The 57,671-nt window shown below is 47.3% G+C and carries 50 protein-coding genes, 1 other RNA gene and 2 pseudogenes (1 of these 53 running past the window's edge); 25 read left to right on the forward strand and 28 right to left on the reverse strand.

Annotation, left to right across the window (positions count from 1 at the left end):
• A partial coding sequence (locus tag BUB86_RS17295) for a transposase (protein WP_139261642.1) occupies positions 1–304 on the reverse strand: 304 nt, incomplete at its 3' end.
• 30 nt (positions 305–334) lie between these two features.
• On the opposite strand from BUB86_RS17295, the gene BUB86_RS14065 reads away from it, so the two are divergent.
• The 6 genes from BUB86_RS14065 (at position 335) to cbiB (ending at position 5,532) form a co-directional block, all read left to right on the forward strand.
• On the forward strand, positions 335–1,831 hold the full coding sequence (locus tag BUB86_RS14065; protein ID WP_175549512.1) for a hypothetical protein: 1,497 nt from the start codon (positions 335–337) through the stop codon (positions 1,829–1,831).
• A 3-nt stretch (positions 1,832–1,834) separates the two neighbouring features.
• On the forward strand, positions 1,835–2,260 hold the full coding sequence (locus BUB86_RS14070) for a hypothetical protein (RefSeq protein WP_073210635.1): 426 nt from the start codon (positions 1,835–1,837) through the stop codon (positions 2,258–2,260).
• 227 nt (positions 2,261–2,487) lie between these two features.
• Entirely contained in the window at positions 2,488–2,694 is a 207-nt protein-coding gene (locus tag BUB86_RS18055) for a hypothetical protein (RefSeq protein ID WP_073210637.1), read from the forward strand.
• Positions 2,695–2,713: 19 nt separating this feature from the next.
• The gene (locus BUB86_RS14080; protein ID WP_073210639.1) at positions 2,714–3,745 is read left to right on the forward strand and encodes a Fic family protein; all 1,032 of its coding nucleotides are present in this window, start codon (positions 2,714–2,716) and stop codon (positions 3,743–3,745) included.
• 83 nt (positions 3,746–3,828) lie between these two features.
• Positions 3,829–4,554 (forward strand): acid phosphatase, encoded by a 726-nt coding sequence (locus BUB86_RS14085; RefSeq protein WP_073210640.1) that lies wholly within the window; start codon positions 3,829–3,831, stop codon positions 4,552–4,554.
• 3 nt (positions 4,555–4,557) lie between these two features.
• A complete protein-coding gene (cbiB, locus tag BUB86_RS14090) occupies positions 4,558–5,532 on the forward strand; it encodes an adenosylcobinamide-phosphate synthase CbiB (protein WP_073210642.1) in 975 nt (324 codons plus the stop codon).
• On the opposite strand, the gene BUB86_RS14095 is transcribed toward cbiB, so the two are convergent.
• The 16 genes and pseudogenes from BUB86_RS14095 to fldA form a co-directional block, all read right to left on the reverse strand.
• Positions 5,513–5,818 (reverse strand): DUF2149 domain-containing protein, encoded by a 306-nt coding sequence (locus tag BUB86_RS14095; protein ID WP_139261648.1) that lies wholly within the window; start codon positions 5,816–5,818, stop codon positions 5,513–5,515. The two genes, cbiB and BUB86_RS14095, sit on opposite strands and share 20 nt — an antisense overlap.
• 41 nt (positions 5,819–5,859) lie before the next feature.
• A complete protein-coding gene (locus tag BUB86_RS14100) occupies positions 5,860–6,450 on the reverse strand; it encodes a MotA/TolQ/ExbB proton channel family protein (RefSeq protein ID WP_073210646.1) in 591 nt (196 codons plus the stop codon).
• A gap of 11 nt (positions 6,451–6,461) precedes the next feature.
• Positions 6,462–7,142 carry a hypothetical protein gene (locus BUB86_RS14105; RefSeq protein WP_073210648.1) on the reverse strand — a complete coding sequence of 227 codons (681 nt, stop codon included), beginning with the start codon at positions 7,140–7,142 and terminating at the stop codon, positions 6,462–6,464.
• Complete coding sequence (locus BUB86_RS14110; RefSeq protein WP_073210651.1) at positions 7,142–11,533, reverse strand: cobaltochelatase subunit CobN; 4,392 nt, start codon at positions 11,531–11,533, stop codon at positions 7,142–7,144. The genes BUB86_RS14105 and BUB86_RS14110 overlap by 1 nt, the downstream gene beginning before the upstream one ends.
• A 9-nt stretch (positions 11,534–11,542) precedes the next feature.
• Positions 11,543–13,489 carry a TonB-dependent receptor plug domain-containing protein gene (locus BUB86_RS14115; RefSeq protein ID WP_139261644.1) on the reverse strand — a complete coding sequence of 649 codons (1,947 nt, stop codon included), beginning with the start codon at positions 13,487–13,489 and terminating at the stop codon, positions 11,543–11,545.
• Between the two features lie 13 nt (positions 13,490–13,502).
• Positions 13,503–14,153 carry an HmuY family protein gene (locus tag BUB86_RS14120; protein ID WP_073210730.1) on the reverse strand — a complete coding sequence of 217 codons (651 nt, stop codon included), beginning with the start codon at positions 14,151–14,153 and terminating at the stop codon, positions 13,503–13,505.
• Positions 14,140–14,979 (reverse strand): calycin-like domain-containing protein, encoded by an 840-nt coding sequence (locus BUB86_RS14125; protein ID WP_073210653.1) that lies wholly within the window; start codon positions 14,977–14,979, stop codon positions 14,140–14,142. The genes BUB86_RS14120 and BUB86_RS14125 overlap by 14 nt, the downstream gene beginning before the upstream one ends.
• A gap of 174 nt (positions 14,980–15,153) precedes the next feature.
• Complete coding sequence (locus BUB86_RS14130) at positions 15,154–16,302, reverse strand: DUF1302 family protein (RefSeq protein ID WP_073210655.1); 1,149 nt, start codon at positions 16,300–16,302, stop codon at positions 15,154–15,156.
• Positions 16,299–17,075: an outer membrane lipoprotein-sorting protein gene (locus BUB86_RS14135; RefSeq protein ID WP_073210733.1), complete on the reverse strand. Its 777-nt coding sequence runs from the start codon at positions 17,073–17,075 to the stop codon at positions 16,299–16,301. Before BUB86_RS14135 ends, BUB86_RS14130 begins: the two co-directional genes overlap by 4 nt.
• A 29-nt stretch (positions 17,076–17,104) precedes the next feature.
• Positions 17,105–19,456 (reverse strand): efflux RND transporter permease subunit, encoded by a 2,352-nt coding sequence (locus tag BUB86_RS14140; protein WP_073210657.1) that lies wholly within the window; start codon positions 19,454–19,456, stop codon positions 17,105–17,107.
• A 20-nt stretch (positions 19,457–19,476) separates the two neighbouring features.
• The gene (locus BUB86_RS14145; protein ID WP_217653244.1) at positions 19,477–20,106 is read right to left on the reverse strand and encodes a TetR/AcrR family transcriptional regulator; all 630 of its coding nucleotides are present in this window, start codon (positions 20,104–20,106) and stop codon (positions 19,477–19,479) included.
• Positions 20,107–20,319: 213 nt separating this feature from the next.
• Positions 20,320–20,853: an MptD family putative ECF transporter S component gene (locus BUB86_RS14150; protein ID WP_073210661.1), complete on the reverse strand. Its 534-nt coding sequence runs from the start codon at positions 20,851–20,853 to the stop codon at positions 20,320–20,322.
• 3 nt (positions 20,854–20,856) lie between these two features.
• The gene (locus tag BUB86_RS14155; RefSeq protein WP_073210663.1) at positions 20,857–22,086 is read right to left on the reverse strand and encodes a hypothetical protein; all 1,230 of its coding nucleotides are present in this window, start codon (positions 22,084–22,086) and stop codon (positions 20,857–20,859) included.
• A 25-nt stretch (positions 22,087–22,111) separates the two neighbouring features.
• Positions 22,112–24,246, reverse strand: a pseudogene (locus tag BUB86_RS14160) (TonB-dependent receptor).
• Positions 24,247–24,261: 15 nt separating this feature from the next.
• On the reverse strand, positions 24,262–24,633 hold the full coding sequence (locus tag BUB86_RS14165; RefSeq protein WP_073210666.1) for a DUF2023 family protein: 372 nt from the start codon (positions 24,631–24,633) through the stop codon (positions 24,262–24,264).
• 22 nt (positions 24,634–24,655) lie between these two features.
• Positions 24,656–25,150 (reverse strand): flavodoxin FldA, encoded by a 495-nt coding sequence (fldA, locus tag BUB86_RS14170; protein ID WP_073210668.1) that lies wholly within the window; start codon positions 25,148–25,150, stop codon positions 24,656–24,658.
• A gap of 277 nt (positions 25,151–25,427) precedes the next feature.
• On the opposite strand from fldA, the pseudogene xpt reads away from it, so the two are divergent.
• From xpt to BUB86_RS18060, 3 genes and pseudogenes are all read left to right on the forward strand, one after another.
• Positions 25,428–25,994 (forward strand): annotated as a pseudogene (gene xpt / locus BUB86_RS17735) (xanthine phosphoribosyltransferase); the annotation flags it as partial.
• Positions 25,995–26,012: 18 nt separating this feature from the next.
• On the forward strand, positions 26,013–27,455 hold the full coding sequence (gene preA / locus BUB86_RS14175; protein WP_410543948.1) for an NAD-dependent dihydropyrimidine dehydrogenase subunit PreA: 1,443 nt from the start codon (positions 26,013–26,015) through the stop codon (positions 27,453–27,455).
• Entirely contained in the window at positions 27,452–27,580 is a 129-nt protein-coding gene (locus BUB86_RS18060) for a hypothetical protein (protein ID WP_254795181.1), read from the forward strand. Before preA ends, BUB86_RS18060 begins: the two co-directional genes overlap by 4 nt.
• On the opposite strand, the gene BUB86_RS14180 is transcribed toward BUB86_RS18060, so the two are convergent.
• Positions 27,581–30,028 carry a DUF4982 domain-containing protein gene (locus BUB86_RS14180; RefSeq protein WP_073210672.1) on the reverse strand — a complete coding sequence of 816 codons (2,448 nt, stop codon included), beginning with the start codon at positions 30,026–30,028 and terminating at the stop codon, positions 27,581–27,583.
• Between the two features lie 126 nt (positions 30,029–30,154).
• On the opposite strand from BUB86_RS14180, the gene ilvD reads away from it, so the two are divergent.
• Genes ilvD through BUB86_RS14210 form a run of 6 tightly spaced genes read left to right on the forward strand, consistent with a single transcriptional unit; the run spans position 30,155 to position 36,941 of the window.
• Complete coding sequence (gene ilvD / locus BUB86_RS14185) at positions 30,155–31,957, forward strand: dihydroxy-acid dehydratase (RefSeq protein ID WP_073210675.1); 1,803 nt, start codon at positions 30,155–30,157, stop codon at positions 31,955–31,957.
• Positions 31,958–31,995: 38 nt separating this feature from the next.
• Positions 31,996–33,705: a biosynthetic-type acetolactate synthase large subunit gene (gene ilvB, locus BUB86_RS14190; protein ID WP_073210676.1), complete on the forward strand. Its 1,710-nt coding sequence runs from the start codon at positions 31,996–31,998 to the stop codon at positions 33,703–33,705.
• 31 nt (positions 33,706–33,736) lie between these two features.
• On the forward strand, positions 33,737–34,276 hold the full coding sequence (ilvN, locus tag BUB86_RS14195; protein WP_073210678.1) for an acetolactate synthase small subunit: 540 nt from the start codon (positions 33,737–33,739) through the stop codon (positions 34,274–34,276).
• On the forward strand, positions 34,269–35,012 hold the full coding sequence (locus BUB86_RS14200) for an acyl-[acyl-carrier-protein] thioesterase (protein WP_073210680.1): 744 nt from the start codon (positions 34,269–34,271) through the stop codon (positions 35,010–35,012). Before ilvN ends, BUB86_RS14200 begins: the two co-directional genes overlap by 8 nt.
• 14 nt (positions 35,013–35,026) lie before the next feature.
• Positions 35,027–36,013 carry a TlpA disulfide reductase family protein gene (locus BUB86_RS14205; protein ID WP_073210682.1) on the forward strand — a complete coding sequence of 329 codons (987 nt, stop codon included), beginning with the start codon at positions 35,027–35,029 and terminating at the stop codon, positions 36,011–36,013.
• Positions 36,014–36,035: 22 nt separating this feature from the next.
• A complete protein-coding gene (locus tag BUB86_RS14210) occupies positions 36,036–36,941 on the forward strand; it encodes a DMT family transporter (protein WP_073210685.1) in 906 nt (301 codons plus the stop codon).
• A 184-nt stretch (positions 36,942–37,125) separates the two neighbouring features.
• Here BUB86_RS14210 and prmA read toward each other — a convergent pair whose 3' ends face one another.
• The gene (prmA, locus tag BUB86_RS14215) at positions 37,126–37,974 is read right to left on the reverse strand and encodes a 50S ribosomal protein L11 methyltransferase (RefSeq protein WP_073210687.1); all 849 of its coding nucleotides are present in this window, start codon (positions 37,972–37,974) and stop codon (positions 37,126–37,128) included.
• A 130-nt stretch (positions 37,975–38,104) separates the two neighbouring features.
• Here prmA and BUB86_RS14220 point away from each other — a divergent pair, with 130 nt between their 5' ends.
• From BUB86_RS14220 to BUB86_RS14240, 5 genes are all read left to right on the forward strand, one after another.
• Entirely contained in the window at positions 38,105–39,106 is a 1,002-nt protein-coding gene (locus BUB86_RS14220; RefSeq protein WP_073210689.1) for a hypothetical protein, read from the forward strand.
• A 38-nt stretch (positions 39,107–39,144) separates the two neighbouring features.
• A complete protein-coding gene (locus BUB86_RS14225; RefSeq protein WP_073210691.1) occupies positions 39,145–40,791 on the forward strand; it encodes an OmpP1/FadL family transporter in 1,647 nt (548 codons plus the stop codon).
• A gap of 158 nt (positions 40,792–40,949) precedes the next feature.
• Positions 40,950–42,554 (forward strand): thiamine pyrophosphate-dependent enzyme, encoded by a 1,605-nt coding sequence (locus BUB86_RS14230; protein ID WP_073210693.1) that lies wholly within the window; start codon positions 40,950–40,952, stop codon positions 42,552–42,554.
• Positions 42,555–42,590: 36 nt separating this feature from the next.
• Complete coding sequence (locus BUB86_RS14235; protein ID WP_073210695.1) at positions 42,591–43,163, forward strand: indolepyruvate oxidoreductase subunit beta; 573 nt, start codon at positions 42,591–42,593, stop codon at positions 43,161–43,163.
• Between the two features lie 24 nt (positions 43,164–43,187).
• Positions 43,188–44,501, forward strand: a complete 1,314-nt coding sequence (locus tag BUB86_RS14240) for a pyridoxal phosphate-dependent aminotransferase (protein WP_073210697.1) — start codon at positions 43,188–43,190, stop codon at positions 44,499–44,501.
• A gap of 40 nt (positions 44,502–44,541) precedes the next feature.
• Here BUB86_RS14240 and BUB86_RS14245 read toward each other — a convergent pair whose 3' ends face one another.
• The 3 genes from BUB86_RS14245 to BUB86_RS14255 all read right to left on the reverse strand — a co-directional run bounded on the left by BUB86_RS14245 (position 44,542) and on the right by BUB86_RS14255 (position 47,431).
• Positions 44,542–44,964 (reverse strand): hypothetical protein, encoded by a 423-nt coding sequence (locus BUB86_RS14245; protein ID WP_073210699.1) that lies wholly within the window; start codon positions 44,962–44,964, stop codon positions 44,542–44,544.
• Positions 44,965–45,825, reverse strand: coding sequence for an RNA polymerase sigma factor RpoD/SigA (locus tag BUB86_RS14250; RefSeq protein ID WP_073210701.1), 861 nt, complete (start codon positions 45,823–45,825; stop codon positions 44,965–44,967).
• A gap of 106 nt (positions 45,826–45,931) precedes the next feature.
• A complete protein-coding gene (locus tag BUB86_RS14255) occupies positions 45,932–47,431 on the reverse strand; it encodes a Do family serine endopeptidase (protein ID WP_073210735.1) in 1,500 nt (499 codons plus the stop codon).
• A 298-nt stretch (positions 47,432–47,729) separates the two neighbouring features.
• Between BUB86_RS14255 and rnpB the strand changes: the two genes are divergently transcribed.
• Positions 47,730–48,111: RNase P RNA component class A (rnpB, locus tag BUB86_RS14260), an RNA gene on the forward strand.
• An 11-nt stretch (positions 48,112–48,122) separates the two neighbouring features.
• Positions 48,123–49,046: a YihY/virulence factor BrkB family protein gene (locus BUB86_RS14265; protein WP_073210703.1), complete on the forward strand. Its 924-nt coding sequence runs from the start codon at positions 48,123–48,125 to the stop codon at positions 49,044–49,046.
• Positions 49,047–49,132: 86 nt separating this feature from the next.
• Here BUB86_RS14265 and thrC read toward each other — a convergent pair whose 3' ends face one another.
• The 4 genes from thrC to pgeF all read right to left on the reverse strand — a co-directional run bounded on the left by thrC (position 49,133) and on the right by pgeF (position 55,092).
• Positions 49,133–50,437: a threonine synthase gene (gene thrC, locus BUB86_RS14270; RefSeq protein WP_073210705.1), complete on the reverse strand. Its 1,305-nt coding sequence runs from the start codon at positions 50,435–50,437 to the stop codon at positions 49,133–49,135.
• Between the two features lie 70 nt (positions 50,438–50,507).
• Entirely contained in the window at positions 50,508–51,746 is a 1,239-nt protein-coding gene (locus BUB86_RS14275; RefSeq protein ID WP_073210707.1) for a cofactor-independent phosphoglycerate mutase, read from the reverse strand.
• 34 nt (positions 51,747–51,780) lie between these two features.
• On the reverse strand, positions 51,781–54,213 hold the full coding sequence (gene thrA / locus BUB86_RS14280) for a bifunctional aspartate kinase/homoserine dehydrogenase I (RefSeq protein WP_073210708.1): 2,433 nt from the start codon (positions 54,211–54,213) through the stop codon (positions 51,781–51,783).
• Between the two features lie 129 nt (positions 54,214–54,342).
• Positions 54,343–55,092 carry a peptidoglycan editing factor PgeF gene (gene pgeF, locus BUB86_RS14285; protein ID WP_073210710.1) on the reverse strand — a complete coding sequence of 250 codons (750 nt, stop codon included), beginning with the start codon at positions 55,090–55,092 and terminating at the stop codon, positions 54,343–54,345.
• 274 nt (positions 55,093–55,366) lie between these two features.
• Here pgeF and BUB86_RS14290 point away from each other — a divergent pair, with 274 nt between their 5' ends.
• The 3 genes from BUB86_RS14290 (at position 55,367) to BUB86_RS14295 (ending at position 57,152) form a co-directional block, all read left to right on the forward strand.
• Positions 55,367–55,729, forward strand: coding sequence for a hypothetical protein (locus tag BUB86_RS14290; RefSeq protein ID WP_073210711.1), 363 nt, complete (start codon positions 55,367–55,369; stop codon positions 55,727–55,729).
• 189 nt (positions 55,730–55,918) lie between these two features.
• Entirely contained in the window at positions 55,919–56,056 is a 138-nt protein-coding gene (locus tag BUB86_RS17740; protein ID WP_175549513.1) for a hypothetical protein, read from the forward strand.
• A 181-nt stretch (positions 56,057–56,237) separates the two neighbouring features.
• Positions 56,238–57,152 carry a leucine-rich repeat domain-containing protein gene (locus tag BUB86_RS14295; protein WP_073210713.1) on the forward strand — a complete coding sequence of 305 codons (915 nt, stop codon included), beginning with the start codon at positions 56,238–56,240 and terminating at the stop codon, positions 57,150–57,152.
• Between the two features lie 235 nt (positions 57,153–57,387).
• On the opposite strand, the gene BUB86_RS14300 is transcribed toward BUB86_RS14295, so the two are convergent.
• Complete coding sequence (locus BUB86_RS14300) at positions 57,388–57,624, reverse strand: hypothetical protein (RefSeq protein ID WP_073210715.1); 237 nt, start codon at positions 57,622–57,624, stop codon at positions 57,388–57,390.
• 29 nt (positions 57,625–57,653) lie between these two features.
• Positions 57,654–57,671, reverse strand: the end of a protein-coding gene (locus BUB86_RS14305) for a hypothetical protein (RefSeq protein WP_073210717.1). It continues 420 nt past the right edge of the window; only the last 18 of its 438 coding nucleotides appear in the window; its start codon lies off the right edge, out of view; its stop codon occupies positions 57,654–57,656.

Below are 57,671 nucleotides of genomic sequence, written 5' to 3' on the forward strand. Positions count from 1 at the left end.
CGTCAATCAGCGTGTTCAGGGCCAGATTCTGCAACTCTAACTCACGAACGCGAGCTTCGAGTGCCAGTACCTCAGGAGATTTCTCCTCTTTCTTTTTACGTGCCATATCTTCAAGCGGTTTGGTATCCGCCTGCAAAGATACAACATTTTTTGATTTTCTGTACCGGCTTACCCAACATCTTATCGTACTTGGCTCAACATTGTAGTACTTTCCCAACTCTTCATAACTGTTGGTACCATTCAAATAAGCAGAAATAATCTCCGCTTTCTTCTCTTCTGGAATCCTTGGATTTAAAATTCTCATAAGTCTAACACATTTATTAAGTTTCTAAATGTGTCAACCTATATCAGTATAAGACAGATACCTAACTACTGGATGACGGCTGACGGGAAGTGTGATCCCAAAGATGCTGCAGAGTATCGGCAAACACTTGAAAACACTCTTAAAGAGCCTAAGAAAGGCATGCCTTTGCGAATGAAACAGGTGCTGCAGGCGCTGAAATCGGAGGCCGGAGTAAAAGCTTGTGGTGGCACCGCAACCACGCCACCGCCGCTGCCCAAGCGTCTACCGCCACTCATTAAGTTGCTAACCAGCAAAGTGCCCGATCTGTATAAACCCGCTGTGGCCAGCACCGTATTCCCCGCGCTGGGTGCACATCTCCATGGCGTAAAGTTTCGCTACTGGGATAATGTGGAACATGAGGCCACGTTTATGAACGTGCTCATCGGTCGCCAGTCTGTAGGTAAGGGCTCCATCAAGAAGCCAATAGATTACATCATGGAAGATATCAAGCAACGCGATGCGCCCAACCGACAGCGAGAGGCTGAGTGGAAGAAGAAAAATCCATCAGGCAAACAGAATAAGGATCCGCGCCCAGCAGACATCTGCATACAGATGCTGATAGATGACCTGACGGATGCGGTATTTAACCAGCGTATCGTGGATGTGAACAACAACGGTCAGCGCTACATCTACACCATTGTAGATGAGATAGATTCGCTCAAGAAGGTGACATCGAAGAACTCTATCGACGTTGTGGGCCTGCTTATACGTAAGGCTTTCGATAACTCTCTGGCTGGTCAGGAGCGCGTAGGCGCCGACTCTGTGAGCGGTATCGCTCCGCTGCGCTGGAACTTCAACGCCTCGACAACGCCTACCAACGCCCGTAAGTTTTTCTATAAAATGGTGAACGATGGTACATTGGGTCGACTGGACATATCGACCATCATCAAGAAAACGGATGATAGTTCGCCTCGCCCCGTTATTGGTATCTACGACGATAAGTTCGCTGAGGAACTGAAGCCCTATATCGACCGGTTGGAGGCTGCTAGCGGACTGATATTATGCCCGCAGGCCAAACGCCTGTCACTTGATATAGCAAACGAAAATGATGACGTTTGCCGTCTGTACGAAAGCGAGGCTTTCCGCATCCTGTCGTATCGTGCCAACGTGATTGCCTGGCTCAAGGGAATGGTGCTCTATATAGCCCACGGCTACCGCTGGGATAAGACCATAGCCGACTTTGTGCGCTGGAGCTCGCAGTATAACCTTTGGTGCAAGATGCTCTATTTTGGTAAGCAACTGGAAAAGGAACTGCGCGAGGAGATGGAGATTCAGCGCCAGTCTGGACCTCAGAACCTGCTGGAACTGCTGCCCGATGAGTTTACCAAAGAGCAATACCAGCTGATGCGACAGACTCAGGGGCGTGAAGGCGATGGAGAGTCAACGCTGAGAACGTGGGCCACTCGAGGCCACATTGTATTCGACGAAGTGTCGAACTGCTACTGTAAAACTGAGGAGTATAAATTAAAGTATAGTAAAAAAGAATAGATAATGATGACACCAAGAGGATTTAGGAACAATAATCCACTGAATATCCGCCGAAGCAAGGATAAGTGGAAGGGCCTCAGGGCCCAGCAGACTGACGCAGCATTCTGTCAGTTTGAATCGATGGAGTATGGTTGGCGGGCAGCTTTCTGGCTGCTTACGCGTACCTACTACCACACGTACCGGCTTTTTACCATCAGGGCGATTATCCAGAAATGGGCCCCGCCGAATGAAAACAACACGCGGGCGTATATTGATAATGTGAGCCGATTAACCGGCATCGCCCCTGATGAGCCCATCGGCATCCCATCGGATAAGCCCGCCCGCTGGATGGCTGTAGCTGCCGCCATGGCGATACAAGAAACCGGCACCACCGCCCTAGATTACTTTGCCATGCTGCGAGGTTGGGAGCTGTGTAGAAATGATGTATGAGGTATGACTAAAGGGGCTTATCTCTAAACGAATGTCCGCCGACAGGCTCCATAGATGGGGGTGTCGGCGGCTTTTCTTACCATATGTACACAAAAAGAACCGTCCCTTTTGTGTACATTCTGACGCTGCAAAGATACATATATATCTAATATGAGCAAACAAAAATACAAAAAAACTTCCATATTAATAAAAAAAAACGTATCTTTGCCCACAAATAACTTTAGAATATGAAAAAGAAATCAATCCTTTCGCTGATAATAGCGATGGTCTTGGTTCCAAGTGATGAAGACCTAAACAAGATAGATGCATTAATGGCACCCATTCATCTGCAAATAGTCAATAGCGAATTAGAATCTCGTCGTCTTTCCACTCTCCGAGACACCCTTCTTCCAAAACTTATGTCTGGTGAAATAAAAGTAGGTGATGTAAAATGATAAAAAAGGAGACAGAACTATGTATATACCACCGTTTACAGTAAGTGCTGAGGCTATCAATCTGATAGCAGAAATATCGGGTCAGATAGAACGCTATGCTATCCGTTTGGAGCAAGAAGATGGATTGCGACTTCGTAAGGTTAATCGTATCAAAACCATTCACTCTTCGCTGGCCATCGAGGGTAATACGCTGAGCGAAGATCAGGTTCGAGACATTATCGATGGCAAAAACGTAGTAGCACCTATCAAGGAGATTCAGGAAGTGAAGAATGCCATTAAGACATACGAGATGTATCCAACGCTCGATGCTTTTAAGGAAAAGGACTTGCTGAAAGCTCACGCCGTAATGATGCAAGCTTTGGTGGATAATCCTGGGCATTATCGACATGGAGGCGTGGGCGTGTTTGGCGAAAAGGGGTTAGTGCATCTGGCACCTCCTGCCGATCGTGTGCCCATGTTGATGGGAGATCTCTTTGACTGGCTGAAACATTCGAAGGACCATTTGTTGATTCGTTCTTGTGTATTTCATTTCGAATTTGAGTTTATCCATCCGTTTATTGATGGCAATGGCAGAACAGGACGCTTGTGGCAGTCGCTCATCTTAGGCAAACTGCACCCCTTGTTCGAGCATCTGCCAGTGGAGAATATGGTTTATAGTAATCAGCAGCAATATTATGATGCTATTACTGCCAGCACTAACGCCGGAGAGTCGGGGCCTTTCATCGACTTTATGCTGAACGAGATATATAAGACGCTGAAATCGCATCAAGGAGAGGAATTACCTACAGATGACACCAATCTTATCGATAAGGAGTTCGGTGCAAAGTTCGGTGTAAAGTTCGGTGTAAAGTTCGGAATAAAGTTCGGTGCAAACGAAAAGCAACTGCTACTTCTTCTCAATGAAACACCAGGAATGACTGCTAAAGAAATTGCGGAACATGTCGGTATCAGCAAACGAGGGGTGGAAAAACAATTGAAGAAACTGAAAGACTTTGGAGTTATCTCCAGGGAAGGCAGCGACAAGAGCGGGTACTGGATTATCAATAAGTAATAACGACAGCAACCAACAATCATTATGCAGGGAATCACAGAAGCCGAATACGGTGTATCTTTGCCCACAAATAACTTTAGAATATGAAAAAGAAATCAATCCTTTCGCTGATAATAGCGATGTTCCTTTCGAGCAATATTGCATTTGCTCAACAGTCAGACAAAGTATATCTGACAGCCGACGAAGTTCCTAATGCAGTTTATTGGCTGCCTTCGCCACCTGCACCTGGATCATCGCAGTTTATGTACGACATATCGCAGTATTACTGGGGAAAGCAGCAGCGACTCGACACGCTTCGAGCACAAAAGGCCATTCGCGAGGCTGCTTATGAAGTGGCCGACATGGTGCCGCAGTTCTGCAGTGCCTTCGGAATGGAGATTTCTAAACAGAAAACACCAGCCATCTACAAGGTAGTAGAGCGCGCTGTGCTGACTATCCGTTTGAGTGCAACAAAACCCAAGGCAACGTATATGCGCAAGCGTCCATATGTGTATTTTAATGAGCCAACATTGGTTCCTGCAGAGGAAGAAGAGTTAAGGACCAACGGTTCGTATCCCTCAGGACATACCGTTCGTGGATGGGGAATGGCTCTGCTGCTTTGCGAGATTAATCCTGCAGCACAGGATGCACTCTTTAAACTTGGCTATGAATGGGGACAGAGTCGCGTGATAGCAGGATTCCATTGGCAGAGCGACGTAGATGCCTCGCGTATGTTGGCCGCTGCATGTTATGCTCGCCTGCATACCTGCAAGCCCTTTCTCGACGATATGGCAGCCGCTAAAAAGGAGTTCGAGAAACTCAGCAGATAAAAAATGATTAATCCTATCTCGTTATTCATAGGTTGGCTGATGGATCTGGTGTTTGGCGATCCTGAGCGACTGCCGCACCCGATAGTGTGGTTCGGGCGAATGATTGCCTTTGGCGAGAAACGGCTGAACCGTGGGCAGTATCGCAAGCTGAAAGGTGCCGTAATGTCTGTAGTCTTAATCCTGCTGGTGTTTGGTGTTAGTTGGCTTATCCGACATACGTTACAAATCTCACTCCACACTCCTCTCTCCACACTTCTCGTTATTCTTTTTGATGCTATCATCGTGTTCTACTGTCTGGCAGGAACCACGCTTATCAAAGAGGTTCGCGAGGTGTTCTTGGCGCTGGATCGTTCGCTCGAAGAGGGTAGGGCGCAGGTGGCTCGTATCGTAGGTCGCGACACATCGGAACTTACGGCACAAGAGGTGCGTAAGGCTGCCCTCGAAACGCTGGCCGAGAACCTGAGCGATGGCGTGATAGCACCGCTGTTCTGGCTCATGCTGCTGGGCACACCAGGCATGCTGGCCTATAAGATGGTGAACACACTCGACTCGATGATAGGTTATCATACCGAGCGCTACCTGCAGTTTGGCTGCGTGGCGGCTAGAATCGACGATGTGGCCAACTATATCCCCGCCCGCCTCACGGCCTTACTGATGATAATGTTCAATGTTCCGCTCGGCTCTGCCGCTTGGCATCGCCAAGAATGGTCAATGTTCAATTTCGTCCATAAGTACGGACGATGCCACGCCTCGCCCAATAGCGGCTACCCAGAGGCGGCACTTGCCAGCATACTGGATTGCCGATTCGGCGGCCCGCACAAGTACTTCGGCGAAGTGTTTGATAAACCCTACATCGGCGAAAACGACCGCGAACTGACCACAGCAGATATGAAAACAGCTGTCCGAGTGAATCGAACAGCTGAAATACTGATGGTAGCCCTGGCGCTAGCCGTAAGCCTTATTCTGGCACATATATAATCTCACCGTTATCCAGTTCGTAGGCTATGCCCACGCGTTTACCCTTCGTGCCGTCGGCGTTCGATTGGTCTTCGCTGGGGGTGTAACGGTTTATCTTCTGACCTTCCTTAGTGATGATTTCCATGTTTTCCTTACCAGGATTCTTCACCATTGTGAAGTCCTCCTGCGAAAACATCTCTGTCATGTTGTAACGTGTGACGAGCGCCACCATCAGGGCAACGGCAAACACCATAGCTACATCGAAGAGGTTGCTGACTACCGACATCGGGTCGTCGTCATCGACCATATTGAGCAGGGAATGATTCTTTCTTTTCAACATCGCGCTTCTTATTTTTCGGTCAATAAATCAGCCAGGAACTGGAGGTTTACACGGTCGTGCTGATACCAGCGAGATTTTACCTGGCCTGTGATAAAGCCTATGGCTGCAGAGAATAGGCCCACAACTGTGGTGGCAAATGCTACTTGCATATTGTAAGCCATCGAGGCGATATCGCCAGTTGAGAGACCCACCAGGGCTGGGCCCATGGGGATGAGCGTACCCATGAGTCCGAGCATCGGTCCCATCTTGGCGAGTGTCTTGCTTGTGGCAAGATCGGCCATGGATGCTATCTCGAAGTCGGAGAGCAGTTTCTGCAGATGTGCCTCGCTGTTCTGATGTTGCAGCATGCGCTGTATGTGGTTGACTACGAGCGACTTCTGACCCTTGGGTAAACGTTTGGGTAAAGTAGAAACGGTATCTTTGTCGAGTGTGTTGAACTCTTGTTTCAACAGCGCTTCTGTTTTACGAACCGACAGGTATTGTCCGAAGAAGCTGCCGATAAGCAGCAGCGCGCGTCCGAACAGAATAATGAGAAGCACAATAACGGGTACTAACAAACCGGTAGAAATCCAATAAAGGATATCAGAAATGTAATGCATATCTTATGTTTTTATTTGTTATGTTTTAATCGAAAAATAGTAAATCCTGCGATGCCGCCCAGAAGCATCAGACTGAGCATGCCGCCAAGCGCGCCCCAGTTTACCTCGGAAATGCCAGCCACAGCCGTTCGGCCGTTTACCGTAGCAATGATGCCAAGAATAGCAATGAGGGCATTAGAGAGGAAGAATACCTCCAGGCGTAACTCCTTTTCAGGAATAAGCCACTTGATGGCCCATGCCAAGGCTGGAATAGCCAGTAATACCACAATAGCCAATCCGTAGGCGATGGTGGTGAAAGCCATTCCCGTTAGCCAGAACATACACCTGGTTTCGAGATGAAACAGGACGGGAAAGATGAGCAGACCAGGGAACCAGCGCAGTAGCCTGTAAACTAATATGGTGCGGCGGCGCACCTTGCCTGTATTCATCAGATGAACCGCCATGATGCAGTAAGCCATCTGTATGATGACCTCTATGCTTAGTATCACAGCGGTGTCAAGCATCAGCGCAGGATTGTTCAGCCAGTCATTCAGCTGCGACTTGCTCTGTTCGATGGCCCATTGCCATGTGAGGGCAACAAACAGGGCGCAAACCACCGAGATGGCGGCAACCATCCATGCCTTGCGATAGGTTTGCTTCAGCACGAAGTTGAAGCAAACCAATAGAATCATGACCCAGACAACGGTTTCCATCAGCTTTCAGTATTATCAGAATCCGCATAGTTCGCTGTCTGTCGGCGGCGACGGATCAACAGAATCATCAGAACGAGGAATACGATAACAACGATGGCTACAACCAGGTTGCTCACCCATGTGGTTGTATCGCTGGTAGCACTAAGCTCCTCCTTCTTCAGTACCTTACCATCCTTGTCGCTCACTTTCTCCTGGCGCACTTCGCTTATTTGCTTTTTGTAGGCCTGGGCCGAAGCGACATCCACCTTATCGGCTATGAAGTTCTGCAACTTCTGGTTGTCGCTCACCATCTGCGAGCCGCTGGCACCATACTTGTTTACCAGCTCCGTATGCAACTTGGCAATCTTGCTTAGTTGCGAAGCTGAAGCCTTCCAGTAGCCTTTGCGGGCCGACTCCATCATCACGGCCGTCATCTCCTGCAGGGCAGCAGGATTCTTGTCTTCGAAGAATTGGCGGGTGTTCAGATGGAACTGATCCTCGACATAGGTGTCATAGATGCCGTTCCACATCTCGTTGTCGATGGCTTCTGGTTTCATCACGTTCCATCCGAAAGTGTTCTGTACCAGTTCGGCAAAGACATTGGCATCGCTGGCGCCTCCCTGCATCTTCTCCTTGATATAGGTGGGATTGAAGAGCGTAGTGCGACTCTCGACACCAATGGCCTCCTTCACTTCCTGCATTTTTACGCGATTGCGGTTGCGATAGTCGGAGAGATAAGCATCGGGCTCTTTACCGGTTACGTTGCGAACAGCCATATTCATGCCGCCCATAAACTCATAGACGTGATCGAGCGACAACGCGCCCCATGTGTTCGACTGGCGAGGCTGAATCACCGCATCGGTATTTGCCAGCGCAGCCTCGAAAGCGTATTGGCGCATACTTTCCCATTGGTCGGCCTTGCCATAGAAGGCGCCCATGTTGTTGAGATACACTTCGGCCAGCTCCGACTCCTTCTCCCAGCGGTCGCTTGCCATCGTCATACCTTGTATGCCTGTGCCGTAGTTGCCGTTCACACCACCAAACACACGGTAGGTGCTCACTTCTCTGGCTTCCTTTGGCGATAGACCTTTATCCACCAGCACGCGTTCGGCCTCCATCACGCCTTCGGATACTCTGTTGGGATAGGCATCGTCCTTGGCCTGTGATGCCATTTCTACGGCGCGGGTGATGAGATACAGGCGTGAAGCTGCCAAATCGCGCAACTGACCTGAGGTCTGCACCACCACGTCGATGCGCGGGCGACCTAGTTCCTTTGAGGGGATGAGACGGATATCGGTTACTCTTCCGAAGGCATCGCGAATGGGTTCTACGCCCAGCATATAGAGGCATTGTGCAATAGTGGCTCCGCCTGTCTCGATAAACTCGCTCGACCACAATGTGTAACTTACCTTACGTGGAATGCTGTCATGGTGGCGTTGGCGATAAAGGCGGATGGTGTTCTCAGCCAGTTCCTTTCCCTTTTCCCATGCCTGTTCTGTAGGGCAGGTCTCTGCATTCACACCATAGAGGTTTCGGCCTGTAGGCACAGCATTGGGATTGCTGATGACATCACCACCAGGCGACGGGGCCGTATAACCTCCTGCCAATGCATTGAGCAGACTCTTCATTTCGATACCTGGCGAGGTGAGTAAGGCCGTCTTATAGTTGTTTACGTTGCGCATGGTGCGTTCTACTTCTAGTACGGCATGCGAGAACTCTTTGTCGGCCTTGGTTAGCATCGATGCTTCGGCTACCTTGTCGACCATTGCCTGCATGGCTGGCGACATGTTGGCCATCTTGCGGTCGGCGTGGGCATCAGATGCATGTCCCTTCTTTCCCTTCAGCATGCTCTCTTTCATCTTCTTGAGTTGCTCGGGCGAGGCACCCATCATCTTGGCGATGGCGAGTGCTTTCTTGGGATCCATGCCTTTTCCCATTTCACGCATCCTGGTCATATCTTTCTTTGATGGACCAGCGTGCTTCTGGGTCTTTTGCTTTGCAGGCACTTTCTGCTTGGCACCAGGCACCTCGTTGGCCATGCTCTGCATCATACTCATCATCTGCTGTGGCGCAGCAACGACAGAATCGATATGGTGGGCACGACGCAAGTCAGTCAGGCTGATATGAGCCATCTGGCAAATCTCGGCATCGGTTACATCAGCGGGACGGTTCAAGAGTTTGCCTACCAAAGCCTTGGCAGGATGAAGGTAACGAGCCGTAAAAACGGTTTGATGTTTCTCTACGTCGCTTGCTGCCCGCTTCTGCATTTTGTCGAGTGCCAGAAGGCTATAGGCAATCGGTTCGGTAGCCATAGCATAAACCGAAGAGTTGATGCGCTCCATATCGTAGGGAACGCCTAGCGTATAGAATCTACTGGTAATCTTCTCGTTCATCAGTTCCTCGGCAAAAGCCTCAACGCGTGCTATCTCAGCCTCGGTATAGGGCTTGTTCATAATAGAGTCAAGATGCAGTTCACGATGTATTCCCATCTCTATGGTGACAGCCTTAACTGCCAGTGAGGCCTTGTTGTTAGGTGCTTTGTTGTAAGCCTCGATGGCATTGCTCAGCTTGCTGTAGAGCGTGCGTAGGTTACTCTCCATAAAAGGCGGGGTGAGGTAGGATACCAGCGAGGCATAGGTGCGTCGTTTGGCAATCATACCTTCGCCCACATTACCAATGGTATAAAGGTAGAAGTGGGGTAATGCGCCAATGAGTCGGTCGCTCCAGCAATCTTGTGATAGTGCCACCTGTTTGCCTGGTGTGTATTCCAGCGAACCATGTGTGCCAAAGTGGATAAGCGCGTCGGCCTTGAAACCGTTCTGTATCCATAGATACTGCGCAATGTAGGGATAGGGTGGTGCGCTTTCTGTGCCATGTATCATCTTGAAAGTGTCGCTGCCTGTTCCGGCTGGCATCTGCGGCATCAGGACGATATTGCCCAGTTGAATAATAGGCAAACCGAGTGTCTCTTTGTCTTTAGCAAAATAGTTGCCAGGATAATCACCATTTACACGATGCATCTCTTCTTGCATTTTCTGGGTAAAGAGTTGCTTTGTCCACCCCTCGAAATCATGCTTGCTGACGAGCTGGGGTCTGCCCTCATTCATGAATTTGGCCTGTGCACCCTCGGCATAAGTGCCGAATATGCTACCAGAGCGCTGAATCAGCGTGGCGAGTGCATCGGGTGATGCCGGCAAACCTTGAATATTGTAACCCTCCTCACGCATCTTCACCAATAGATTATAAAGCGACGGCACGACTTCTAATCCTGATGCGGTGAGGGAGTTAGAACCAGGGCCTTTGAAATAGACAATGGCCACTTTCTTATCCTTGTTGGCAATGCGTTTCAGGTTGATGTGCTTATTGATGGCATCCACAAATGTCTCTAATCGTTCGGGTATGGTGTAGGCTTCGGGCAGTCCCTCCTTTCCCTCACGGATAGCAAAGAGCACAAAGGGGCGAATCATACCGTCTATTTCGGGCGTGACGATGCTCTGCGAGAAGAAACCTCCCTGCATGCCCTGTTTGTCGGCCTCCCAATCGGCAGTCATACGGTTCACGTTGACTGTAGAAAATAGCGGTATGTTCTGCTTCTTCAGGTAGTCAACCACAAAGTCGCCCATGCGTCCGTGCGCCATATTCACTATGGCGGCAGGCTGGATGCTGTCGATGGCCTGAGTCTTGATAAGTGTGCCCAGATCGCGAGTGGCATAGACTACGTTGCCGGTGGCTTCCAAGCGTTTGATGAGGTCGGTGGCATCACCCATCATACCTGTAATCAGAATACGAGGTACACCATCTTTCAACAACCCGTTTTCGCTGAGATACTGGTTGTAATCGCGGATGCAGGTAAAGTTCAGCTCTTCGGCCTCTGTGTTCTTCAGGTCAGGGTGGTATAGCAGCTGCGCTTCACGTTCTTCCACAGGTTCCACCTCATGCAGGAAAAAGAGCTTGCCGTCGACCTCGTTACGAAGGTAGTTCAGGAAATTGCGGTAGTTCTTTCTACCGCCAGCCGAGAGATATTGCTTTAACGAATCTGCGTCCCATTCATCGATACTGACGATGTTGTTGGCGGGATTAGTGGTGGCTGTGGTCAATACCTTCAATCCGTTATCGGCCAGCTTTTGCAATCGGGTGCGCTGTTCCTCTGTGATGCGAAGACCCATGCCGTTGATAAGCACTACATCATAGTTGCTCCAATCATCGATGTCGGCTAGCTGGGCTTCATGCAGACGGATAAAACTGTTGTCGTTGGCCTTAGATATCTCGCCAAGGGTGATAACCTGATAGTTCACGAAAGCCACATCTGTGCTGCTGCACATAGAACGCCAGAATGCGGTTAGCGCTGCTATGATTATCAAAGCTAGAATACTAAGGAAAATATACTTCTTCTTATATTTGATTCTGTTCATTTGTATCTGTTAAAAGAGTTTCTCGATATCTACTGAAAGTCCTACAGTAAGTGTTGTGCCAAGAGTGACTGGCGAGTTGGCATAGTAGTTCTTGGGGCGATAGTTAAAGAGGTTGTCTACTGCACAATTGAGTGTGATACCATTTAAGAATCGCTGTGAGAGGCTGAACTTCCAGAGTGAGTAACCGTCGTAATGGGTATTAGTCATTTCCTCTAAGGTAGTAGAGGTATATTCTGTGACATCGACAGCCGACAGGAAACGTCCCGACAAGGCTGCATATAGCCCGTAATTGCGGGTGAACTGATGGTCGTAATCCAGTCGCCAGGTCAGCGAATGCGGACGCGCTGCGGTGAGGTCGGGCTTCCCCTTTTCCACAATGTTCTTGACGAAGGCATACGAAAGTTTGGTGCTCAAACCGCTGATGTGGTGAAGTTGTGCATTGATGTCGGCACCTACAATCTGCTGTTTGGCGATATTGGTGTACATCTGTCCGTAAACCCCATCACGCTGCACCGTGGCGGTAGTGATGTAGTTATTAAAGAAGTTGTAGTGACCTGTAGCAGTTGTACTGTATCTGAAGTTGTAGCCTAAAGAGCCATGATGTTCCCACGTCAAAGAAAAATGATGGTTTGTTTCGCACTTCAGGTCGGGATTGCCGTAAATCATAAATATGCCACCCATAAAGAAATTCATGTAGAGTTCTTTAAGCGAGGGGGCGCGGAAGCTTGATGCATAGGATGCACGGATGCTGTGATGTGTGTTCTTCCACATACCCGCCAGCTTCCATGTGGGCTTTCCCGTTGCCGAGGCCGAGAAGTAGTCATAACGAAGACCGCTAATGAACTCCCAGTATTTAGAGGGCGAGTAGTCCCATTGTACAAACGCATCGAAACTATTCTGTGAACGATTGTTCTGATCATCGGAGAACTGATAAGTCATGAGGTAATCATTCATGTAGTCGGCACCAGCTATGAACTGCGATTGCCAAGATGGCAACTGCAGATGGTAAAGTGCACGCCCGATATGCTGACGATTGGAATAATCGCGAATGTCCTTATTGGTGAGCAGACTGAGGTCCGACTTATCGTACTGATCGAAGCTGTAAGCCACTTCTAGGTTTTGCAGCGAGTTGATGCGCCAATCGGCCTTCAGCCCGTCGTTCACATCACGATAGCGTTCGTGACTAACGGTACTCGACTCGCGTTCGCGGAAGAAGTAGCCTGCACGCCCAGTCAACTTCAGGGCATCGGTTACCTGCCAGATAAGGCGCTCCTTCACGTTGTATGACTTGCTGCCATAAGTGGGCAGGGATGAATCTTCGCCCAGATTAAGTGCATCGGCATCGGTCATCTGAAAGGTGGTAAGCGAGTTGACCTTTCCGAAGTTGAAATCAGCGCTGGCCCCATGTCGCCATTCCTTGGTAGCTCCTTCATAACGCGAGTTAACATTAGCCGCCCAGGTAGCAGAGGGGTCTTTGGTGATGATATTGATAACACCGCCCATGGCCGATGAACCGTAGAGTGTAGAGGCAGCACCCTTCACAATCTCGATACGTGAGACACTAGACAGATTAAGGCGCGAGAAATCGATGTTGTTCATCGACTCGCCAGCCATTCTCTCGCCGTCAATCAGAAAGAGAATGTTGTTTCCATCGTAGCCACCCATGTTGAGTACTTGCTGCCCCATCGAGTAGGTGAACTCCAAGCCCGGGATTTCCTGCTGCAGCATATCCTTTACGTTTGTGGCATCTACCTTCTTGATGTCCTCGGCAGTAATAACACGTGTCAATACCGGGATGTCTTTGAGTACCTTTGGGGTGCGTGTGGCTGTAACTACTACCGTTTCGAGTTGTAACGGGTCCTTATTCCAAACGGAGGTATCGGCAGGTTCTTCATCAGCGTAAGCTGTGCCACATACACACAGCCCTATCATAAATAGTATATGTAACTTTTTCAACACTTCTGTAGTTTTATTTAAAGTCTATGGGATACTTGTAATTAACTGTCATCCAGCCTTTTATCTGATAACTGTCGTTGCTCATAAAGTTGGCCAGCTGTATGGCAGCATAGGTGCCGTCGTTCAATCGCAGCAGCATCACGTTGTCGTTCATGGCATAGATGGGGGGCATGGTGCTGGTGTCAACCTCAACCCATTTGCCAATCTCCAGATTCTTGTGACCTGGGGCATAGGTAAGATAGCCTTCCATCATGTGCGACATGTCGACCGTAATACATTGCTCACTCTCTTCGTCCTCCACCCATGTTCCTTCTTGGGGCATTCCTGCGTTCTCTAACTCCTTGATAGAGTGATAGGGAGTCATCATCACAGTTGCACCGTTGGTCTTTACATCATAACGATGATGAGCGATGTCCCACTCGGCAGGTGCTCCCGTCTCGCTAAAATCATCGGTATTGATAGTAGAAACGGTAATGGTGGGTGTGGCGGTATGGAGGTTGATGTAAACCCATTGTGCATAGTCGGTGGCATCAATGTAGTATTGGCCTTCCTGAGTGTCTACATGAGGGTCGTCGTACACGCCCTCCAGCATGTCACAAGCTGAGAAAAGCCCCATAAGAGGGGCTATCATTCCCAGCAGGATGAAATGTTTATAATGATTCATTGGCAGCTCCATAAACTTCGTCGAAATCAGCCGCATTGAAATAGATGGTGGTGCCGCCCATCACACCAGGAACAGCAAAGGTAGCAACAAGTGTCTTGCCTGTTACTGTGCCTTCCAGGGTGGCAGTATATTCGGCAGTACCGCCTTGCATGCTTGGCATCAGGGTCTTGCCCTCGCCAACAAGTGAATATGAACCATCTTCTTTCTTTTCGATAGTTATTGCCTCGAAAGTAAATTCGCCCCATGTGGTTGAGGTGTAGCTGAGTGAGGCTGCCGACAGATCATCGTTTGCCTTGATAATTACTTTCTCGTCTTTTGTAGGCTGATAATGCTGGAAGTATTTGCTACTGGCGTAGGTTCCACCTGTATAGGTGCCTTCAACTACAGCAGCGGTTGGAATCTGGCCTACAGTTATGTTGAGCACAGTACCACCCATGACTGAAGGAATGTTGATGATGAAGCTCTGTGAACTCTGGTTGATGGTACCCGACACAGTTGCCTCGTAATCTTTCTTGCCGCTATGTCCTTCCATAGTTATGGTGCCTGTTGCAGCAATTTGGTAGCTACCATCGCTGTTCTGTGTCAAGTCGCTAACGGTAAAGGTTCCGTCTCCCCATGTATCTGAATGGAAAGTAACTTGCTCCTGACTAACTGTGATTGTTTCGTTTGCATCGTACATGGTGCCATAGGCAAATACCACTTTGCTCCATGTTTTGTAGGTTTGTTCTTCAAGTTTAATACCTCCATCATTACTGTCGTTTGAACACGAGGTGAACACAAGAGTCAGCATCAATGCTGCTGTCATAGAGAAAATATTCTTTTTCATTTTACCTTAAAAAATTAATATGTATAATAAATAATATTTGCCTTGGCTGATTTGCGAGTGCAAAGGTACAACGAAAATCCCGGCTGCACAATACTCAAAATTGGGTGTTTTGCTGCCGGGATGCAAGTAGACTCTAACTAAATATGATTAGTAAGAAGTGGGTATTTAAACGCCTTAAAAGCTGTATTTCAGTTTTACGAATATCTCCGAGTTATTATCGTAGACGGTAAATGTGCCGCGGTCGGCATGGAAAAAGTCGTAGCCCAGGGTGGCGTGCAACTGATCGTTCAGAGCATAGTCGGCACTCAGACGGTTGTAGATGCCGCCATTGGTAACATCGATATAGGCAAAACTCTGCAACGAGAGGGTGTTGTGAAGCAAATCTTTTGAAATGCGGAGTGTGGCAAGTCCTGTGTTTCGTAGTTCGCCACTTGCCACATATTTATGGGCATATTGGGCTGACAGCATCCAACCGTTGCCCGCATACCAGTCGATACCGATAAGAGCGTTGCTCGATGCTGCTCTGCCAAAGCTTTGCGCCTCGTCGAGGTATTCGGCAAATTCGCCCCTAATAACAAATTTTCCTGCAGGTATGGAGCAATCGGCACCCAGCATCGTCATGCGTTGATATTGACCGATGCCATCGCAGAATACCGGCATCTTATTCCAGGTATGTAGAGCCGACAGCGAGAAATCTATACCGCTGAGGAAGAACGAGAGTCGGCCTCCATACTCCATATTACACAGACGATGGTTTGGTTCATCGCCAATGGGAATGGGGCCTACTGACCATGGGTTCTTATCGTCGGTAGGCAACTCGAAGAAGCTGCTTACGGGAACGGCAACCGCCTCAAGGCACCATTTTTCGCGCGAGTAGCGCAGGCGCAGTCCGCCCACAGGTATGCGGATGTCATCGTAATCCTGAGCCAGGAACTCAGTATAGTCCATGGGCGAGATGATGTCGGTAAGTCGCAGTCCATCGGCTACGCCCCATGTGATGATTTGCCTGCCAGCTCGTGCATCCCAATGGTCGTCGCTATAATAGGCATAAGCCTCGCGCAACTGGAAACCTGAGCGATCTTTAAGAATGGCATTATGAACGAGATTGGCCGAGACGAATGCACCAGCATGGCCTTTCTCAAGCCTAACCTCGCCACGCACTCGGGTACGCGACGACATCCAATCGTTAGGCGACTCGGTACGCACGGCATGATAGGTGTCGACAAAGCCCTTGACGTCAACACGCAACGAATCCTCGTCCTGCGCCGAGGCAGAACGAGGAATAAAAAATAATACTATCGCTATAGTCAAAAGGTGTTTCATAAGCCTTTTTCGAGTTTGGCCACCGTAAACAGGGCCTTATCAATCTTCACGTTGTATTGCGTATTCTTGACCAGGATGACAGTACTATGCTCCGTCTGTACATTTTTCATCTCCATCTTCTGGATGGTCCAGAATCCTTGTATCTTCCTGACATCGTCGATGTTGAGCACACGGTGCAACTTGTTCAGCTTGTCGTAATACTCCACATAGGCAGCTGTGAGGCAGTCCTGACGAATCCACGACACCTTGCGGCTGTAAATCTCATGCTTGTCAACAGGCACCGATTCTACAACCCAGCATTTATGGCCGTTTTTTACCTCCTCGCGCAGCAACTTATGAGTATCCTCATCAACATGGCGCGACCCCATATCATCGTAGGTAAAGTCGGTTCCCATAAAATAGTCGGTCTTCGACGATGATCCGCTGATGCGGCGCGTCTTTTTCATGGCTGGCAGATAGAGCCACTTGGCATCTTCCTTGCCAATCTGATCGTAATCCCATGTGAGGAATCCCGTTCCTTTCACGTCGCCAGGGTAGGTAAAGAACATCATCTTCTTGGTATCTTTGCCCTCGTCTATGGCCCACGATGTTACCTTGCGCTGGCGGGTGGTGCCGTTCTTTTTCTTCAGCGTCAGTTCCAGTTCTGCATAGCGCGTGTCGCCATCAGGGCGGTCTTTTACTTTCTGGATGATGTCGCGCCCAGTTAACTTCTGCGCACTTGCGGCTGTTGCTCCCATCAGACAAAGAGCCAAAATAAATAATAACTTTTTCATATCACTATTCATTTATCACTATTAATTATTCACTTTTCACTTCTCTTCCCAAACACTTTGCATTTACTAACAAGAATAGGTGTTATCAGCAGGTCGGCAGCCAATGCCGACATGATGCCGATGATGGCTGTTAAACCGAAGTTGATACACATGATGCATGCCGACGAACAGAAACTGGCAAATACTGCCGAAGTGATGATTGAGGTGATGACAATGGCTACACCTACCACCCTGAAGGTACGGCGGATGGCACTATGGTAAAGATTGGTACGATCAAATTCCAATTTAGAGTGATTTATAAAGTGGATCGTATCGTCGACCGCCATACCTAGCATCATAGGTAGTAGGGTAGCCGTCATCATGTCGAGTGGAACTCCCATCCAGCCCATGTAGCCGCCAACGAATATGGCCGGCATCATGTTGGGTATCAATCCTATCAGTCCTACACGGATACTCTGGAAGGCTATCATCAGGATAACTCCGATAATCAATATTGAGATAACAAACGACAACATCTGACCACGTACCAGGTATTGCATCATGGTTACATACTGAGGAATGTTACCAACTATTGTTATCTTAGCATCGGGGAACAGTTTCTCGGCATCGGCCTGTATCTGCTGCATCTCGCGTTCTACCTGGGCCGAGTTGAAGTCGGAAATCTCAACCATCAGGCGCAGTCGGCGATAGTCGTAGTCCATCCAGTACTCTGACTCGGTGCCGCCCGCATTCTCATAGAGCACCATCATCTGTGCCACCTCTTCCTCGGTATCTGGTATGCGGTAATAGGCTGTGTCGCCGTTGTTAAGCGTCTGGTTGAGGTCTTTAAGTATGTCGAGAATCGAAGTGGTACGCTTGGTTAGCTTATAATCAGCCACCTTCTGTTGCAACTCGTCGAGATGCTTCAGGTTGTCGGGTTCCTTGGCCTCATCGTCGTTGGGCAGTTCTACTATCAGGTCGTATGAGTAGAGCGAGCCTAGTTCTGATCGGCCTACGTTCATAACCTCTTTAACGTAAGGCACATTCTCGCCCATGGTACGCTCGATGTCGAAGGCTGCCTCAATCTTCCACAATCCGATACACAACAGGATGCAGACTACCAGGAACGACCAGCCAATCTTATGCGGATTTCGTAGCACAGCATCGCTAAGATTAACCATCGCCTTGGTCCAGCGTGTATCGCTATCTTCGGTAAAACCTTCTATGGGGCGTTTGTTTTTTCCAAACGACAGCAATACTGGCGTGATAACCAACGAGGTAAGCAGCACAAACAATACACTCATAGAGCTGATAACGCCCACACAATGCATGGGGCGAATGGGGATGACCAGGAAAGAGAGTAGGGACACCAGGGTGGTGAATCCGCAGAAGAATACCGACCAGCCTATTTCTTTCATGGTTTCTACTATGGCCTTTTGGCGCTCGCCGTGAATACGCATCCTGCCTCGGAAATATGAGAAGATATGGATGTTGTAGGCGATGGCTACGGCAAAAGAAAGTATGGTAGGAATCATCAGCACCGTTGAATCTACGTACATCTGGGTGAATCCTGCAATGCCGTAAGTAATAAATAGTCCGCCCATAACTGATATGATAGGTGCTATAACGCCACGTAGCGAACGGGTCATACACAACATCACCACCATACAGATCAATGTGGCTATCATCATGAGGCGTCCCATTTCCTTACCTATATATACGGTTTTACAATGGGTAACGTAGGGCATGCCGGTGCCTTTGGGGTGGAGTGAGGCGTATTCGGGCTTCTTAATGATGTGTTCTACCTCTTCGCCTGTTATAATATCAGGTGCTACGGTACTTGTTTTTTTCCACACGCTGTCTTTGGGGAAGGCACGCAACTTTACCATAATCCACGACAGGTCGCCCTTTGCTGAAACCAGCTTGCGCGCTACGTGGGGCTTACTGTAGGCACGGGCACGGATGCTGTCCATTGCAGCAGTTCCATCTTCGGGAATCTCATCGGGCACAATCTGCTCGATGGTCATACCATCCTCGCTACCTACCATAAACTCGATGTCCGTCAGCGAGGTTACCTTATCGGCATACGACAGACTGTCAAGCAACTCATTAGATAGTGCACGCAGCGTGGTGAGATTCTTTTTGGTAAAGTGATTATTGCATTGTGTAAGCACGCCTACGTAATAATCATTACCAAAATGCGACTTAAACTCCTCGGTCTTAATAAGCATTGGGTCATCCTCAATGAAATAGTCGTCGAACGATGTCTCTTTAACCATGCGGTTCATACCTACTACCGATATCACTATCAGTAGCACAAATGCACAGAGTGCCATCCAGTGCACCCGCAACAGCTGCTCGGCAAATCGCGCAAACAGCTCGTTAATCCTTTCAATCTTCATTTTAATGTTTAATGTTTAATTTATAATGTTTGATGTTTATTCATTAGCGCTCGCCATCCAGCGAATTCAAACTGGATGTAGTCTTCTATGGCATCACGTATCTCCTGAGGCTTTAACTGATGCTTGATTACCTCTGAGATGAAGCTGAACATCCACACCGTATGCACATGATATGTAAATGGCGTGTGAATTACTCTCATCTCAGGAAAGTTGCGCTTCACTTCGTCCATAAACTTCAATACCTGATGTGTACATCTCTCTGTGTAGTCATCGATAAATGTCTCGAGCGATGATCCCTGCGCTTTATACATGATCAGAATCAACTCGTCGCGATAGTTGTTGATGAGCCGCAGATACTCCTGTGTGTGCTCCCTTACCATCTCATCGCTCTCGCCGCGTGCGTACCTTAGAAACTCTTTCTGGTCGTTCATGTTGTGATGCTCGTTCATCATCTGTTCTAACTCTGTGATGAGCGGTGCTACGATATGCCTGAACAACTCGTCCTTGCTCTTAAAGTAATTGTAGATATTGCTTAAACCAATTCCGCACCCTTTGGATATGTCGCGCATGGAGGTTTTGGTGTAGCCTTTCTTGAGAAACACCAACTTGGCTGCTTTAACTATCACTTCGCACTTATATTCCTTTTTCATCTGCATAATGTGCCTCCTTTCAAAAACGAACAATATTCCAATTTGTTCACAAAAAAAAGAGGACTCACGCTTGCGTAAGTCCTCTTGGCAGTTACTGTACCCGTCTGATGTCTATTATTCTTTATCATGATTTATTCAATTTCTCGACTGCAAAGGTACGGCGCTTTTTTGAATCATGCAATACCTAAAAATGATTATTTATTCTGGAACATATTATTTAATGTATTTTGCTACCAAACGTATGCCCAGATAACCCATCAAGGCTGTGGCTGCAACGATGAGCAGGAGTCCCCACCAGTAAGCCAGTAGCATCAGACCTTCGGCATAATCTGTGCCCAATTCCTCGGCTGCACCGTCATGATACCATTGGGTGCGCGTCCAGAGTGGGAGGAGCCAGCTGATGACTCCTATAGCGAGTACTGGATAGGCATAGGCTGGGCGAGAGGTAAGTTTCAGCACAATGTCGGAAAGAATACCTGCCGCTGCCATGATGACAAACGTAATAACATCGCCCTCGCCAGTAACCAATAGTACCAGACCGAATACCAAACCTAACAACGTGCCTGCACCAAACTGTTGCCAGCGAAGGCATACGTGATAATAAGAGAATGCTCCCAGCAATGCTGCTAATGAAGGGAAACCTACCCAGCAGAGCGGATGTAAATAACCAATAAAAGCCGTAGCAAATACAGTTACGACATACAGGGCAATGAAACCAAGAATACTGAGGTAATTGATCTTTTTCATTGTTTATTCGAAGCTATAAAAGAACGAAGGATAACCTTCTACAGTTGCAACTTTGGTTTCAATCTGACCTGTGGTAAGGTCGACAGTAGAGAAGCCATTGTACTCATCGTTGGCAGAACCATATACCATCTTATTGCCATGACGGCCCATAGCCACACCGTGACCATTAGAGTGGGGGAGACCGTCAATGACTTTGGCTGTCTTGTTATAGATGTCGACAATTACAGGTACACCCAGACGGGCGATGTAGGTGTTAGGATTGTCGGGGTCGAGCGCATAGGCAAATCCATAAGCATAGAGTTTACCATTGCCTGCGTAGCGGCACATAGCCAACAGGTTAACGTAGTCGCAGCTCAATCCCTCAATCTTAGTATGAGCAAAGTTGATGCTATAGCTCTCGTCAAACTCCGTCTGACCTTTCTTGATGCGGGCTATACCGGCATCGAAACCTGGGATATAGCCGAACGAACCAGTGCAGTTGATGTAGAGCTCGCCCTTCTCGTCTTCGAAGATAGACTGGTTGTCAATAGGACGTGTTGGTCCGCAGAGGCCCAGAGATGTGTTGCGAATCTTCTTGATGAACGAGTCGTCGGCTACGTTGTAAAGAGCCATCTCGAGTGCGTTTTCCTGTGGCATCCACTGGGAGTTGTACTGCTCGAGGGCAACATAGAGTATGCCGTCACGGATGTAAAGGGCTCCAGGATAGGCCGACACACCCTCGTTGCGAAGGCTTGACACATCGATGCGCGAGAGCTCGGTCATGGTTTGTGGATTGAATACGATGATCATATCCAGACTCTGGCAGCATACGTATGCTTTCTCGTTACTAGCTTCTACAACGATGGCTGCACTTGAATTAGCCGGGAGGGGCATGGAGCCTTTAAGTTCTAACTCGTTGGCATCGTTGAGGATGAAACGGCGCAGCTTAAGTTCGGTGCCGCCCATGTAATCGGGGAATACATAGATGTTGCCGCTCTTACACACACAGGGATACGAGCCGAAGCCAAGAGGAATGGCATTGGCATTGGTATAGTGAATACCGCCATCGAGTGTGCCCACACTCTGCAGATAGCCACTACCGCTATCGCCTGATGGATTGGTGACTGTGGTTGAAAAGAGAATCTTACCTGTTTCTGGTTCGCTACTGTTGTTACCCTTGTTGTTGTCATCACTATCGCAAGCAGCAAATGTAGCTGCAAGAGCTGCGATACAGAATAAATGTTTAATGTTCATGTTCTTGATAATTTGAATTTATAAGTTATTTCATAATATATTTAATCTTTACGGCAAAGTTACGGCCCGGGAGAGGACGGTTCAGATCAGAATATACCACACGATCGGTAAGGTTCTTCAGCTTGAACGACAGTGTCCATCGGTTGTTCTCGAAGCTATGCTCTATGCCTGCATCGATGGTGAACGATGTGGGAATCTTACGGTCCTGATACTTGCTCATCTCAAAGTCGTAGAAGTATTCGTGGATATACGATGCGTCGACCATCAGACGGCTGTTCTGTGCTCTGCCGCCGAAGAGATTCTCCTGATGCAGTTCGATGCCGGCATTGGCCAGAAAGTAAGGAATGTTAGGCATACGCTTGTTATACGTCGGGTTGGCTGCTGTTGAACCAATCTCGTTTTTACGTTTGTCTCTAAGGTCCTGATATGTGGCGTTAGCGTAGAAATAAAGGAATGATGTGACATCGCCTTTCACCTCGCCCTCAACACCTTTGGTTACCACCTTGCCGAAGTTGGCATAGCGGGCCATAGATGGTATCATATCTGCCTAATAACGAATCATATCGTCTAGTTGGTTCAAGAAGTAATTTGCCTCAATTTCTATGAATCCGTAGTTGTTGGGATGATGGAACAATAGTCCGGCATTCAACCCCTTGCAGCGTTCTGGTTCCAGATCGGTTGATGGTAGTATGGAGTAGCCGTTACCTGTAAGTTCTTCGGCGGTAGGAATACGTACCTCTGAGCTGAATGATGCCTTGATCATGAGTTCCTTGGTGAGTTTGTAGCGTAGCGCCTCGCTAGCGCCCCAGTAGTTACGACTAAGGCTTATGTCAACAGGGTTGTTGATGTAGGTATGTTCGAGTACCTTGGTACGTGAACTATAGTTGAAATTCTTAAGTGTGGTTGAACTCATGAACTTGCCGCCAAATAGCGTTAGGTCGTACGAAAGTCCAACAGTAAAACTACTCATGCGGCTTGGGAAATTGGTCTGGTAGCCAAAGCTTTTATCCATGAGCTCGTTCTTAGGTTCTTGTCGTGTGTGTGTGTGGCATAGAGGTTTAGGTTAATGGTGTGATGCTCGTTCAACAGGTAGTTCATGTTCAACTTTCCTACCCAGTCGTGTGTGCGGTTGTCGGAGTCGGAGGCATAGTTGCCCTGTTCGCCACCGTAAGGCGACACAGCAGGATAGCGGTTGCCGTCCCAGTCGTAACGATACATCGCCTTGTCCACAAGTCCGTTCTTACCATAGCTATAACATCCGTCGAAGTCGAGACCATCTATCAGGAAATTATCGCGTGCTAGCTTGATGGCAGCAATACCACTTATGCAATGGTTGTATGCCTCGCGAATGTCGCTGTCGATGCCCTGAATCTCTGCTCTGGTGCCTGTAACGATAAACTCGAACTTAGCCTCGTCGAAGTACCATTTAGTGGCTTTAATCGAGCCGCCCACCATCATCTTCTTAAACTGGTCGTGGTCGCGTTTCACCTTGCGATTGTCAAGGTTCTGCAGAGTCATCGTGTAGTTATTGTCTGAGTAAGCCAGGCATCCACCCAGACCAAACTGCAAGCCTGTAGCTGCATTGGTGCGCTTGAAGGCAAAGTTAAGCTTGTGGGTGTTGAACGACGCAAACTCGTAGCTGGCATCCAGATATACGGGTGGATACTCCTTGGTTACTACGTTAACTGCGCCACCTAAAGCCGAACCTCCAAAGCGATAGGGCACTATGCCTTTATAGATTTCAATACGTTCAATCATGTCGGTAGGAATATCGTTAAGCGACATGTAATCGCTAAGTTGTCCGATGGCTGCCTCATCTATATATATGCCCATGCGCTTGCCTTCCAATCCACGTACTGATACACGCGAGGCACTACCAACACCACCTGTGTTGCGTACTGTGATACCAGTGGCATGTGCCAGAACATCGTTGATATTATTAGCAGTACCCTCCAGCTGGCGCTGACCTAACACCGATACTGGCATGCCTACCTCCTGAAGTTTTCTGATTTTACTACGTCCCATCACCTTAACTTCGCGTAGCTCGATTGGGGTTTCTTTTGTAAGTACGCTATCCTCTTCGATATAATATTCTTTGGATAGGACTGGAAGAGAAGCGAACGATGCTAATCCCAATCCTATCAATAATCTTTTTACCATTGTTGATATTGAATGTTAGTTTTTACATTTATTGCATTTCTTTTTGCATTTTCTCTCGCAATAGCGTTCGCACTGGGCGCAGAGATCGTAACCGAGCATCGCACCGAGGATGAAATCCTCCTCGGGCGAAAGCTCGTTTAATGGTCGGGTTACGATTAACCTGATGGCATTGAGACATTCCTTGCGGCCAATATAGAAGTTAAGGTTGTTTTTGCCTGCTGGCTGCAGCACAAAGTCCATATTCTGACTGCACAGGCGCTTCCGTGCACATTCTTCATATTGCTTGGGACATGTGAACAGTACCATCTGGCGTACTCCTTTCTGGAGCTCGTAGATATGATTTGAAAGAACCTTTAACTCTGTTGGCATAATGTCGGTTTGTCTCATATAGCTATCTAGTTTTTATATTTTATAAATTAGGAGATATAGTTGCAATCCAAGCTTCGATACGTGTATCGGTCTTGTCGTCTTCGTTGATGTCGTCGAGTGGAAGTCCGATGAACTTGCCATCAACCAAAGCCTCTGAGTCGTCGAAAGTGTAACCATCGGTCTCAACAGCACCTACAAACTTTGCACCACTGGCCTTGATGCCGTTGTACAACTCGCCGATGCCTCCCACGAAGGTGTCGCTATAGGTAGAACTGTCGCCACAACCAAAGAGGGCGATAGTCTTGCCAGAGAGGTCGGCTCCCTGTAGTACCTTCAGTCCATCGTACCAGTCGTCCTGCAACTCGCCGGCGCCCCAGGTTGAAGTGCCGAGAATCAGGTTCTGGTTGTTGTTAACTACATCGGCAGTAAGGTCTTGTACATTGATGGCCTCACATCCCAACTTTTGTGCTATCTTCTCTGCGATAGCCTCGCATGTTCCTGTAGAGGAACCGTAAACTACAATTGTTGCATTCATTTTTATTATTACTTTTAAATGGCTTAAAAATCCGGGTGCAAAGGTACGGCGATTCCTTCAAGTACACAATACTCAAAAATGGGGCTTTTGTCTGGACTACTTGTTATGGAATTTACAAAACGAATTAATCATTAATAGGTATGTAAACAGATAGCGGATATGACTGTTTACCTATTATTGAACAACTTTTTTTATAAAGTATTTGTTAGATTTGAAATTTTGTGTATATTTGTCGGCATAAAACCTATTACGAAACTAAATATTAATATGAACGCCTATGAAATCGTTGATTAATCGCATTTTGCAAGACGGCCACTGTCTGGACGGTGGCATATTGAAGGTTGACCGTTTTATCAACCACCAGATGGACCCCTACCTGATGAAACAGGTTGCGGTAGAGTTTATGAACCGCTTTGCCAATGAACGGCCTACGAAGATTCTTACCGTCGAGGCCTCAGGCATTGCACCTGCTGTTATGCTTGGCTATCTGATGGAGCTACCTGTGGTATTCGCCAAGAAGAAACAGCCATCTACGATGAACAATTTCTATGTATCAAAGGTGCGCTCGTTTACTAAACAAAGAGACTATACGCTGATTATCAGTAAGGAGTATCTGTCGTCCGATGATCGCGTACTCTTTGTTGATGATTTTCTGGCTTTTGGCAATACCGGTGTTGGTGTGGTTGACCTGTGTAAACAAGCTGGGGCTACACTTATTGGTATGGGATTTATCATTGAGAAGGAATTCCAAGAGGGCCGCAAGGTACTAGCCGAGGCTGGAGTGAAGCACATAGAGAGTTTGGCTATCATTGAGGCATTGGAAAACAACCAGATTAAATTGAAGGGTGTGAAACTCAGAAAAGTGAACATCTACGAGGAGGCTAACCGCTGCTTGCTGTGCCAGGATGCTCCTTGTACCAAGGCTTGTAAGACAGGAGATCCTGCAAGAGCCCTGCGTGCTATCCGCTTTGACAACCACAAACCGGCACTGCGCTGGGTGAAGGATTGCAGCGATGCCGACCTGGAACGGGCAGAACAGGCCTGCATACACTACAACTGGCCTATACGTATAAAAGAGGTGGTACATAGCATACATAAAGACGATGTGGACGACAGCTGTTATCCCGATCTTGGCATCATTTTCTGTGGTATTAAATGCGAGAATCCCTTCTTCCTGGCATCATCTGCTGTTTGCATTAACTACGAGATGGTGGCTAACGCCTTTAAAGCCGGATGGGCTGGCGTATTCTACAAGACCATCTGTATGCAGGAAATCAAAGAGGTGTCGCCACTTTTCGATGCCATGCACAATAATGCTACTCATGGCGATTTCTACGGCTTCCGCAATATGGAGCAGCTGAGCGAGAATCCCGTGGAGGAGGACTTCGACATTCTGCGCCGACTGAAAAAGGACTATCCCACGAAGGTTGTCATTGCCTCGATTATGGGACAGACAGAGGAAGAGTGGATGAAGTTGGCGAAGATGGCTGAAGAGGCAGGCTGCGATGCCGTAGAACTGAACTTCTCGTGTCCGCAGATGAAACATAAAGGCATGGGCAGCGATGTGGGACAGAGCCAAGAGCTGGTGAACTCCTATACCGCCTGCGTAAAAAGTAGTGTGAAGATTCCCGTGATCCCGAAGATGACGCCTAACATCACCCATATCACCGAACCTGCCGAAGCTTGTTTGCAGGCGGGTGCCGATGCCATTTCGGCTATCAACACCATCAAGTCGGTAACGATGGCCTCTGATGCCGAGGTTACCGGCAGGCGTACTATCTCCGGATATTCAGGACGTGCCGTGCGCCCCATAGCCCTGCGCCACATTCTGGAGCTAGCTCAGATGCCTCAGAAGCCCGTTTTGAGTGGAATCGGCGGTATCGAGACGTGGCGGGATGCCTTGGAGTTTATCCAACTGGGCTGTAGTAATGTGCAGGTATGTACTGCTGTTATGCAGTACGGCTATCGCATCATAGACGACCTGATTCTTGGTCTGCAACGCTTTATGGCCAAGCGTGGTGTAAACGAACTGCAGCAGCTGGTTGGCGAGCATCTGCCCAAGTTCCTGAACCCCGATCATCTGGATCGCGACACCATTATCTATCCTAAGTTTGACAAGGAAATGTGTGTAGGTTGCGGGCGTTGTGAAGTGTCGTGTAGCGATGGCGGACATCAGGCTATAGTCTTCGATAGCGAAACCCGTCGTCCTCGTCTTGTGGGAACCAAGTGCGTAGGATGCCACCTCTGTCGCCTGATATGCCCAACGGGGGCCATTTCAGTAACCAAGCGTATTACAAAGAAATGATGAAAAAGGGCGTGCAGATGGCTTATTACTATCATACGATTGCTGGCCCTATTGGTGCCACCCTAGGCTACAGCAACCGCACCAAAGAGCCGTACTTCTTCATTAACCTTGGGTACGAATTCTGATTATTCCACACTAATCTGTAAAATCTTGCTGATGTTGCGTTTCTTATCTGTGACCTTGAGCGTGGCAATGCCTGGAGTCTTGGCAGCACGAACGATGACTACCAACTGACCATTAAACAGCTTCATCGTAGGCTGCTTGAATGGCTCTAGGCTGGTGGCATCGCCATTACATACGGCCTCGAAGCTACCAGCACCTGATACCTCGAACTTCAGCTGATCGCCGGCATCAGGAATCAGGATTCCTTTAGCATCGGTAAGCGATACGGTAACAAATGCCATATCATCGCCATCTGCCTTTAGCTTTGGTGCATCGTGCTGCGTCCAGGTATCGAGCTGTAATGCTGCAGGTTTGCCGGCTGTACAGATTGTCTTCTCGCCAGCCTTGTTGCCCTGGGCATCGTAAACCACCACTTTCAGCTCGCCAGGCTGATATTTTACATCGTTCCAACGCAGACGATAGCGATCTAAGCGGCTGTTGGGGTTCTTGCTGATCTTGCCCTGACTCTTGCCGTTTACAAACAGTTCGGCGGTTGGATAGTCGGTATAGCAATACACAGGTGTTACCTTGCCGCGGCGCTCCTTATCGAAGCTCCAATGCGGTAGCAGATGGATGGTGTGCTGCTGAGTGTTCCAATGGCTGCGATAGAGATAGTAACGATCTTTAGGTAGTCCGGCTAAATCGCAAATGCCGAAGTAACTGCTGCGCGAGGGCCAATACTCATCATAAGGTGTTGGCTCGCCCAGATAATCGTAGCCGGTCCATACAAACTCGCCTATCACCCAAGACTTATCGTCCTGCCATACCCAGTCGTCATCAGGCAGATTGCTCCACGAACAATATTCTACGTCGTAGCTCGAACATTGGCCATCAGCCTTGTCGATAGCTCCAGGAATATAATTGGGCGACCACGAGGCATACAGCGAATTATCGGTAACCTCGACAGGGAACTTATAAACGCCACGTGAGCTGACAGTAGATGCCGTCTCAGAACCCAACAGGAATCCCTGAGGCAGGCGCTCAATGTTCTGCTGATATTTATGTACGCGATAGTTGAAGCCGGGCACATTCATCACCTGTGCGAAACCACCATCGAGCGACTTCTCGGCGTGGTCCATACCCTGAGTAACAGGTCGGGTGGGGTCGAGATTATTGCAGAGTCCCTGCAGGCGGATAGAAATGAGGCGTCCCTCGGCTGAACCCTGCTCTGGAATCTCGTTACCGATGCTCCACATCACGATGCAGGGGTGATTTCGGTTGACAACAATCAGGTTGGTGAGATCCTTCTCGGCCCACTCGTCGAAGAACCGCGCGTAGCCGTTCTTACACTTGGGATATTTCCACATATCGAAACTCTCGGCCATCACCATCATGCCCAGCGAATCGCAGATGTCCATCTGCATCTGCGAGGGCATGTTATGAGATGTGCGGATAGCATCGCAGCCCATGGCCTTCATCATCTTGATCTGGCGGATAAGGGCCGACTTGTTGATGGCTGCACCCAGCGGACCAAGGTCGTGGTGAAGACAAACACCCTTGAGCTTGCGGGTAACGCCATTGAGCTGGAAACCGCCCTCGCGAGAGCACAGAACGGTGCGGATGCCAAACTTCTGCGAAACCTCGTCGACCAGATCGCCTTGCTGATAGAGCCTGATACGTGCCTGATATAAATAAGGTGTTTCGGGTGTCCAGAGTTTAGGATCCTGAACGGTGAGGCGTAGGTTCTTTTCGCCGCGATAGGTGAGGCCAACGCCCTTCTGCTGAGCTACCACACGGCCCTGTGCATCGGTGAGTTCGATGTCAAAGCTATTCTGTTCGTCGATATCGTTGCCGCCAACGGTGATATCCAGCTGAGCCTTGCCTCGGCTGATGTCGGTGGTGCGGATGAAGGTCTTCCAAGGGTCGATGATACTATTGCCTGTAAGAATCAGCTTGACAGGGCGATAGATGCCTGCACCGGGATACCAGCGGCTGCTTTCCTCCAGATTCTGCAAATCTACCTCTAGTAGATTCTCGCCAGCCTTCATATAAGGTGTAATATCTATCTTGAAAGAGTTATAACCATAGGCCCAATAGCCAACCTTTTCGCCGTTAAGATATACCGTAGGTTCGGCCATCGCTCCATCGAACAATAGTTCTGCATGCATCCACTTACGGGGAATGTTGATGGTTCGACGATAGTGCCCCACGCCAATCCAAGGCAGAGCACCGCTGCGGCCACTTTTCTCTGTAGCTTCTGTCTCACCATTCTGCTCGATGGCAACCTTCTGCAAATCCCATTTCTTGTCGAATGGTCCGGCTATTGCCCAATCGTGAGGCACACTTACCGTCTGCCACTTCTTTTTGTCGTGACTAAAGCTCCAATTATCGCTTAAAGTAATCTCCTTTCTGGGTTGCGCCAGCACAGAAAGTGGGGCAACTAAGAGCATCGTTATGAGTTGCTTTTTCATTTCAATTTGTAATTAGTAATCATTATTTTGCTGCAAATTTACTAAAAAATTTCGAAATTGTTGGCTATTTGATAGATTTAATGTATTTTTGCAGCTAAAATTCGCAAACTAAATAAAGGAAAAGAAATGAAACACCAGTTGAGGAGTGCTGTTTGCACCGAAGGCAGAAGAATGGCAGGAGCCCGCGCATTGTGGGTTGCTACGGGTATGAAACACGAGCAGTTTGGTAAGCCAATTATTGCCGTCGTCAACTCGTTTACCCAGTTCGTGCCTGGTCACACACATCTGCACGAGATAGGACAGATAGTACGTGAAGAGATTGAGAAGATGGGCTGTTATGCAGCAGAGTTTAATACGATTGCCATCGACGATGGTATCGCCATGGGGCACGATGGTATGCTGTATTCGCTGCCAAGTCGCGATATCATTGCCGACAGCGTAGAGTATATGGTGAATGCCCACAAGGCCGATGCGATGATCTGCATCTCTAACTGCGACAAGGTGACTCCGGGTATGCTGATGGCATCTATGCGACTGAATATCCCCACGGTGTTCTGCTCTGGCGGACCTATGGAGGCTGGCAAATGGCGCGGCGAGAATGCCGACCTGATTACCGCTATGGTAAAAGGTGCCGACCCCAGCGTGACTGACGAGGAAATGAAGGAGATTGAGGGTTGCGCTTGTCCTGGTTGTGGTAGCTGTTCAGGTATGTTTACCGCCAACTCGATGAACTCACTCACGGAGGCCATCGGTCTCTCTTTGCCCGGCAATGGTACCATCCTGGCTACCCATACTAATCGTATCGAGCTGTTTAAGGCTGCTGCCCGTCAGGTGGTGAAGAACGCCTTTGCCTACTATGAGGATGGTGACGAGAGCGTATTGCCTCGTAACATCGCTACCCGCAAGGCCTTTATGAATGCGATGGCGCTTGATATCGCTATGGGCGGTTCGACAAACACCGTGCTGCACCTGCTGGCAGTAGCTCAGGAGGCTGGTACCGACTTTACGATGAAGGATATCGATGAGTTGAGTCGCCGCGTACCATGTCTGTGCAAACTGGCTCCTAACACTCAGAAGTACTCGGTTCAGGAGTGCGGTCGTGCTGGTGGTATCCTAGGTATCCTCAATGAACTGAATAAAGGGGGCCTGATTGATGGTTCTGCTCCCCGTGTGGACGGCATGACCCTTGGTGAGGCTATGAAGAAATATAGTATTGTAGATGACACTCTTAATGCTGAGGCCGATCGCATCTATCACACCGCTCCTGGCAACCGCTTCTCTACCAAGATGGGATCACAGAGCGAGCAATGGCCTGAGCTCGATACCGACCGCGCCAACGGCTGTATCCGTGACCTGGAGCACGCTTACACCAAGGATGGTGGACTGGCAGTACTCTTTGGAAACATCGCTCAGGATGGTTGCGTAGTGAAGACCGCCGGTGTGGATGAGGCCCTGTGGCACTTCGAGGGCCCAGCCGTGGTGTTCGACTCTCAGGAAGATGCCTGTGAGGGAATCCTTGGCGGTAAGGTGAAGAGTGGCGACTGTGTGGTGATCACTCACGAAGGACCAAAGGGTGGTCCTGGTATGCAGGAGATGCTGTATCCCACCTCTTATATTAAGAGTATGCACTTAGGAAAAGAGTGTGCCCTGATTACCGATGGGCGTTTCTCGGGTGGTACCAGCGGCCTGAGTATTGGACATATCTCGCCCGAGGCAGCCAATGGTGGTAACATCGGCAAGATTAAGGATGGTGATATCATCGTTATTGATATCCCAAGTCGCTCTATCAGCGTGAAACTGAGCGATGAGGAGTTGGCAGCACGCCCACAGCAGCCATTGAAGCGCAACCGCGTGGTTTCAAAAGCCCTGCGTGCTTATGCGCAGAGCGTTAGTTCGGCCGATAAAGGCGGCGTTCGCCTTATCGACTAAGGCTGAAATACTAGATATACTAGAAATGCTAGAGAATTATGTTAAGAGATAGAATTACAGGATCTAAAGCGCTGATGAGAGCGCTGCAGGCTGAGGGCGTAAAAACCATTTTTGGTTACCCTGGCGGCAGCATCATGCCTGTTTACGATGCGCTTTATGATTATACAAGAGGCGAGAAGAAGTGTTTCGACCATATTTTAGTACGTCACGAACAAGGAGCAGCTCACGCTGCTGAGGGCTATGCCCGCGTGAGTGGTGAGGTTGGCGTGGCATTAGTAACTAGTGGCCCAGGTGTTACTAACACCTTGACGGGTATTGCCGATGCTATGCTGGACTCTACACCTATTGTGGTGATAGCTGGTCAGGTGCCCATTGGTGCCCTTGGTACCGATGCCTTCCAGGAGGTTGACCTTGTAGGTGTGTCGCAGCCTATTTCCAAGTGGAGCTACCAGATTCGTCATGCCGAGGATGTGGCGTGGGCAGTGAGCCGTGCGTTTTACATCGCCCGCACAGGTCGTCCTGGTCCTGTGGTGCTCGACTTTGCAAAGAATGCTCAGACGGAGGAAATAGATTGGGAACCCATGAAGTGTAACTTCATTCGTTCGTATGTGCCTTATCCTAAGCTCGATATGAATGCTGTTCAGAAGGCTGCCGAACTGATTAACTCTGCTAAGAAGCCTTTGGCTTTAGTTGGTCAGGGTGTGGAGTTGGGTAATGCCCAGAGCGAACTTATACGTTTCTTGGAGAAGGCCGATATTCCTGCTGGTCGCACCATGTTAGGACTCTCGGCTCTGCCATCTAATCATCCGCTTAATGTGGGTATGCTGGGTATGCATGGTAACTATGCTGTGAATCTGAAAGAGCAGGAGTGCGATGTGCTGATTGCCATCGGTATGCGTTTCTCTGATCGTGTGACGGGTAACCTGAAAACCTACGCCAAACAGGCCAAGGTGATTCATCTGGATATAGACCGAAGTGAGATTGATAAGAACGTGAAGACTACGGTGGCTGTAGTAGCCGACTGTAAGGAATCATTACCAGCTCTGACTGAGCTCATCAATGAGAATAGTCATCAAGGATGGCGTGACTCGTTCCGCGAGCTTGATAAGAAGGAACGCGAAAAAGTGATTGAGCCAGCTATTCATCCTAAGGAGGGCCCACTGCGTATGGGCGAGGTGGTAAATATGGTTGCCGAGAAGAGTGCTGATGATGCTATTCTTGTAACCGATGTTGGTCAGAATCAGTTATTTGCAACACGTTACTTCAAGTATCACCATAAGCGCAGTATCTGTACAAGTGGTGGCTTGGGAACCATGGGCTATGGTCTGCCTGCTGCTATCGGTGCTACCTTCGCTGCTCCAAACCGTCAGGTTTGCTGCTTTATGGGCGATGGCGGTTTCCAGATGTGTATCCAGGAATTGGGTACTATCATGGAGCAGCATGTTCCTGTCAAGATGATTCTGATGAATAACCACTACCTGGGCAATGTTCGCCAGTGGCAGGATATGTTCTGGATGCGACGTAAGTCGTTCACCAAGATGCTCAATCCGTGTTACGAGGCGATAGCTCAGGGTTACGGCATTTCTTATCAGGCTGTGACCAATCGTAAGGATTTGTCTGCAGCTGTTGAGAAGATGCTTACTACTGATGGTCCGTTCCTGCTGGAGTGTGCTATCCTTGAAGAAGATAATGTGCTGCCAATGACACCTCCGGGCATGGATGTAGATAAGATGATGTTGGAGGTTTAATTGATAGTTGACAATTGATAATTGATAGTTGATGGAAAATAGGAAGAATTTATATACATTGCTGGTATATTCGGAGAACGTAGCCGGTATCTTGAATCAGATTACCGCTGTGTTCACCCGTCGCCAGGTCAATATTGAGAGTCTTAACGTGTCGGCATCCAGTATTCCTGGTGTGCATAAGTACACCATCACCGCCTGGAGCGACGAAGACCAGATTTTAAAGATTACCCGTCAGATTGAGAAAAAGATAGATGTGGTAAAGGCTAACTACTTCACCGATGAGCAGTTGTTCATCCGTGAATCGGGTCTTTATAAACTGTCTACCGATAAGGTGCTTGAGAATCCTGAAATCTCTCGTACCATCCGTAGATTCGATGCACATATCATAGAGGTAAACCCTACGTACACCATCGTGATGAAGCATGGTATTACTGAGGATATTATCTCGCTGTTCCGTGCTCTCGACACCTTTGGTTGCGTGCTGCAGTACACCCGCTCAGGACGTATTGCTGTAACTCGTGGCATGCAGGAGCAAGTAAGCGAATTTTTGGAGGAGCGTGAGAATGGATAAAGTAGGAAAATACCAGTTTCTGGCAGAGCCCTTCCATTGCGACTTTTCGCAGCGTCTGTTTATGGGCCATCTGGGCAATCACATGCTGAATGCTGCTGATTTCCATTCAACGGCTCGTGGCTTTGGCATGCAGTATCTGATGACTATTCAGCGTTCGTGGGTGCTTTCGCGCTTAGCTATCGAGATGGATGAGTTGCCGCAGATGTACACCAAGTTTAATATTGAGACATGGGTTGAATCTGCCATGCGATACTTTACTAGTCGTAATTTCCGTGTAGTTGATGACGAGGGCAAGGTGTATGGTTATGGTCGCTCTATCTGGGCAATGATTGATACCGAAAGTCGACAGCCTACCGATATATTTGCTATTGACAACGGTGCCATCAATAACTGGATTGTTAGCGATAAGGATTGTCCCATTGACAAGGGTGGAAGAGTTAAGATGGATGATTCGGCTAAGCTTGTTGCTACTGTCGAGACTAAATACAACGATGTGGATATCAATGGCCACATCAATTCTGTAAAGTATATCGAGCATGTGCTCGATCTTTGGAATCTCGATTGGTATCGTGAGCATACCATCCGTCGTTTTGAGATTGCCTATGTGGCCGAGGCTCATCAGGGCGACACCCTTTCGTTCTACATGATGCAGACTGGTGAGAACGAGTATTGCGTGCGTATCTGTAAGGATGGCGATGTGGAATGTTGCCGCAGTAAAGTGATTTTTAATCAATAGGAAATAGTTTTTTTATGAAAAAGATTTTATTTGCAGCACTTTTTGTGCTCGCTGCTCTGCCTGTTGTGGCTCAGCAAACTCATTTCACCGTTAATGGTACCTCTAGCAAGAATGGCGCTAAGGTGGTTGTTTTTAATAATGCAACCCGTGCTCTGTTAGGCTCAGCAGTTGTAGCCGATGGTAAGTTCGTTATTAGTGGCGATGCCGATAAGAATGCGCTTATGTCGGTAGGCGAGGAGAAGGGATCTTGGATGACTCTCTTCTTCAACGATGGTACACCTGTGAGCGTAAATCTCGACGATAATACCCTTATGGGATCACCTGTAAACGAACGTCTGGTGCGTTACGATCTGGCTTGTGCAAATCCTAACCCTACTGCTGTTGAGAAGATTTTTATGGATGAGCGCAACAACTTTATTCCCGTTGCCTTCATCGAGGAGTATGCCGAGCACTTCGGTATGGAGCGTCTTGATAGTATCGTAAATACAAGCCCTGCTTGGACCTCACATCCTTTGGCTAAGGCTAAGTTACAGTACATTGCTCAGGAGATGGCTATCGAGGCTCAGAAGAAGGCTTTTATCGGTCAGCAGTTCACCGACCTTGAGGAGGCCGATGTCGATGGTAAGATGCATAAACTCAGCGAGTATGTAGGCAAGGGCCGTTGGGTACTAGTGGACTTCTGGGCATCATGGTGTGGTCCCTGTCGCCGTGAGATGCCAAATGTGGTAGCTGCCTATGATAAGTATCATGCCAAAGGTTTTGATGTAGTCGGTCTATCGTTCGACAGCAAGAAAGAAGCTTGGGTTAAGGCTATCGAGCAGCTCAAGATGCCTTGGGTACATCTTTCTGATCTCAAATTCTGGCGTACGGTTGCTTCCGAGGTGTATAGCGTTAACAGTATCCCTGATAACTTACTTATCGACCCGCAGGGTAAGATCGTGGCTCGTGGTCTTCGTGCTGAAGGTCTGCATGCTAAGCTCAAAGAAATATTTGGTGAATAATATTTTGCAATAGTTATAAATAATGTCCATATTTCAACGGCCTGCATGGGTAGTTGTGTTTGCCCTGACGGCTGCTATAGCATGGGGATGGGCATTCCCACTTATCAAAATTGGCTTTAATGCCTTTGGTATTACTGCCGACATGACTGGTAGCAAGATGCTTTTTGCTGGCATCCGTTTTGCTGCAGCAGGCATGATTGTATTGTCGGTGGCTCGTGTCAATGGGCGGTCGTTTAAGGCAAACTGGAGAATAGATTGGAGTTTCATCCTGGCCTTTGCGCTGATGAACACCACACTTCACTATTTCTTCTTTTATATTGGCATGTCACATAGCGAAGGCTCAAGAGCTGCTATCCTTAATTCGTTGAGCACATTCCTTGTGGTATTACTGGCCTGTGCTTGTTTTAAGAGCGACAAGCTTACGTCACGTAAGATTCTTGGTTGTGTCGTTGGATTCAGCGGCATTTTGGCTTTGAATCTTGGAGGTGCTGAAAGCGGATTATTTACGTTGTTGGGCGATGGTATGATAATACTTAATGCCATTTGTGGAGCACTTTCTAACCTGATGACCAGAGGACTAAGCCGTAGGGTAGATGTGTTTGTTGGTACGGGCTATAGTTTATCTATCGGAGGATTGTTGCTTGTTGCTTTAGGATTGATTCTTGGTGGAACTCTGCCAAATATCAATTTGCTTGGCATTATTTGTCTCGTCTTGTTAATAGCTATCTCTGCTATCGGATTCGCACTCTACAACAAACTGCTCAGTTGCAATCCGGTGGGAAAGGTTGCCATTTACAATTCGCTGATTCCAATAGTAGGTGCTGTTACCTCGTGTCTTTGTCTCGGAGAGACCTTCCATTTGAAATATGCACTCGCTGGAGGTCTTGCTGCACTTGGCATTTATATAATCAATAAAGGGAAGAATTAGTATGACTAAGGAATAAAAACAAAGAGAGGCGAGCATTCACTGCTAGCCTCTCCCGTAAAAAACTAAATTAATCAACCATAAACCTTAACCATTAAAAATCGGGTGCAAAGGTACATATTTAAAATGATATACGTGCAACAATGGTGTATTATTAACAATATTTATATTTTATATTAATTGCATATTAATACCTAAACACCAAACAAGCCCAATCGTGATCTTGAATCTGTGATTTAAGAGAAATACCTAAGTTCTCAGCTTTCTCGACGAGTAGGGGAATGTCGGCTGTATAGAAGCCGCTCAGGATGAGTATGGAGCCCTGATGCATCTTGTTTACGAAACGTGGCATGTCTGACAAAAGTATATTACGGTTGATATTTGCCATGATTAAATCGAAATCGCCATCGATAGTGTCGATAATGCTTGCATCGCCTAACAGTGATGTAAAGTGATTGTCTACTCGATTGATGACTGCATTGTGGCGGGCATTGTCGACACTCCACTCGTCAATGTCGTAGCCTATAGCCTCAGCTGCGCCATACTTGAGGGCGGCGATAGAGAGAATGCCGGTACCTGTACCGCAATCTAACACTCGGGCTCCTTTTGCGTATTGTTCTATCTGTGAACAAATCATTCTTGTAGTTTCGTGCGTACCGGTGCCGAAGGCGAGTTTAGCATCAATTTCTATCGAGATTCCACTTTTACATTCAGGTAGATGGCGTCCGTCGTGTATCACTAATTTTCCATCGGCGATTATGATGGGATCAAATCCTTCTTGTTCCCACTGTTCGTTCCAGTCGCGATCTTCGGCTTCACGTACATTATATATTATACGAGTGCCTTCGAACGGGAAATCTTCAATACAACTGCGCAGAGTCTCTTCGTCGAACAGATTCTGTTGAACATATCCCTTAATACCGGTTTCTGTTTCCTCGAAAGTTTCAAAACCTGCCTCGCCAGCAAGTGCTGCAAGCAGATCGGTAGCATCAGCCGATAGGGGCGAAATGGTGAATTCTACTTCAAAATACTTCATATTTTAGTTAATTTTTGAGGCAAAATTACAAAAAATAGGGAAAATCCTATCAAAAGTTAGGGTTTTTCCCTAATTTTGCACTAAAATTCGTTGTATTTTTGCAGCGTGAATCATTAAAACGTATAAGAAGATGAAGAAACTGTTATTAATTTCAATGCTGATCGGAGCCATGCCTCTGGCAATGATGGCTCAGGATGACGATCTCTACTTTGTACCGAAAAAGAAAAAGGCACAAGTTGAGAAGGTGAAGGAATACACCCCCATGGTGGCTCCACAGCCTAAAGCCGAGAGCAGCTATGAGGTGATAGACGGTGATACGAGCAAACTAGACGTAATCGACTTCACAGAAGGAAGAGGTGTTTATCCATCAGATACATTAGAAACTGAGGACTATGCCTTGACCAAGAAGATGATGCGTTTTGACGACTACGAAGTAAGCGACAACTCTGCTTTCTGGGCAGGATATAATGCTGGTAGAAGCAGTATGTTTGCGTGGCACTCACCTTGGTATTATAGCCGCTACGGATTTGGCTGGTACGATCCCTGGTATTCGCCTTGGTATTACGGCTCATGGTATAGCCCCTATTATTATAGCTGGTATGATCCCTGGTACTATGGATGGTATGACCCATTCTACACTTCATGGGGATGGCCATATTACGGATATTATAGCTGGTACTCGCCATATTGGTACGGTGGATACTATCCTTATTATCCACATTATCCTGGCGGAGGTGGTCATCATATCGCTTACCGAGGAACAGGCAATGCAGGTACTATAGATGTTCACGGACGTACTGACTATCGCTCAGCACATCGTAATACAGTATCCACCAATAGTCAGCGTATGGGCAGCTTGAGAGATAGGGCTAGCAGCATGAGTGGAAATCGTGTGTATAATAACAATGGAAGCAATAGTAATAGCCAGCGAGTAGGTCGCCGTACAATCGATAACGGAAACGTTTATAACAACTCATCACGTTCTTCGTCTACCTATAGCAGTCCGTCGCGCTCCTCGTCAAGTAGTAGTGGTAGCTTCGGTGGCGGTGGACGTTCTGGCGGCGGCTTCAGCGGTGGTGGCAGAAGTGGCGGCGGAAGCGGTGGCGGAAGCCATATGGGCGGACGTCGTTAACGGATTGATATAATGTTTTTTTGAAAATATAGAATATTATGAAGAAGATTATTATTGCAGCTATGGCCTTGGCATTAGTATTGCCGGCAGCTGCACAGGATACATATGAAAGCGCCCGTCTATTGGGCAGCGATTTGAATGGAACAGCCCGATATGTGGGTATGGGAGGAGCAATGGAAGCACTGGGTGCTGATATTTCCACCATGAGTACAAACCCGGCTGGTATAGGCCTTTTCCGTCACTCCAATGTTAGTACGAGTTTTGGTTTTGTGTCGCAGGCAGATGCAAAGGAGTTTGACGGACTGAGTAAGACCAATATGAGTTTTGATCAGATAGGATTTGTTTACTCTGCTAAAGTCAGCCCTACATCGTTTGTAAACGTTGGATTCAACTACCATAAGAGTAAGAACTTCGACCAGATCCTTTCGGCAGCAAACTCTTTGAGTGGTTGTTCGCAGAACGGCCTGACTTATGTGAAAGGTCTGAGGGGAACAGAATATAATGGTGGTTACACTCTTGATTATAATAAGGATAAATATATTATGGGGTGGGATGGAGATCCTAACAAAGTAAGCAATCCTTATCGTTCGTACTGCTTCAATGAGGCCGACTATATGAATGCCAATTCTCTTATGCTTACAGAGATTTTTGATGGTCAGGGTAAGTTCCTGGATTGGAGTATTGATTATCTTGATGCAAACAGATATTCATTTGACAGAGCACACAGAGGCTGGATAGCCGATTTCGACTTCAACCTGAGCGGGAACTACAATGACCGTTTCTTCTGGGGTCTGACTGTTGGCGTGAAAGATGTTCGTTATAAGGGCTATTCTGAGTATGCCGAATCGTTAGTGATGCATGATCAACAGGGTAAAGAAGTAAGTGCAGGTTCTGTAGCTATTGGCGACGAGCGCAAGATAAAAGGTAATGGTGTTGACATAAAACTTGGATTCATTGTTCGCCCATTAGAGGAGTCGCCATTCAGAATAGGTGCATATGTACATACTCCAACATGGTATCAGCTTACAACGAGCAATTCGTCACAATTGTTGAATAATGCATTTGACTACAATAACAAGCCGATTGGAGCATATGATGATTGTTCTAGCGCTCAAGAATACGAATTTTCATTCCACACACCTTGGAAGTTCGGTTTGAGTCTGGGTACAACAGTAGGCACACAGCTGGCACTCGGTGCAGGATTCGAATATACGGACTATAGTGCTAGTCAGAATCGCATAATCGACGGTTACGACTATTATGACAATGCTCAGACATCAAAAGATGTTCAAATGAAGTATAACACCGAGAAGTCGCTGAAGGGTGTTTCTACATTCAAAGCAGGCCTGGAGTATAAGCCTGTACCAGAAGTTGCTCTGCGATTGGGTTATAACTACTTGACCAGCGGTTACAAGACTGAAGGTGTGCGCGATATGACTGTTGACAGCCCAGGTACCATGTATGCTTCGACAACCGACTATGTGAATTGGAAGGATACTCAGCGCCTGACCTGTGGTGTAGGTTTCAAGGTTGGTAAGATGAACATCGATCTGGCCTACCAGTTGAGCAAGACTGATGGTGATTTCCATCCTTTCCAGCAGTATGAATCAGGTATTAATACAGGTATTGCAAAAGTTACTAATAAGCGTAATCAGGCATTGTTGACACTGGGATACACCTTCTGATAACTATCAAAATTGAAAAGTGATTGAATAAAAATACGGCTTATGCAAATTAAGCCGTATTTTTTTGGCTGTTTGCGAAAATAGTAGTACCTTTGCCGAAGATAGTAAAATATCGCATCACTGAAAATCGTAAAATTGTAAAATAGTAAAATAGTAAAATGAAAAAGCTTTTATTGGGAGATGAGGCTATTGCTCAAGGCGCTATCGATGCAGGCTTGAGTGGTGTATATGCCTATCCCGGCACTCCATCAACGGAGATTACGGAGTATATCCAGGAGTCACCTATTGCCAAGGAGCGCAACATTCATCGCCGTTGGAGTACTAACGAGAAGACGGCTATGGAGGCTGCATTAGGTATGTCGTATATGGGCAAGAGGGCACTGGTGTGTATGAAACATGTGGGACTGAACGTTTGTGCCGACCCATTCGTTAACTCGGCTATGACGGGTACTAATGGTGGAGTAGTGGTGTTGGTGGCCGACGACCCATCAATGCATTCATCGCAGGACGAGCAGGATTCGCGTTTCTATGCTAAGTTCGCCATGATTCCTACACTAGAGCCCAGCAGTCAGCAGGAAGCCTACGATATGATGCAGGAAGCTTTCGATCTGAGCGAGCAGCTACATTTGCCTATACTAATGCGTGTTACAACACGTATGGCCCATAGTCGTGCCGTAGTAGATGTGAAGGAAGAGTCTCGTCCCCAAAACGAGCTTAACTACAATGCTCAGGCTTCTAACTGGGTACTATTGCCTGCTTTTGCACGCAAGCGTAATGTGGTAGTAACAGGTCAGCAGCCCTTGTTAGAGCAGATGGCCGTAGATAGCAAATATAATAAGTATATCGATGGTACCGATCATAAGCTTGGTGTTATTGCCAGCGGTATAGCCTATAACTATCTGATGGAGTGCTATCCTGAGGGTTGTCTGTTCCCTGTACTTAAGATTTCTCAGTATCCTATCCCCAAGAAACTCATCCGTCGCATGACTGACGATTGCGAGCAGGTGCTGATAGCCGAGGAGGGGCAGCCATTTATCGAGGATCAGGTTCGTGGTGTGATGCCTGGTAATGCTGTTATTAAGGGAAGACTGACAGGCGAACTGCCTCGTACAGGCGAGCTGAATCCTGACTTCTTGAAGAAAGCCTTAGGTATTGAGAGCAGCGAGAGCTATGCTCCATGTGAGGATGTAACTCCACGTCCACCCGCACTCTGTCAGGGTTGTGGACACCGTGATGTTTATACCGCTCTGAACGAGGTGCTGAAGGAGTATCCAAATGCACGTGTTTTTGGTGATATCGGTTGCTATACACTAGGATTCCTTCCTCCATACAAAGCTATCCACAGCTGTGTTGATATGGGTGCTTCTATCACGATGGCTAAGGGTGCCAGCGACGCTGGTCAGTGGCCTGCTGTTGCTATTATCGGCGACTCAACCTTTACCCACAGCGGTATGACAGGTCTGCTTGATGCTATCAACGAGAATGCCGACATCACTGTTATCATCAGCGATAACCTGACAACTGCTATGACTGGCGGACAGGATTCGGCTGGTACTAACAAGTTCGAGGCTATCTGTAAGGGTCTAGGACTTTCGGAGGATCACCTGAAGGTGGTAAATCCTATACCAAAGAATATGCCAGAGATAACTGCAACCATTCGCGAGGAGATTAACTATCACGGAGTAAGTGTTATCATCCCGCGTCGTGAGTGTATGCAGACTTTGCAGCGCCACCTGAAGCAGAAAAAGGCTGCGGCTAAATAGTGAAATAGTGAAATGGTCAAATACTGAAATAAAACAATGAAGACAGATATAATACTTTGTGGAGTAGGAGGTCAGGGAATCCTTTCAATTGCTACCATCATTGGCGAGGCTGCCATGAAGGAGAACCTCTATATCAAACAGGCCGAGGTACACGGAATGAGTCAGCGTGGTGGCGATGTTCAGAGTAATCTGCGAATATCGAGCAATCCCATCAATAGCGATTTGATTCCTCTAGGTGGTGCAGATGTTATCATCTCGATGGAGCCAATGGAGGCCCTGCGATATTTGCCATTCTTGGCTAAGGATGGGTGGATTATTACTTCGAGCGCTCCTTTCGTAAACATTCCTAACTATCCTGATATTGAGACGATTAAGAAGGATTTAGAGAATGTAAAGAATGTGATTGTTCTCGATATTGAGCAGGCAGCTAAAGATAATGGTGTGCCACGTAGTGCTAATGTTATCCTTCTAGGTGCTGCTCAGAAGGCATTAGGTATTGAGTACGATAAACTTGAGGATGCTATCCGTCGTGTTTTTGCCCGTAAAGGCGATGCTATTGTAGATGCAAACATCAAAGCATTAGCCATTGGCCGTGCAGCTCAGAAGTAAAATTCTAAATATTCAAATTGTCCAATGGTAGAGACTCCAATTAAGAGAGAAATAGTAGACGGACTTGTAGCTGAGTTGGGAATCGAGGATTTTGCAAAGGCTACAATCCGCGAGGTAAAGCAGGTAGCTGCTAAAGCCGAGAAAGCCAGTGGGGTAGAGTTCATCAAAATGGAGATGGGTATTCCTGGTCTGCCCGCCGCACAGGTAGGTGTTGATGCCCAGATTAAAGCTTTGCAGGACGGTATCGCCCATAGCTATCCTGATATTCAGGGAACACCAGCCCTTAAAGAGGCAGCATCGCAGTTTGTGAAGGCCTTCATCGGCATCGATATCAAGCCCGAAGGGTGTGTACCTGTAAGCGGTTCTATGCAAGGAACATTCGCTAGCTTCCTTACTTGTTCGCAATGTGATAAGAAAAAGGATACTGTACTCTTTATAGATCCAGGTTTCCCCGTGCAAAAAATGCAGCTGCAGGTGATGGGCGTTAAGTATAAGACATTTGATGTTTACGATTATCGTGGTGATAAGCTCCAGGCTAAGCTTGAGAGTTATCTCAACGAAGGTAACATCTGTGCAATCGTTTACTCTAACCCCAATAACCCATCATGGATCTGTCTTCGTGAGGAAGAATTAAAGGTTATTGGCGATCTGGCCACAAAGTACGATGTGGTAGTGATGGAAGATCTGGCTTATTTCGCAATGGATTTCCGTAAAGACCTGTCTACACCGTTTCAGGCTCCTTATCAAGCCACTGTGGCTCGCTATACCGATAACTACATGTTGCTGATTAGTGGTTCAAAAGCTTTCAGTTATGCTGGCGAGCGAATCGGCGTAACCTGCATCAGCAATAAATTGTTCCACCGTCATTTCAACGATTTGTCGGAGCGTTATCAGGGTTTGCCTTTTGGTCCTGTTTTCTCAACACGTATGCTTTATGCCTTAAGTTCAGGTACCAGTCATAGTGCTCAGTTTGCGATGGCTGCAATGCTGAAGGCTGCTTACGAGGGTAAGTATGATTTCCGTAAGGAGATTAGTATTTATGGTGAGCGTGCCAAGAAGTTGAAGGAGATATTCTGCCGCCATAACTTCTATGTGGTTTACGATAAGGACCTCGATGAACCGATAGCCGACGGATTCTATTTTACAATAGGTTATCCGGGTATGACGTCAGGCCAATTGGCTCACGAGCTGATGTATTATGGTGTTTCTGCTATCTGTCTGATAACCTGCGGATCCGAACAGGAGGGATTGCGAGTATGTACATCATTTATTGAAGACCACCAGTACGATATGCTGGAAGAACGAATGAAGATATTCGAAATCAATAATCCCAGATAATAAATAATGCCCTTCGCAATTGCGAGGGGCTTATTATTTGTTAGTCATTACTCATATCGACAGCGGTAAACTTAAAGTCTGTTTCAGCTAAGTTCCTGACATCGTATGGTTTCTTGCTCTTTACAAGATATTTATTCTTCATTTTGATATATTTCTTTTCGAGCTTCTTGCGGTCTACATTTGCTATTACCACGCAAGTGCGGTTAGGCATCTGGCGCTGCTGGGCAAAGAAATCGCGTAGCTGGTATGAGTATTGATTTCTACCAGAAAGCATCTTTTTCTTTTTGGTAACCCAAACGCTGTCAATTTCCTGTATGTTAGTGAAATATACTGTAGAATCATTAAACGAAGCTACAAATCCGAACATATACGCATGGGGAACTTTTACATCTTGAGCCGACACATTGTTACTGCCGAATGCCATCAGCGAGATGGCGAGAGTGAGGTGTTTAAATAATTTCATTTATCCTAAATATGTCTTTAAAAATTTATTCGTCTTACTATTCCTTAATTTTCGGATAGCCTTTTCTTTTATTTGTCGTACGCGTTCGCGTGTTAGTCCAAACTTAGAACCAATCTCTTCGAGCGTAAGTTCTGGCTGGTTTATACCGTATGATGCCTCAACCACATTGCGCTCGCGCTCGTTCAGAGCATTCAGCGCTGTCTGTATCTCAGATCTAAGCGACTCTTCAACCAGCGAGTTGTCGGCCATCGGAGCATCAGTATTTGCCATTACGTCGAGCAGACTGTTGTCTTCGCCCTCCACAAACGGGGCATCAACACTTATCTGGTGTCCGTTGATGTTCATTGCCTCGTCTATCTTATCCTGAGGCAGATCTACCTTCTCGGCAATCTCATCAACCGATGGACGGCGCTCGTTAAGTTGCTCAAAGCGATTTATCTCTCGATTTATCTTGTTGACCGATCCTACCTGATTAAGAGGCAGGCGTACGATACGGCTCTGTTCTGAGATGGCCTGCAGAATACTCTGCCTAATCCACCATACAGCATACGAGATAAACTTGAATCCACGTGTCTCGTCGAAACGCTCTGCTGCTTTCAGCAGTCCCAGGTTACCCTCGTTAATCAGATCGGGTAGCGACAGTCCCTGATTCTGATATTGTTTAGCCACAGAAACCACGAAACGAAGATTAGCCTTCGTCAGACGTTCAAGCGCTTTCTGGTCGCCCTTTTTGATGCGCTGTGCCAGTTCAACTTCTTCTTCAGCCGAGATCATTGTTTCCTTGCTGATTTCCTGCAGATACTTCTCAAGAGCAGCACTCTCTCGGTTGGTTATAGATTTAGTGATCTTTAGTTGTCTCATCGTGGTAATATTTTTTAGCCGCGGGCAAAAGTAAGGCTTTTTCCTGAAACAACCAAAAAAAAGCCACGAATTTTGATATTCGTGGCCTTATTTTCTTGATTTTTGCTTATTCGTTCTGCAGATATACCACAAATCCACCCTTTTTACCTGTTGGGAAGATACCGCGGATAACCAGCATCTGATCCTTAGAATTATTAGCTTCCTTCACTGCATTCTGCAGATCGTCGAAGGTCTTCATAGGCTCGTCGTTAATGCGCTGGATGATGAATCCCTTAGGAACTCCGGCATCCTTCATCTTGCCGCCGTTAACCTTCACCACCTCAAGACCGTAGTTAATCTCCAGCTGCTTTTTCTGTGCATCGGTGATAGGACGGAAGTCGGCTCCCAGCACATCTGTATCGGCATTCTTAACCACCTTGGTGTTGCCCTGTTCGTTCTTCAGAGTGAGTGTTGCGTTGCGGCTCTTCTTGTCGCGCAAATAGCTGATAGTGATCTTGTCGCCTGGACGTTTCTTAGCCAGTATGCCCTGAAGCTCGCCAAAGCTTGTAACCTTCTTACCGTCGATAGTGGTAATGACATCACCTTCTTTCAGGCCTGCAGCCTCGGCAGCACCGTCTTCAACAACCTTTGCTACGTAGATTCCCTCCATAGTGCCCAGGTCAATCTCCTTGCCGTTATCTTTCTGATTGTCAACGTAACTCTTCACGTCGTTACCCTGAATACCAATCATGGCGCGCTGTACGTTACCATACTGCTTCAGGTCGTCAACAACCTTATTCATAATAGCTGTAGGAATAGCGAATCCGTAACCGATATTAGAACCTGTAGGTGAGGCAAGCATAGCGTTGATACCAACCAACTCGCCGCGGACATTAACGAGCGCACCACCTGAGTTACCCTGATTGATGGCTGCATCGGTCTGAATGAAACTCTCTACACCATTTGCGCCAAGTGTACGAGCCTTAGCCGAGATGATACCTGCAGTAACGGTGTTGTTGAGTCCCAGAGGGTTACCCACAGCGAGCACCCATTCGCCCACCTTTACATCGTCGCTGTTGGCAATCTGGATAGCAGGCAGATTCTTGCCGTCTATCTTAATCAGTGCCAGGTCGGTAGTCTTATCGGCACCTATAACGCGAGCCGAGAACTCTTTTGAACCTTCATTAAGACTAACCGTAAGCTCGTCGGCACCGTCAACAACATGGTTGTTGGTAACGATGTAACCATCAGCTGAGATGATAACACCCGAACCGGCTGCAGCACGCTTGGGAGTCTGAACCTGACGCTGACGGCGTCCGTTGTTTCCCTGACCTTGTCCCTGACCGAAGAAACCTCCGAATGGATTAGAGAAAAACTCCTCGAATGGGTCGCTATATTCTACTGTCTGTATTTTTGAGTTCTGTACAGACTTAATGTAAACTACCGATGGCAGAGCTTTCTCTGCAGCATAGGTAAGGTCTACTGGCTGTCCGGCAGGAGCAGCTGTTGTTGATGTCACAATAGGAGCGGGTGCAGTAGCTGCGTTAGTTTTGCTGATTGCTGCTACTGAAAGAATCAAAGCAACTGCGCATACGGCAGGAGTTGCTACATTTACGATTTTTTTCATATTCTCATTCATTTTTTTAAGTTTTAAATTCTACACTAAAGTTCCCTTTCACGTTTTCATGGTGCAAAAATAAGTGCATTATTTGAAATACTGACAAATTGTCGTTAACTTTTGTCCCAATTTAACAATTGTACCTAAATGCTTAACGCGCATTTGCGATTAACACTTGAAATCTTAAATTACTGACAATTTTAAGTTTTTGTTATAATTTTAGTTGTATATATTTAATTATATCTCTATTTTTGCTGTTGTTATTCTTATTTTATGAAATTTATTGGTATCTTTGCACGCAGAAAACGCACTGCAACGGTTTGTCGCTGGCGCTTCTGAAAGATCGCGCGAGAGGAAAGTCCGGGCAGCATAGGGCGCTCCACTTCTGAAAGTAGAAGCTATTGGTGACAGTAGGTGCCGGCAGAAGAAAATAACCGCCCCGCTTTGACTTCGGTCATCGAAGGGGTAAGGGTGAGAAGGTGGTGTAAGAGACCACCAGCCAGCGGGTGATCGTTGGGCTGTGTCGACTGGAGGCTGCAAGTTCATGTATACCATCGTCTGAGGATTGCCCGTCCGAGTAATACGGTGGAGGGTAGAACGCTTGAGCCATGAGGTGACTTATGGACTAGATAAATGACAAACGCCACACTTGTGTGGTACAGAACCCGGCTTATAGGTGCAGTGCTTTCTTTTTTGAAATATGAAGTTTAAAGAGATATATCGCACTCTGTTTCTTACCATTCGCTTTTTTACCACAAAGCGAGTGATGTCTCAGGCTTCGGCGCTTACTTATTCGTCGCTGCTGGCTATGGTGCCTATTCTGGCAGTTATCTTTGCTATAGCCCGCGGATTCGGTTATAATAAGTATATCGAGATATGGTTTCGCGATGCTCTTTCTTCTCAACCTCAGGTGGCCGATATATTGGCAGGCTTTGTAAACAGCTATCTTATTCATACCCAGAGTGGAATCTTTCTGGGTGTGGGTTTGCTGTTCATGCTCTATACGGTGCTGATGCTGGTTAACAATATTGAAGAGACTTTCAACGAGATTTGGCAGGTTAGTAATGCTCGCCCCATCATCCGCTCGCTTACCAATTATATGGCTATGTTCTTTATTGTGCCTATCATCATTGTAGTGTCGATGGGTCTTTCTATCTTTATGGCAACTATTGCCAATAAGATGAGTGGTATTATGCTGTTGGGGCCAGCTATGCGTCTGTTGCTCGATTTCTCGCCTTATCTGCTGCTTTCATTGCTGTTTATCTGGCTGTATGTTTATATGCCAAATACCGATGTCAAGCTAAAGAGCGCTATTGTGCCAGGAATACTTGCTGGTATCGCTATGCAGTTGTTACAGTTGTTCTATATCCACTCGCAGATTTGGGTTACGGGCTATAACGCCATCTATGGTTCGTTTGCTGCACTTCCACTTTTTATGTTGTGGTTGCAGATATCGTGGACCATCTGTTTGTTTGGAGCACAGCTTACTTTTACTAATCAGAACATGAACCGTTTTGGTATTAATCTCGACGATATCAATATGCACCCTCTGGTTGATATGACTGATGATGAAACAAACGAAGCGGCTAGAGAACTCTACTCCGACCGCCTCGATAGTCTATAATTTTTGTATAACCTACGGATTCTTTTAGTCGGCGTACCGCCTTGGTAAAAGCGGCAAAGCCGAGCGATACGGATTTTACGGATTTATTATTGCTTTAGTAAGTAAGCCTTGAAATCCGCAAAGTCTTTGCTCATTTCTACGCTCTGCTTGGTACCCTTCATGAAGTTTGCAAGGCGCTCTGGTATCTCTACGTCGATACCCAGAATCTCGTCAACCTTCTCCTTGAATTTTGCAGGGTGGGCTGTCTCGCAGAATACGCCAACTTCGCCAGGCTGCAAGCCATCTACTAAGGCCTGATAGCCGCATGCACCGTGAGGATCCAGGATATAGCCTGATGCCTTATAGCACTCACGCATCGTTTCCTTAATCTGCTCGTCGCTATAGGTTGCACCGCTGATGAGCGATGTAATCTTTGCGTGACTCTTGCCATATAGGTCGTAAATACGTGCGAAGTTCGATGGATCGCCTACGTCCATAGCGTTTGCCAAAGTCTGCTTCGATGGTTTTGGCTCGTACTTGCCTGTCTGCAGATAGTTGTAGAATATATCGTTAGCGTTGTTGGCAGCGATAAAGCGCTTGATGGGCAGTCCCATCTGGTGACCAAACAATGCAGCACAGATGTTGCCGAAGTTTCCTGAAGGTACGCACATTACCAGATTGTCAGCCTTGCCTTGTTCTTTCATGCGGGCGTAGGCGTTAAAGTAGTAGAATGCCTGAGGCAGGAAACGGGCCACGTTGATAGAGTTGGCCGATGTCAGCTTCATGTGCTCGTTCAGTTCTGCATCCATAAAGGCGTTCTTTACCAAAGCCTGACAATCGTCGAACACACCATCAACTTCGATAGCGGTGATGTTCTTGCCTAGCGTGGTGAACTGACATTCCTGAATAGGCGAAACCTTTCCCTTAGGATAGAGCACGTATACGTGGATGCCATCAACTCCAAGGAATCCGTTTGCCACAGCCGAACCGGTATCGCCGCTTGTGGCAACCAGTACGTTCACCTCCTTGTGGTTGTTCTCCTGTTTGATAAAGTACTGCAGCAGACGAGCCATAAAACGGGCGCCTACATCCTTAAAGGCGAGGGTAGGGCCATGAAATAGCTCCAGCGTGTAGATGTCATCCTTTACATTTACTACAGGACAGTCGAACTGCAGTGTGTCGTAAACTATATCGTGCAGAGCTTCAGGTTCAACATCCTCTCCGAAGAAAGCGCTGGCTACTGTGTAAGCTATCTCCTGGAAGCTCATCTTCTCGATGTTATCAAAAAACTCTTGTGGCAGTTTGTTGATACGTTCGGGCATATAGAGTCCGCGATCTTCTGCCAATCCCTTAACTACTGCTTTGTGCAGGTCGGCAATGGGAGCCTTGCCGTTAGTGCTATAATATTTCATATTAATTGATAATTGACAATTCTTTTAGTCGGCTGTCGCCTTTGTAAAAGCGGCAGAGCCGAGCGGATAATTATGATAACCTCATAAACTCTTGCATAAATTCGTTGAGCTTTAACAGACCGTAAGAGCCTGATGCACAACTTACTTCATCGTATCGTTCTACCTCGTCTGCAACGATGCCTTTGTACCAGAACAAGAAAGGTACGGGCTGACCTACGTGAATACGCATCTCTACTGGTGTAAGATGGTCGGGCAGAACAGCTATTGCTACAGGCTCGTTCATCTGCATCACCTTATTGTAGATAGGAGTAATAAGGCGCTGGTCCAGATACTCAATCGTTTTCAGCTTCAGTTCCAGGTCACCGTCGTGTCCGGCTTCGTCGCTGGCTTCAACGTGTACAAACACAAAGTCATCGTTCTCAAGTGCCTCTATGGCAGCCTGGGCTTTGCCTTCGTAGTTGGTGTTAGCCAGTCCTGTGGCGCCTTCTACCTCAACTATCTTCAGTCCTGCATAGTGACCGATACCACGAATCAGGTCTACAGCCGAGATAACGGTGCCCGATTTGATGTCAGGATACTGTTGCATCAAGGTTTCCATCGATGGGCGATAGCCGCCGCTCCAGGGCCAGATGCTGTTAGCCTGGCGCTCGCCGCGCTTAGCGCGCTCTATGTTGAATGGATGCTTAGCCAGCAGCTCTTGCGATTTCAAGATGAGTTCATTGAGCAAGTCGGCTGTTGCTTGTGCTTCAGGAATCTCGGGCTTCACCAGCAATTCGCGCCACTCTTCGTTTGGATGGTCGTGGGGTGGGGCACAGATGATGTGCTTATTGCCGCCTTTTATTACCAACAAGTGGCGATACTGAATGCCGGTAATGAATTTTACACGTTCGCAGCCCTCACGCTCGTTGATGGGCTTAGCCAACGTCTCGTTCAGATATTTTATCAGCACGTCGGCATCTTCTGTCTCCAGATTTCCGCCGTTGTGGGTGATAATCTTTCCGTCTTCCAGAGTGATGATGTTGCATCGTATCGCTAAATCATCGTCGGCCATCTCATAGCCTATTGAGGCGGCTTCAAGCGGTCCGCGACCCTCGTAAACCTTATTCAGGTCGTATCCCAGAATGGCGGTGTTGGCTACCTCGCTGCCTGGAGGAAATCCCTCAGGCACAGTAATCAGTCGCCCGCAACGTCCTTCGCGAGCCAGCTGGTCCATCATGGGTTTATTGGCGTATTGCAGCAACGTCTTTCCGCCCAATCTCTCAACAGGCAGGTCAGCCATTCCATCGCCCAGTATAATAATGTGTTTCATAATCAATCCGTAAAATCCGTATAATCCGTAGGCCTTAAATATTCGCGATACTCATTATGTTTGCAAACACTCCTGCAGCGGTTACTGAGGCTCCAGCACCGTAACCCTGTATCAGCATGGGGTATTCCTTGTAGCGCTCGGTGGTAAGCAGTACGATATTGTTTGAGCCTTCCAAACGGTAGAATGGATGGTTGATGTCGACCTCCTTCAGCGCCACATTCGTCTTGCCGTCTTCCATCGTAGCCACAAAGCGCCAACGCTTTCCTTCAGCTTCCAGCTTCTGGCGGCGGGCCTCAAAGTCGGCATCCAGCTCGGGCAACTTCTTCCAGAAGTCGTCTACGCTACCCTCAAAGTATTGGTTGGGCACAAACAGATGCTTCTCTACGTCGGCTTGCTCTACCTGATAGCCTGCCTCGCGGGTCAGGATCACCAGTTTACGAACCACATCGGTTCCGCTCAGGTCTATACGTGGATCAGGCTCGCTGTAGCCCTGCTCCTTAGCTCGGCGCACCGTCTCGCTGAATGGAACATCGGCAGCAATCTCGTTGAAGATGAAGTTCAGCGTGCCACTCAGCACAGCCTCAATCTTCAGAATCTTATCGCCCGAGTTGCGCAGGTCGTTAATCGTACCGATAATAGGCAGTCCGGCACCCACGTTTGTCTCGTAGCGGAACCACACACCGCGGTTGCGGGCTGTCTTCTTCAGCTTCATGTAGTTATCGTAATCGCTCGATGCAGCAATTTTGTTGGCAGCAATTACGCTGATGTTATGCTCCAGGAATGTCTGATATAGCGACGCGATATCCTTGCTGGCTGTACAGTCAACAAACACCGAGTTGAATATATTCATTCCCAGTACCTCGTCGCGCAGGTTCTTGCCCTGAGCCTCAGGTGCTTTCAGCAGTTCGCGATAATTATCAAGGTCGATACCATCGCGGTCGAATACGCCGGCTTTCGACGAAGCGATACCAACCACATTCAGTTTCAGTCCGTTACGCTGCATCAGCGTCTCGTACTGACTGCGAATCTGCTCTATCAGCTTGCCTCCAACGGTTCCAACACCGCAGATAAACAGGTTGAGCACTTTGTATTCCGACAGGAAGAATGAGTCGTGCAGCACGTTGAGCGACTTACGCAGGAACTTACCGTCGACAACGAACGAGATGTTGGTCTCTGATGCACCTTGGGCGCAAGCAATCACTGAGATACCGCTGCGGCCCAGAGTGCCAAACAACTTACCGGCAATACCAGGTGTGTGCTTCATGTTCTCGCCTACGATGGCTATAGTGGCTAGTCCACTCTCAGCGTGCATGGGGAACATCGCGCCTTCTTTAATCTCCTTGGAAAACTCGTCGTTCAGCACCTCAACAGCATCGTTGGCGTCTTCATCGCGCACACCGATAGATGTAGAGTTCTCTGACGAAGCCTGCGACACCATGAATACGCTGATACCCTTGTTGGCCAGCGTGGTGAAGATGCGGCGGTTCACACCAATCACACCCACCATCGAGAGTCCGGTAACGGTAATCAGTGTGGTGCCTTTAATGCTCGATATACCCTTAATAGGCTTCTGGTCGTTCTCAATATGATTCTTAATCAGCGTGCCTGGGTGTTCGGGGTTGAATGTATTCTTTACCTTGATGGGGATATTCTTTACACATACGGGATAGATGGTAGGGGGGTAGATGACCTTGGCGCCGAAGTTACACAGCTCCATCGCCTCGATGTAACTCAGCTCGTTGATGGTGTAGGCCGTCTTGATCACACGTGGATCGGCAGTCATAAATCCGTCAACATCGGTCCAAATTTCCAGCACCTCGGCATCCAGCGCTGCAGCTATGATGGCTGCTGTATAGTCGCTACCGCCACGTCCCAGGTTTGTTGTTTCGCCGGTATCTTTATCGCGACTGATGAATCCCGGCACCACTGCTACATCGGGCATCTCCTTGAAAGCCTCGCGAACCAGCTGGTTGGTCAGGTCGGCAGCCAGACGGTGCTTGCCGTTCTTCTTCTCCGTGCGTATAAAGTCGCGGCTGTTCATGCGTTTGCCGCCTTTTATCATCGTAGCTACGATGTTCGAACTCAGTCGCTCACCGTAACTTACTATTGTATCTTCTGTTTTCTTTGAGAGGTCGTGAATCAGAAATACGCCATAATAAATGCTCTTCAACTGGTCGAACAGCTGATCCACCTTATTAAATAAGTCTACGCGCTTTTTATCATCGGTGATGATGGTGTCTATCATCTGGTGATGTCGTGTCACCATTGCGTCGAATTCCTCGCGCCACTTATCATCACCCTTCAGGGCTAACTGTGAGGTTGATATCAGTTTGTCTGTGATACCGCCCAGCGCACTTACTACTACTACGACAGGTTGCGTCCGAGCCTCTGCCTCAACGATTTTTTTCAAGCTAAGAATGCTTTTTACGGAACCTACGGACGTTCCGCCGAATTTCAATACTTTCATATTCCTATGCAATTTATCTTGCCTAAGGCGGTACCCCTAAACAAGCAGGGCTTCATCCACCGGCGCTGCAAAGGTAAGTGTTTTTGTGCAAACGGCCAAATATCTGAAAGGTTTTTTGGCTATTTACTTTCATTTTATCATAATTCCCGTATAAATTCTTCCACTTTTGATACCAAGACGGCGTGCAGAGAAGAATCTTTCGTATTGTTGATAGGTGCAGATGCCAGTTATCTCGATGTTCTCGTGGGGCACACCAGCCTGCTCCAACTGGAGTGCATTAGCCTGCCACAGGTCGATATGCCACTTGCCGTTTCGTTTAAACGAAATCTTCTCCATATCGAAATTGGCTTCGCTGAAGGCATCATACACTTCATCGCCTACCTCGAACGAGTCGGGGCCTATACTCGGACCAATCACTATCTTCAGGTATTCGGCTTTCGTTCCGTATCGCTCAGCCATCGCCTCAATCGTTTTGCAACCTATGCGGGCCACCGTTCCTCGCCAGCCAGCGTGTACTGCTGCTATCGCGCACGCGCGTGTATCATAGATAAGTATAGGCACGCAGTCGGCTGTCGATACGCCGATACATGTTTCTGGCAGAGTAGTCATCAGGGCGTCGATACCATCAAATTTATCGCCCAGGTTTTCTTCGGTTACCTCGGCTATCTCTGTGCCATGTACTTGTAGGGGCAGTATCAGGCGTTCTTTCGGGATGTCCAGCAACAAGTCACTTAGTATTGCTCGGCATAAAGATACTTTCTCGGGGTTGTCGCCTGTATAGTCTGTAATGTTAAACCCGTCGTAGGGCTTGGTTGCATCTTCGCACGCACGTGGGGTAGAAAATGCATATACTTTTTCGTCTATGTTATATTGTACCATACTGCAAAGGTATTGTTTTTATTTGTAAAAGCGCATTTAATCGGCGTTTTTTCTATATTTTAAACGTTTGGGTTATGAAGGTTGATATGCGTCAATTGGTTTGATGTGTATCAATAAAAGAGTTGTGTTCGTACACAATTCTTCAAAAAGTCTTGTTTGGGTCAAAAAATCGCCGTACCTTCGCATCGTCAAAAGACATAAAGGATAACGTTTTAAAGTTTAAAGTAGGTCGACCATAAGGGTTGTCCGAGTAAAGAAAAGAAAGGGTAAAAAGATGAAAAAGATGATTTTGACACTGGTAGCAATGCTGAGTATGACAACTGCATTTGCAGAAGGCGAGACCGCAACCGTAGTAAGCAATGTAGAGGCTTATGACATGAATATCAATATGGATAAGCTCTCACGTGCTTTGAATCTGGCCAACGACCAGAAGGAGGTTGTAGAGAACATCCAGAACACATTTGCAGCCGAGATGAATTTCGCTGCACAGTATGGCGACAACGACCGCACCTCAATGGTTAAGCGTGCCATCGAGAATGATGTAAAGTGGATGCGTTATGTACTCAATGATGATCAGATGCGCAAGTATCTAGTTTTGCTCAACACTACCATCAATAACCGTGGTTTGAACAAATAAATACGTTAGTTTTATTGGTTGTTTTATCCCCTGCTTGACTCATCAGGCAGGGGATTTTTGTTTTTAGTTTGTGTCAATTTCACAAAAATGTTGTGCCAATTTAGCAAAACAGGTATTTTTGCATTGCCCATTCTGAATTATTGCTTATATTTGCACCCAGATTAATCAAACAATTTAAAATTTATAAATATGAAAGAAAACAAAAACAAAAAGAATGAAGAGCAGCTCCAGGACGAGCAGCTAAGTGAAGTGAATGGTGGCGGTAGTCATCGTGGTGAAACAAATCAAGGTGAAGGCTCTTCAGATGATAAGACTGTTTTTATTTAATATGAAGAAGATTGCTGTACAGTATAAGTATTCATCGATCGAAGATATGAATACTAATATGTTCGAGCCGATGTTGGAATCAGGTATAGCCCAGGAAAGGGTCGACAAAGTACGTGAATTATTAGAAACATTACATTCCTAAAATTACAATTATTAGAAAACATTCTAAATCTTACTTAATATGAAAAAGAACCTAAAAACTCTCGCAGCCCTGGCGTGCTGCATAATAACTACAACGGTGTTTACTGCATGTAACGATGTTGACGACAATCCCGTCTCGCCTATAGCAGATGGAATTATTATCAACGGGAAGAACTTTCCTGATCCCGGCTTCCGTAGTTTCCTTCTTGGTCAAGACTATGGAGAAGATTGTGTACTGACCGAAGCAGAAATCAAGAACATAACCCAAATAGATGTATCTTATAGCTTTATCGAAAGTCTGAAAGGTATTGAGTATTTCACTGCTTTGAAAAGACTGGATTGTGAGGATTGCGAACTAACCGAACTCGACCTCTCGAAGAATACTGCATTAACATTTCTAGATTGCTGTGACAATAATCTTACATCGCTCAATGTGTCTAACAACGCATTGCTCGATAGTCTGGATTGTTGTTATAATAATCTAACCGAACTCAACGTTTCAAAAAATACAGCATTACGAGGACTGCTTTGTTATGAAAATGAATTGACTTCGCTCGACCTTACGAAGAATACAGCATTAGAGGAACTGGATTTTGAGTTCAATAACATTACTTCGATCGACCTTTCAAATAATGTAGCTCTGAAAATTCTGTATTGCGCCGGAAATGGAATCACATCGCTCGACGTCTCTAAGTGCACGGCATTAGAAATGCTACAATGCGGTCCCAACAAGATAAGTGGACAGAATATGGACGACCTGATAGGCGGTCTGCCACAGAACACCACTTCTACTTTATACAAATTCAATGTTATCGATACCAGTTATACTAAATTTACGGAGGAGAATGTTTGCACTAAGAGTCAGGTTGCCGCACTCAAGGCCAAGGGCTGGAACCCGATGCAATGGGATGACGACGAATACAAGTGGGTAGACTACCCCGGCAGCGACGATTAACCCCCAAGATTGCTATGAGGCCACCCAGAATTGGAGAGTCCATTAAGAACTAATTTCATCAGATGAACTTTGGTACTTATAAACAGGGCAATTCTTTGAAGGGACGCAAGAAAGGAGACGCTTGCCTAAGCAAGAATCTATTGGTTCTTATTTAGGTACATTAGTGTCCCATTTTAACGGGACACTAATGATATTTTTTCTCAATTCGATGAGAAAAATGAAGAAAAAAAGGTGTTCAGAAGATAATCTGAGCACATAGTCTATCTTCCCTTATTACTTTTGGTGCAGCCTTTCCCGCCAGCACCAAAATCTTCTTTCCATTGCGGTAAACATGTAGCTGGCGAGAACGAACTACTGCAGTAATTTCTGGATCATTTTGCATCGCCAACCAAAGCTGATGATACATGCCATCCTCTTCGAATAGCTTCTTCTGCAAGTGTGAACACATGTTGGCAGTATCGACGTCAACCATACTTAACTAACATCTAAATAATTGGAATTCTAATCGTTAATTACATA

The sequence above is a fragment of the Xylanibacter ruminicola genome, assembly GCF_900142525.1.
GTDB classification, from domain to species: domain Bacteria; phylum Bacteroidota; class Bacteroidia; order Bacteroidales; family Bacteroidaceae; genus Prevotella; species Prevotella ruminicola_A.

Excerpts from the sequence above, each read along its gene's own strand:
- BUB86_RS14235 (WP_073210695.1), top strand. The coding sequence starts at position 42,591 with ATGAAGACAGATATAATACTTTGTGGAGTAGGAGGTCAGGGAATCCTT.
- thrA (WP_073210708.1), bottom strand. The coding sequence starts at position 54,213 with ATGAAAGTATTGAAATTCGGCGGAACGTCCGTAGGTTCCGTAAAAAGC.
- BUB86_RS14120 (WP_073210730.1), bottom strand. The coding sequence starts at position 14,153 with ATGAATCATTATAAACATTTCATCCTGCTGGGAATGATAGCCCCTCTT.
- BUB86_RS14135 (WP_073210733.1), bottom strand. The coding sequence starts at position 17,075 with ATGAAAAAGTTATTATTTATTTTGGCTCTTTGTCTGATGGGAGCAACA.
- BUB86_RS14085 (WP_073210640.1), top strand. The coding sequence starts at position 3,829 with ATGAAAAAGAAATCAATCCTTTCGCTGATAATAGCGATGTTCCTTTCG.
- thrC (WP_073210705.1), bottom strand. The coding sequence starts at position 50,437 with ATGAAATATTATAGCACTAACGGCAAGGCTCCCATTGCCGACCTGCAC.
- BUB86_RS14205 (WP_073210682.1), top strand. The coding sequence starts at position 35,027 with ATGAAAAAGATTTTATTTGCAGCACTTTTTGTGCTCGCTGCTCTGCCT.
- BUB86_RS14155 (WP_073210663.1), bottom strand. The coding sequence starts at position 22,086 with ATGAACATTAAACATTTATTCTGTATCGCAGCTCTTGCAGCTACATTT.
- BUB86_RS14100 (WP_073210646.1), bottom strand. The coding sequence starts at position 6,450 with ATGCATTACATTTCTGATATCCTTTATTGGATTTCTACCGGTTTGTTA.
- BUB86_RS14225 (WP_073210691.1), top strand. The coding sequence starts at position 39,145 with ATGAAGAAGATTATTATTGCAGCTATGGCCTTGGCATTAGTATTGCCG.
- ilvD (WP_073210675.1), top strand. The coding sequence starts at position 30,155 with ATGAAACACCAGTTGAGGAGTGCTGTTTGCACCGAAGGCAGAAGAATG.
- BUB86_RS14125 (WP_073210653.1), bottom strand. The coding sequence starts at position 14,979 with ATGAAAAAGAATATTTTCTCTATGACAGCAGCATTGATGCTGACTCTT.
- cbiB (WP_073210642.1), top strand. The coding sequence starts at position 4,558 with ATGATTAATCCTATCTCGTTATTCATAGGTTGGCTGATGGATCTGGTG.
- ilvN (WP_073210678.1), top strand. The coding sequence starts at position 33,737 with ATGGAAAATAGGAAGAATTTATATACATTGCTGGTATATTCGGAGAAC.
- ilvB (WP_073210676.1), top strand. The coding sequence starts at position 31,996 with ATGTTAAGAGATAGAATTACAGGATCTAAAGCGCTGATGAGAGCGCTG.
- prmA (WP_073210687.1), bottom strand. The coding sequence starts at position 37,974 with ATGAAGTATTTTGAAGTAGAATTCACCATTTCGCCCCTATCGGCTGAT.
- BUB86_RS14105 (WP_073210648.1), bottom strand. The coding sequence starts at position 7,142 with ATGGAAACCGTTGTCTGGGTCATGATTCTATTGGTTTGCTTCAACTTC.
- BUB86_RS14095 (WP_139261648.1), bottom strand. The coding sequence starts at position 5,818 with ATGGTCGATGACGACGACCCGATGTCGGTAGTCAGCAACCTCTTCGAT.
- BUB86_RS14275 (WP_073210707.1), bottom strand. The coding sequence starts at position 51,746 with ATGAAACACATTATTATACTGGGCGATGGAATGGCTGACCTGCCTGTT.
- BUB86_RS18060 (WP_254795181.1), top strand. The coding sequence starts at position 27,452 with ATGATGAAAAAGGGCGTGCAGATGGCTTATTACTATCATACGATTGCT.
- BUB86_RS14080 (WP_073210639.1), top strand. The coding sequence starts at position 2,714 with ATGTATATACCACCGTTTACAGTAAGTGCTGAGGCTATCAATCTGATA.
- BUB86_RS14255 (WP_073210735.1), bottom strand. The coding sequence starts at position 47,431 with ATGAAAAAAATCGTAAATGTAGCAACTCCTGCCGTATGCGCAGTTGCT.
- BUB86_RS14245 (WP_073210699.1), bottom strand. The coding sequence starts at position 44,964 with ATGAAATTATTTAAACACCTCACTCTCGCCATCTCGCTGATGGCATTC.
- BUB86_RS14295 (WP_073210713.1), top strand. The coding sequence starts at position 56,238 with ATGAAAAAGAACCTAAAAACTCTCGCAGCCCTGGCGTGCTGCATAATA.
- BUB86_RS17740 (WP_175549513.1), top strand. The coding sequence starts at position 55,919 with ATGAAAGAAAACAAAAACAAAAAGAATGAAGAGCAGCTCCAGGACGAG.
- BUB86_RS14290 (WP_073210711.1), top strand. The coding sequence starts at position 55,367 with ATGAAAAAGATGATTTTGACACTGGTAGCAATGCTGAGTATGACAACT.
- BUB86_RS14180 (WP_073210672.1), bottom strand. The coding sequence starts at position 30,028 with ATGAAAAAGCAACTCATAACGATGCTCTTAGTTGCCCCACTTTCTGTG.
- BUB86_RS14165 (WP_073210666.1), bottom strand. The coding sequence starts at position 24,633 with ATGAGACAAACCGACATTATGCCAACAGAGTTAAAGGTTCTTTCAAAT.
- BUB86_RS14250 (WP_073210701.1), bottom strand. The coding sequence starts at position 45,825 with ATGAGACAACTAAAGATCACTAAATCTATAACCAACCGAGAGAGTGCT.
- pgeF (WP_073210710.1), bottom strand. The coding sequence starts at position 55,092 with ATGGTACAATATAACATAGACGAAAAAGTATATGCATTTTCTACCCCA.
- BUB86_RS14130 (WP_073210655.1), bottom strand. The coding sequence starts at position 16,302 with ATGAAACACCTTTTGACTATAGCGATAGTATTATTTTTTATTCCTCGT.
- fldA (WP_073210668.1), bottom strand. The coding sequence starts at position 25,150 with ATGAATGCAACAATTGTAGTTTACGGTTCCTCTACAGGAACATGCGAG.
- BUB86_RS14200 (WP_073210680.1), top strand. The coding sequence starts at position 34,269 with ATGGATAAAGTAGGAAAATACCAGTTTCTGGCAGAGCCCTTCCATTGC.
- BUB86_RS14230 (WP_073210693.1), top strand. The coding sequence starts at position 40,950 with ATGAAAAAGCTTTTATTGGGAGATGAGGCTATTGCTCAAGGCGCTATC.
- BUB86_RS14300 (WP_073210715.1), bottom strand. The coding sequence starts at position 57,624 with ATGGTTGACGTCGATACTGCCAACATGTGTTCACACTTGCAGAAGAAG.
- BUB86_RS14145 (WP_217653244.1), bottom strand. The coding sequence starts at position 20,106 with ATGAAAAAGGAATATAAGTGCGAAGTGATAGTTAAAGCAGCCAAGTTG.
- BUB86_RS14140 (WP_073210657.1), bottom strand. The coding sequence starts at position 19,456 with ATGAAGATTGAAAGGATTAACGAGCTGTTTGCGCGATTTGCCGAGCAG.
- BUB86_RS18055 (WP_073210637.1), top strand. The coding sequence starts at position 2,488 with ATGAAAAAGAAATCAATCCTTTCGCTGATAATAGCGATGGTCTTGGTT.
- BUB86_RS14265 (WP_073210703.1), top strand. The coding sequence starts at position 48,123 with ATGAAGTTTAAAGAGATATATCGCACTCTGTTTCTTACCATTCGCTTT.
- BUB86_RS14110 (WP_073210651.1), bottom strand. The coding sequence starts at position 11,533 with ATGAACAGAATCAAATATAAGAAGAAGTATATTTTCCTTAGTATTCTA.
- BUB86_RS14220 (WP_073210689.1), top strand. The coding sequence starts at position 38,105 with ATGAAGAAACTGTTATTAATTTCAATGCTGATCGGAGCCATGCCTCTG.
- BUB86_RS14150 (WP_073210661.1), bottom strand. The coding sequence starts at position 20,853 with ATGAAAAAGATCAATTACCTCAGTATTCTTGGTTTCATTGCCCTGTAT.
- BUB86_RS14210 (WP_073210685.1), top strand. The coding sequence starts at position 36,036 with ATGTCCATATTTCAACGGCCTGCATGGGTAGTTGTGTTTGCCCTGACG.
- BUB86_RS14240 (WP_073210697.1), top strand. The coding sequence starts at position 43,188 with ATGGTAGAGACTCCAATTAAGAGAGAAATAGTAGACGGACTTGTAGCT.
- BUB86_RS14070 (WP_073210635.1), top strand. The coding sequence starts at position 1,835 with ATGATGACACCAAGAGGATTTAGGAACAATAATCCACTGAATATCCGC.